56 protein-coding genes (2 of these 56 cut by a window edge) are annotated in these 54,997 nt (G+C 71.2%); 38 read left to right on the top strand and 18 right to left on the bottom strand.

Annotated elements, in window-relative coordinates:
* The 12 genes from KBC94_RS10950 to KBC94_RS10895 all read left to right on the top strand — a co-directional run.
* Positions 1-120: the final stretch of an ABC transporter permease gene (locus KBC94_RS10950; protein WP_294369844.1), read on the top strand. 756 nt of this gene lie to the left of the window's left edge; only the last 120 of its 876 coding nucleotides appear in the window; the start codon falls outside the window, past its left edge; the stop codon is at positions 118-120.
* Between the two features lie 3 nt (positions 121-123).
* Positions 124-909 (top strand): ABC transporter ATP-binding protein, encoded by a 786-nt coding sequence (locus tag KBC94_RS10945; RefSeq protein WP_294369843.1) that lies wholly within the window; start codon positions 124-126, stop codon positions 907-909.
* A complete protein-coding gene (locus tag KBC94_RS10940) occupies positions 902-1,912 on the top strand; it encodes an NAD(P)-dependent oxidoreductase (RefSeq protein ID WP_294369842.1) in 1,011 nt (336 codons plus the stop codon). The genes KBC94_RS10945 and KBC94_RS10940 overlap by 8 nt, the downstream gene beginning before the upstream one ends.
* On the top strand, positions 1,905-2,702 hold the full coding sequence (locus tag KBC94_RS10935; RefSeq protein WP_294369840.1) for an SDR family NAD(P)-dependent oxidoreductase: 798 nt from the start codon (positions 1,905-1,907) through the stop codon (positions 2,700-2,702). Before KBC94_RS10940 ends, KBC94_RS10935 begins: the two co-directional genes overlap by 8 nt.
* Positions 2,703-2,731: 29 nt before the next feature.
* Positions 2,732-4,150, top strand: coding sequence for a dihydropyrimidinase (gene hydA, locus KBC94_RS10930; protein ID WP_294369838.1), 1,419 nt, complete (start codon positions 2,732-2,734; stop codon positions 4,148-4,150).
* Positions 4,151-4,158: 8 nt separating this feature from the next.
* The gene (locus tag KBC94_RS10925; protein WP_294369836.1) at positions 4,159-4,923 is read left to right on the top strand and encodes an aspartate/glutamate racemase family protein; all 765 of its coding nucleotides are present in this window, start codon (positions 4,159-4,161) and stop codon (positions 4,921-4,923) included.
* Positions 4,924-5,014: 91 nt separating this feature from the next.
* On the top strand, positions 5,015-5,227 hold the full coding sequence (locus KBC94_RS10920; protein WP_294369834.1) for a hypothetical protein: 213 nt from the start codon (positions 5,015-5,017) through the stop codon (positions 5,225-5,227).
* Between the two features lie 61 nt (positions 5,228-5,288).
* The gene (locus KBC94_RS10915; RefSeq protein ID WP_294369832.1) at positions 5,289-6,185 is read left to right on the top strand and encodes an alpha/beta hydrolase; all 897 of its coding nucleotides are present in this window, start codon (positions 5,289-5,291) and stop codon (positions 6,183-6,185) included.
* A 216-nt stretch (positions 6,186-6,401) separates the two neighbouring features.
* Entirely contained in the window at positions 6,402-7,256 is an 855-nt protein-coding gene (locus KBC94_RS10910) for a DUF6662 family protein (protein ID WP_294369829.1), read from the top strand.
* A 5-nt stretch (positions 7,257-7,261) separates the two neighbouring features.
* Complete coding sequence (locus KBC94_RS10905) at positions 7,262-7,807, top strand: FMN-binding protein (protein WP_294369826.1); 546 nt, start codon at positions 7,262-7,264, stop codon at positions 7,805-7,807.
* 97 nt (positions 7,808-7,904) lie between these two features.
* On the top strand, positions 7,905-8,669 hold the full coding sequence (locus KBC94_RS10900) for an FAD:protein FMN transferase (protein ID WP_294369823.1): 765 nt from the start codon (positions 7,905-7,907) through the stop codon (positions 8,667-8,669).
* Positions 8,666-9,109, top strand: coding sequence for a hypothetical protein (locus KBC94_RS10895; RefSeq protein WP_294369819.1), 444 nt, complete (start codon positions 8,666-8,668; stop codon positions 9,107-9,109). The genes KBC94_RS10900 and KBC94_RS10895 overlap by 4 nt, the downstream gene beginning before the upstream one ends.
* Before the next feature lie 11 nt (positions 9,110-9,120).
* Here the strand turns inward: KBC94_RS10895 and KBC94_RS10890 are convergent, their stop codons facing one another.
* Genes KBC94_RS10890 through KBC94_RS10880 form a run of 3 tightly spaced genes read right to left on the bottom strand, consistent with a single transcriptional unit; the run spans position 9,121 to position 12,163 of the window.
* The gene (locus KBC94_RS10890) at positions 9,121-10,044 is read right to left on the bottom strand and encodes a DMT family transporter (protein WP_294369817.1); all 924 of its coding nucleotides are present in this window, start codon (positions 10,042-10,044) and stop codon (positions 9,121-9,123) included.
* Positions 10,041-10,634, bottom strand: coding sequence for a methylated-DNA--[protein]-cysteine S-methyltransferase (locus tag KBC94_RS10885; protein ID WP_294369816.1), 594 nt, complete (start codon positions 10,632-10,634; stop codon positions 10,041-10,043). Before KBC94_RS10885 ends, KBC94_RS10890 begins: the two co-directional genes overlap by 4 nt.
* The gene (locus KBC94_RS10880; protein ID WP_294369814.1) at positions 10,631-12,163 is read right to left on the bottom strand and encodes an AlkA N-terminal domain-containing protein; all 1,533 of its coding nucleotides are present in this window, start codon (positions 12,161-12,163) and stop codon (positions 10,631-10,633) included. Before KBC94_RS10880 ends, KBC94_RS10885 begins: the two co-directional genes overlap by 4 nt.
* A gap of 120 nt (positions 12,164-12,283) precedes the next feature.
* On the opposite strand from KBC94_RS10880, the gene KBC94_RS10875 reads away from it, so the two are divergent.
* Together KBC94_RS10875 and KBC94_RS10870 are read left to right on the top strand one after the other, a co-directional pair.
* Positions 12,284-13,666 carry a phosphomannomutase/phosphoglucomutase gene (locus tag KBC94_RS10875; RefSeq protein ID WP_294369813.1) on the top strand — a complete coding sequence of 461 codons (1,383 nt, stop codon included), beginning with the start codon at positions 12,284-12,286 and terminating at the stop codon, positions 13,664-13,666.
* A 2-nt stretch (positions 13,667-13,668) separates the two neighbouring features.
* A complete protein-coding gene (locus KBC94_RS10870; protein ID WP_366934677.1) occupies positions 13,669-15,327 on the top strand; it encodes a glycosyltransferase N-terminal domain-containing protein in 1,659 nt (552 codons plus the stop codon).
* A 118-nt stretch (positions 15,328-15,445) separates the two neighbouring features.
* Here the strand turns inward: KBC94_RS10870 and alr are convergent, their stop codons facing one another.
* The 5 genes from alr to KBC94_RS10845 all read right to left on the bottom strand — a co-directional run bounded on the left by alr (position 15,446) and on the right by KBC94_RS10845 (position 19,918).
* A complete protein-coding gene (gene alr, locus KBC94_RS10865; protein ID WP_294369810.1) occupies positions 15,446-16,588 on the bottom strand; it encodes an alanine racemase in 1,143 nt (380 codons plus the stop codon).
* A gap of 129 nt (positions 16,589-16,717) precedes the next feature.
* Complete coding sequence (locus tag KBC94_RS10860) at positions 16,718-18,079, bottom strand: TolC family outer membrane protein (protein WP_294369805.1); 1,362 nt, start codon at positions 18,077-18,079, stop codon at positions 16,718-16,720.
* 13 nt (positions 18,080-18,092) lie between these two features.
* Entirely contained in the window at positions 18,093-18,434 is a 342-nt protein-coding gene (locus tag KBC94_RS10855) for a rhodanese-like domain-containing protein (protein WP_294369801.1), read from the bottom strand.
* A 111-nt stretch (positions 18,435-18,545) separates the two neighbouring features.
* Positions 18,546-19,217: a protein-L-isoaspartate O-methyltransferase gene (locus KBC94_RS10850; RefSeq protein WP_294369798.1), complete on the bottom strand. Its 672-nt coding sequence runs from the start codon at positions 19,215-19,217 to the stop codon at positions 18,546-18,548.
* A gap of 41 nt (positions 19,218-19,258) precedes the next feature.
* Positions 19,259-19,918 (bottom strand): TetR/AcrR family transcriptional regulator, encoded by a 660-nt coding sequence (locus KBC94_RS10845; protein ID WP_294369796.1) that lies wholly within the window; start codon positions 19,916-19,918, stop codon positions 19,259-19,261.
* Between the two features lie 154 nt (positions 19,919-20,072).
* Here KBC94_RS10845 and msrA point away from each other — a divergent pair, with 154 nt between their 5' ends.
* From msrA to KBC94_RS10800, 9 genes are all read left to right on the top strand, one after another.
* Positions 20,073-20,633, top strand: coding sequence for a peptide-methionine (S)-S-oxide reductase MsrA (gene msrA, locus KBC94_RS10840; RefSeq protein WP_294369795.1), 561 nt, complete (start codon positions 20,073-20,075; stop codon positions 20,631-20,633).
* A gap of 41 nt (positions 20,634-20,674) precedes the next feature.
* The gene (locus KBC94_RS10835) at positions 20,675-21,100 is read left to right on the top strand and encodes a hypothetical protein (protein WP_294369792.1); all 426 of its coding nucleotides are present in this window, start codon (positions 20,675-20,677) and stop codon (positions 21,098-21,100) included.
* A gap of 79 nt (positions 21,101-21,179) precedes the next feature.
* Entirely contained in the window at positions 21,180-23,354 is a 2,175-nt protein-coding gene (locus KBC94_RS10830) for a TonB-dependent receptor (protein WP_294369791.1), read from the top strand.
* A 19-nt stretch (positions 23,355-23,373) separates the two neighbouring features.
* Positions 23,374-23,787, top strand: coding sequence for a hypothetical protein (locus KBC94_RS10825; protein ID WP_294369790.1), 414 nt, complete (start codon positions 23,374-23,376; stop codon positions 23,785-23,787).
* 82 nt (positions 23,788-23,869) lie between these two features.
* Positions 23,870-25,966, top strand: a complete 2,097-nt coding sequence (locus tag KBC94_RS10820) for a TonB-dependent receptor (protein WP_294369789.1) — start codon at positions 23,870-23,872, stop codon at positions 25,964-25,966.
* Positions 25,967-26,209: 243 nt separating this feature from the next.
* On the top strand, positions 26,210-26,521 hold the full coding sequence (locus KBC94_RS10815; protein WP_294369787.1) for a hypothetical protein: 312 nt from the start codon (positions 26,210-26,212) through the stop codon (positions 26,519-26,521).
* On the top strand, positions 26,515-27,753 hold the full coding sequence (locus tag KBC94_RS10810) for an OmpA family protein (protein ID WP_294369785.1): 1,239 nt from the start codon (positions 26,515-26,517) through the stop codon (positions 27,751-27,753). Before KBC94_RS10815 ends, KBC94_RS10810 begins: the two co-directional genes overlap by 7 nt.
* 565 nt (positions 27,754-28,318) lie before the next feature.
* A complete protein-coding gene (locus KBC94_RS10805; protein ID WP_294369782.1) occupies positions 28,319-30,877 on the top strand; it encodes a YadA-like family protein in 2,559 nt (852 codons plus the stop codon).
* A 17-nt stretch (positions 30,878-30,894) separates the two neighbouring features.
* Positions 30,895-31,404: a DUF4019 domain-containing protein gene (locus KBC94_RS10800; RefSeq protein WP_294369779.1), complete on the top strand. Its 510-nt coding sequence runs from the start codon at positions 30,895-30,897 to the stop codon at positions 31,402-31,404.
* A 49-nt stretch (positions 31,405-31,453) separates the two neighbouring features.
* Here the strand turns inward: KBC94_RS10800 and KBC94_RS10795 are convergent, their stop codons facing one another.
* Together KBC94_RS10795 and KBC94_RS10790 are read right to left on the bottom strand one after the other, a co-directional pair.
* The gene (locus KBC94_RS10795; protein WP_294369777.1) at positions 31,454-32,014 is read right to left on the bottom strand and encodes a hypothetical protein; all 561 of its coding nucleotides are present in this window, start codon (positions 32,012-32,014) and stop codon (positions 31,454-31,456) included.
* A 25-nt stretch (positions 32,015-32,039) separates the two neighbouring features.
* Positions 32,040-34,088 carry a prolyl oligopeptidase family serine peptidase gene (locus KBC94_RS10790; RefSeq protein ID WP_294369775.1) on the bottom strand — a complete coding sequence of 683 codons (2,049 nt, stop codon included), beginning with the start codon at positions 34,086-34,088 and terminating at the stop codon, positions 32,040-32,042.
* 91 nt (positions 34,089-34,179) lie between these two features.
* On the opposite strand from KBC94_RS10790, the gene KBC94_RS10785 reads away from it, so the two are divergent.
* Entirely contained in the window at positions 34,180-34,842 is a 663-nt protein-coding gene (locus KBC94_RS10785; protein ID WP_294369774.1) for a response regulator, read from the top strand.
* Entirely contained in the window at positions 34,839-36,191 is a 1,353-nt protein-coding gene (locus KBC94_RS10780; protein WP_294369773.1) for an ATP-binding protein, read from the top strand. Before KBC94_RS10785 ends, KBC94_RS10780 begins: the two co-directional genes overlap by 4 nt.
* A 1-nt stretch (position 36,192) precedes the next feature.
* Here KBC94_RS10780 and gcvA read toward each other — a convergent pair whose 3' ends face one another.
* Positions 36,193-37,113 carry a transcriptional regulator GcvA gene (gene gcvA, locus KBC94_RS10775; protein WP_294369771.1) on the bottom strand — a complete coding sequence of 307 codons (921 nt, stop codon included), beginning with the start codon at positions 37,111-37,113 and terminating at the stop codon, positions 36,193-36,195.
* 176 nt (positions 37,114-37,289) lie between these two features.
* Between gcvA and KBC94_RS10770 the strand changes: the two genes are divergently transcribed.
* Positions 37,290-38,183: an EamA family transporter gene (locus KBC94_RS10770; RefSeq protein ID WP_294369769.1), complete on the top strand. Its 894-nt coding sequence runs from the start codon at positions 37,290-37,292 to the stop codon at positions 38,181-38,183.
* Here KBC94_RS10770 and pdxH read toward each other — a convergent pair.
* Complete coding sequence (pdxH, locus tag KBC94_RS10765; protein WP_294369768.1) at positions 38,161-38,808, bottom strand: pyridoxamine 5'-phosphate oxidase; 648 nt, start codon at positions 38,806-38,808, stop codon at positions 38,161-38,163. The two genes, KBC94_RS10770 and pdxH, sit on opposite strands and share 23 nt — an antisense overlap.
* A gap of 60 nt (positions 38,809-38,868) precedes the next feature.
* Here pdxH and KBC94_RS10760 point away from each other — a divergent pair, with 60 nt between their 5' ends.
* Together KBC94_RS10760 and KBC94_RS10755 are read left to right on the top strand one after the other, a co-directional pair.
* Positions 38,869-39,780: a bestrophin family protein gene (locus KBC94_RS10760; protein WP_294369767.1), complete on the top strand. Its 912-nt coding sequence runs from the start codon at positions 38,869-38,871 to the stop codon at positions 39,778-39,780.
* Complete coding sequence (locus tag KBC94_RS10755; RefSeq protein ID WP_294369764.1) at positions 39,777-40,340, top strand: NTP transferase domain-containing protein; 564 nt, start codon at positions 39,777-39,779, stop codon at positions 40,338-40,340. Before KBC94_RS10760 ends, KBC94_RS10755 begins: the two co-directional genes overlap by 4 nt.
* Here the strand turns inward: KBC94_RS10755 and KBC94_RS10750 are convergent, their stop codons facing one another.
* Both KBC94_RS10750 and KBC94_RS10745 read right to left on the bottom strand, forming a co-directional pair.
* A complete protein-coding gene (locus tag KBC94_RS10750; protein WP_294369762.1) occupies positions 40,341-40,985 on the bottom strand; it encodes a 2-dehydro-3-deoxy-6-phosphogalactonate aldolase in 645 nt (214 codons plus the stop codon).
* A gap of 165 nt (positions 40,986-41,150) precedes the next feature.
* Positions 41,151-42,044 carry a 2-dehydro-3-deoxygalactonokinase gene (locus tag KBC94_RS10745; RefSeq protein ID WP_294369760.1) on the bottom strand — a complete coding sequence of 298 codons (894 nt, stop codon included), beginning with the start codon at positions 42,042-42,044 and terminating at the stop codon, positions 41,151-41,153.
* 194 nt (positions 42,045-42,238) lie between these two features.
* Here KBC94_RS10745 and KBC94_RS10740 point away from each other — a divergent pair, with 194 nt between their 5' ends.
* Positions 42,239-43,531 carry an amino acid deaminase gene (locus KBC94_RS10740; protein WP_294369758.1) on the top strand — a complete coding sequence of 431 codons (1,293 nt, stop codon included), beginning with the start codon at positions 42,239-42,241 and terminating at the stop codon, positions 43,529-43,531.
* 7 nt (positions 43,532-43,538) lie between these two features.
* On the opposite strand, the gene KBC94_RS10735 is transcribed toward KBC94_RS10740, so the two are convergent.
* Both KBC94_RS10735 and KBC94_RS10730 read right to left on the bottom strand, forming a co-directional pair.
* Positions 43,539-44,096: a superoxide dismutase family protein gene (locus tag KBC94_RS10735; RefSeq protein WP_294369756.1), complete on the bottom strand. Its 558-nt coding sequence runs from the start codon at positions 44,094-44,096 to the stop codon at positions 43,539-43,541.
* Positions 44,093-44,764, bottom strand: coding sequence for a gamma-glutamylcyclotransferase (locus KBC94_RS10730; RefSeq protein ID WP_294369754.1), 672 nt, complete (start codon positions 44,762-44,764; stop codon positions 44,093-44,095). The genes KBC94_RS10735 and KBC94_RS10730 overlap by 4 nt, the downstream gene beginning before the upstream one ends.
* Before the next feature lie 139 nt (positions 44,765-44,903).
* Between KBC94_RS10730 and KBC94_RS10725 the strand changes: the two genes are divergently transcribed.
* A complete protein-coding gene (locus KBC94_RS10725; RefSeq protein ID WP_294369752.1) occupies positions 44,904-45,458 on the top strand; it encodes an OmpA family protein in 555 nt (184 codons plus the stop codon).
* A 91-nt stretch (positions 45,459-45,549) separates the two neighbouring features.
* On the opposite strand, the gene KBC94_RS10720 is transcribed toward KBC94_RS10725, so the two are convergent.
* Complete coding sequence (locus tag KBC94_RS10720) at positions 45,550-45,957, bottom strand: hypothetical protein (RefSeq protein ID WP_294369751.1); 408 nt, start codon at positions 45,955-45,957, stop codon at positions 45,550-45,552.
* Between the two features lie 128 nt (positions 45,958-46,085).
* Positions 46,086-47,111: a LacI family DNA-binding transcriptional regulator gene (locus KBC94_RS10715; RefSeq protein ID WP_294369749.1), complete on the bottom strand. Its 1,026-nt coding sequence runs from the start codon at positions 47,109-47,111 to the stop codon at positions 46,086-46,088.
* Between the two features lie 184 nt (positions 47,112-47,295).
* On the opposite strand from KBC94_RS10715, the gene KBC94_RS10710 reads away from it, so the two are divergent.
* The 8 genes from KBC94_RS10710 to KBC94_RS10675 all read left to right on the top strand — a co-directional run.
* A complete protein-coding gene (locus KBC94_RS10710) occupies positions 47,296-47,859 on the top strand; it encodes a gluconokinase (protein WP_294369746.1) in 564 nt (187 codons plus the stop codon).
* Positions 47,856-48,386 (top strand): TRAP transporter small permease subunit, encoded by a 531-nt coding sequence (locus KBC94_RS10705; RefSeq protein ID WP_294369744.1) that lies wholly within the window; start codon positions 47,856-47,858, stop codon positions 48,384-48,386. The genes KBC94_RS10710 and KBC94_RS10705 overlap by 4 nt, the downstream gene beginning before the upstream one ends.
* A 28-nt stretch (positions 48,387-48,414) precedes the next feature.
* A complete protein-coding gene (locus tag KBC94_RS10700; protein ID WP_294369742.1) occupies positions 48,415-49,695 on the top strand; it encodes a TRAP transporter large permease subunit in 1,281 nt (426 codons plus the stop codon).
* A gap of 62 nt (positions 49,696-49,757) precedes the next feature.
* On the top strand, positions 49,758-50,768 hold the full coding sequence (locus KBC94_RS10695; protein WP_017759767.1) for a TRAP transporter substrate-binding protein: 1,011 nt from the start codon (positions 49,758-49,760) through the stop codon (positions 50,766-50,768).
* A 112-nt stretch (positions 50,769-50,880) separates the two neighbouring features.
* A complete protein-coding gene (edd, locus tag KBC94_RS10690) occupies positions 50,881-52,716 on the top strand; it encodes a phosphogluconate dehydratase (RefSeq protein WP_294369738.1) in 1,836 nt (611 codons plus the stop codon).
* 59 nt (positions 52,717-52,775) lie between these two features.
* Positions 52,776-53,411 carry a bifunctional 4-hydroxy-2-oxoglutarate aldolase/2-dehydro-3-deoxy-phosphogluconate aldolase gene (eda, locus tag KBC94_RS10685; RefSeq protein WP_294369737.1) on the top strand — a complete coding sequence of 212 codons (636 nt, stop codon included), beginning with the start codon at positions 52,776-52,778 and terminating at the stop codon, positions 53,409-53,411.
* A 40-nt stretch (positions 53,412-53,451) separates the two neighbouring features.
* Positions 53,452-54,189 carry a haloacid dehalogenase type II gene (locus KBC94_RS10680; protein WP_294369736.1) on the top strand — a complete coding sequence of 246 codons (738 nt, stop codon included), beginning with the start codon at positions 53,452-53,454 and terminating at the stop codon, positions 54,187-54,189.
* 100 nt (positions 54,190-54,289) lie between these two features.
* On the top strand, positions 54,290-54,997 hold the 5' portion of the coding sequence (locus tag KBC94_RS10675; RefSeq protein WP_294369734.1) for an NADH:flavin oxidoreductase/NADH oxidase. 408 nt of this gene lie beyond the right edge of the window; only the first 708 of its 1,116 coding nucleotides appear in the window; the start codon lies at positions 54,290-54,292; the stop codon falls past the right edge of the window.

Raw genomic sequence — 54,997 nt, 5'->3', positions numbered from 1 at the left:
ATCGCCGCCATGGCGAGCATCGGCCTGCTGGGCTACTGCAGCGACTGGCTGATCAAGCTGCTGTCGGCGCGCGTGCTGCGCTGGCAGCGCGGCTCCACCCTGCAAGCGAAAGAGGGCTGAACCATGAGCCTCATCACCATCCAGAACGTCTCTCGCCATTTCGAGGACCCGCGCCGCGGCAGCGCCGTCAAGGCGCTGGACGACGTGAGCCTCAGCGTGGGCCGCAACGAGTTCCTGTGCCTGCTGGGCCCGAGCGGCTGCGGCAAGTCCACGCTGCTGAACATGATCGCCGGCTTCGACCACCCCACGGCCGGCGTGGTGGCCGTGGGCGGCCGGCCGGTGACGGCGCCGGGCGTGGACCGCGGCGTGGTCTTCCAGCAGCCCACGCTGATGCCCTGGCTGCCGGTGTGGGAGAACGTGGCCTTCCACCTCACCATGCGCGGCCTGCCCAAGGCAGAGCGGCGCAAGAAGGCGCAGCACTTCATCGACATGGTGGGGCTGCGCGGCTTCGAGAACCACTTTCCCAGCGAGCTGTCGGGCGGCATGAACCAGCGCGTGGGCATCGCCCGGGCGCTGCTGATGAACCCGGAGGTGATCCTGATGGACGAGCCCTTCGGCGCGCTGGACGAGCAGACCAAGATGGACATGCATGCCGAGCTGGTGCGCATCTGGCGCGACAGCCAGAGCACCATCGTGTTCGTCACGCATGGCATCGAGGAATCGCTGGCGCTGGGCACGCACATCGCCGTGATGTCGGCGCGGCCCGGCCGCATCCGCGAGCTGATCGCGGTGGACCTGCCGCGCCCGCGCGATTCCACCAGCCCGCGCTTCAACGACTACAAGCGGCACATCCTGCAGCTGTTGCGGCCTGAAGGGGTCGTGACGCCCACCGCTGCCGCACATGGCTGAGGCTGCATCGGTCACCTTCATCACCGGGGCCGCGGGCTTCGTTGGCTTGGCGCTGGTGGAGCATCTGCTCGCCCGCGGCGAGACGGTGGTCGGCTGGGATGTGGCGCCGCTGCCCGAGGCGGCGCAGCGCGCGTTGGCAGCATTGCCCGGGCGCTTCATCGCCTTGCGGGGCGACGTGGGCGATGCCGCAGCGCTGGAAGCCGCACTGGCCCTGCATCGGCCGCATCGCCTGGTGCTGCTGGCGGCCGTGACCGCGGCGGCCGAGCGCGAGCGCCGCGCGCCCGAAGGGATCTTCGCCGTCAACCTGGTGGCCGTGACCACGGCGCTGCGCCTGGCGTCGGCGCATGGCGTTCAGCGGGTGCTGCTGGCCAGCTCGGGCTCGGCCTATGGGGCCAGCGGGCGGCTGCCCGGCCTGCTGCACGATACCGACACGCCGTTGCAGCCCGAGGGGCTGTACGGCATCTCCAAGGTGGCAGCCGAGGCCGCGGCGCGGCGATTGGCCGGGCTGCTGGGCGTGGACCTGCGCATCGGCCGCCTGGGCACCTGCTTCGGCCCCTGGGAGCGCGACACCGGCGTGCGTGACACGCCCAGCGCGCCGCTACAAGCCTTGCGGCTGTTGCGCGCCCGTCAACCGGTTCGGCTGCCGCGCCCGCTGCGGCGCGACTGGCTTTACGTCTGCGATGCGGCCGCCGCCATCGCGGCACTGCTCGACACCGAGGCGCCGTCGCAGCCCATCTACAACCTGGCGGCCGGCTTCGAATGGTCGGTGGCCGACTGGTGCGCCTGGCTCGCCACGCAGCCGGGCTTCGAGCGCGCTGACTGGGGCATCGCCGCCGAAGGGGACGCCGCCAACATCGAGCCCTACGCCGACTACGACCGCGCCAGCATGGACATCTCGGCCCTGCGCCGGGACACCGGCTTCGTGCCGCACTACGACCTGCCGCGAGCCGGTGCTGACTTCCTTGCCTGGCTGCAGCACAGCGCGGCGCCTGCCCATGTCTGAGATCACGCCCACGCCCGCCCAGCGTATGTCCGGCAAGGCCTGCATCGTCACTGGCGCCGCCTCCGGCATCGGCCGCGCCATCGCCCGCCGGCTGGCCGCCGAAGGTGCCTTCGTCATCGTGGCCGACATCACCGAGCAGCCCATCGAGGGCGGCCTGCCCACGCTCATGGCCATCGAGGCCGAAGGCGGCCAGGCCCGCTTCGTCCACTGCGACGTGAGCCGCACCGAGCAGGTCGACGCGCTCGTGGCGGAAGCCGTGCGCTGGCAGGGCCGGCTCGACGTGCTGGTCAACAACGCCTGCATCCGCCATGCGCGGCCGTTGGCCGACATGGAGGATGCGGACTGGCAGCGCCTGCTCGACGTCAACCTGGGCGGCGCCTTCCGTGCCAGCCGCGCCGCGGTGCGGCAGATGCGCACCCAGGAAGTGGTGGACGAGGTGCGCGGTCGCATCGTCAACCTCTCGTCGCAGCATGGCCTGATCGCCGCCCCCGGCGACCTGGGCTACGGCGTCACCAAGGCCGCCATCGCCTACATGACGCGGCAAGTGGCGGCCGACTACGCCGCCGAGCAGATCGCCTGCAACGCCGTGGCGCCCGGCAAGATCCAGACGGGGCAGGGCGGCCGCGCGCTCGACCCGGTCGTCATGGAGCGCGCCATCCGCCGCACACCCTGGCCGCGCCTGGGCCGGCCCGAGGACGTGGCCGAGGCGGTGCTCTTTCTTGCCAGTTCCGAAGCCCGTTTCATCACCGGTGCCGAACTCATGGTCGACGGCGGCTGGATGGCCGCCTGACCTTCCTTCTTTTCTTGAACACGAATCCCATGTCCGCCTTCGACCTCGTCATCCGCAACGCGCGCGCCGTCACGGCCAGCGACATCTTCGACTGCGACATTGCCGTGAAGGATGGCCGCATCGTGCAACTGGGCCAGGACCTGCCGGCCGGGGCGCGCGAGATCGACGCGGCCGGCCGCCATGTGACGCCCGGCGGCGTCGACGCGCACTGCCACCTCGACCAGCCCGAGCCGCCGCCGGTGGTGATGGCCGACGACTTCGACACCGGCACGCGTTCGGCAGCCTGTGGCGGCACCACCACCGTCATTCCCTTCGCGCTGCAGCACAAGGGCCAGTCGCTGCGCGAGGCGGTGGCCGACTACCACCAGCGCGCCGAAGGCAAGGCGCATGTGGACTACAGCTTCCACCTGATCGTGAGCGACCCCACGCCCACGGTGCTCGAAGAAGAACTGCCGGCGCTGATCCGCGAGGGCTACACCTCGTTCAAGATCTACATGACCTACGACAGCCTGAAGCTGGACGACGGGCAGATCCTGGACGTGCTGTCCGTGGCGCGCGAGCACGGCGCCATGGCCATGATCCATGCCGAGAACGCCGACTGCATCGAATGGCTCAGCAAGCGGCTGGAGGCCGCCGGCCGCACCGCGCCGCGCTGGCATGCGCATGCGCGGCCCATGCTGGTGGAGCGCGAGGCCACGCACCGCGCCATCGCGCTGTCGGAGCTGGTGGACGTGCCGATCCTCATCGTGCATGTCTCCGGACGCGAGGCGGTCGAGCAGATCCGCTGGGCCCGCGCCCACGGGCTGAACGTCTTCGCCGAGACCTGCCCGCAGTACCTCTTCCTCACCGCCGAGGACCTCGGCATCGACGACAGCTACCACGGCGCCAAGTGCGTCTGCAGCCCGCCGCCGCGCGACAAGCGCAACCAGCAGGTGATCTGGAACGGCCTGGCCGATGGGCTGTTCACGGTGTTCTCGTCCGACCACGCGCCCTACAAGTTCGACGGCACGGAGGGCAAGAAGCCGGGTGGCGAGGAGGTGGGCTTCCGCCACATTCCCAACGGCATTCCTGGCATCGAGACGCGCATGGCGCTGCTGTGGTCCGAAGGCGTGATGGCGGGGCGCATTACGCCGCAGAAGTTCGTGGAGCTGACATCGACCAACCCGGCGAAGGCCTATGGTCTGCATCCGCGCAAGGGCAGCCTGGCGGTGGGTGCCGATGCCGACCTCGTGATCTGGGACGAGCGCGAGTTCGTGCTGACCAATGCCCAGCTGCACCACAACGTGGACTACACGCCGTATGAAGGCATGCACCTGACGGCCTGGCCCGGCATGACGCTGTCGCGCGGCGAGGTGGTCTGGGACGGCCGCGACTTCACCGGCCGCCAGGGCGCCGGACGCTTCCTGCACTGCGGCACGCCCACGCTGGTGCCGCGCCGCCGGGGATGATCGGCACCATGCGCATCCTGGTCATCAACCCCAACATCTCCGACAGCGTCACGGCACTCATCGGCAGCGAGGCGGCGCGCAGCGCCAGCCCCGGCACCGAACTCACGCTGCGCACCGCGTCTTTCGGCGTGGCCTACATCGAGACGCGTTTCGAGGCCATGGTGGGCGCCTATGCGGCCGCCAACGTCGCGGCCGAGCATGCGGCGGGCCACGACGCGGTGATCGTGGCCGCCTTCGGTGATCCGGGCCTCGCGGCGCTGCGCGAGGTGCTGCCCATGCCGGTGCTGGGACTCACCGAATCGGCCCTGGCGAGTGCGTGCCTGCTGGGCCCGCGCTTCTCGATCATCGCCATCTCGCAGCGCATCCAGGCCTGGTACCGCGAGGTGGTGCAGGCCAACGGGCTGGAAGGCCGGCTGGCCAGCATCCGTGCGCTCGACCGGCCGCTGGCGCGCATCGACGGCATCCAGGAGGACCATTCCGAGGCGCTGCTGGACTTGTGCGAACGTGCCGTGGACGAGGATGGGGCCGATGTGCTGATCCTGGCCGGCGCCCCCTTGGCCGGCCTGGCGCGGCAACTGGCGGGACGCCTGCCGGTGCCGGTGGTCGATGGCGTCTCCAGTGCCGTGCGGCAGGCGGAGATGCTCCACGGCCTGCAGCCGGGCCTGGCCAGCCGCGGCAGCATGGCGCCGCCGCCCGCCAAGCCGCAGCAAGGACTGCCGCCCGCGCTGGCGGCGCTCCTCGCGGCGGCACAGGCCCGCAGCGCGTCGGCCTGAAGCGCCCGCAGCCGGGCGATGGCGTCCGACAGACCGTCGCAGGGCGGGGCGGCAGTCTGCCGCCAGCGGCATTGCCGCAAGGAGCCCACCCATGAAGATCAAGACACCGCTGCTACTTGGCCTGTTGGCCGTCACCCTCGCCGGCTGCGTGGTCGCGCCTCCGCCCCCGCCCTCGGGCCCGCCGCCGGGCGCCTACCGAGACCGTGACCGCGATGGCGTGCCCAACCGCTACGACCGCGACCGCGATGGCGACGGCGTGCCGAACCGTTACGACGCGCGCCCCAACGACCCGCGCTATCGCTGAGGCGCAGCGCGCCGGGAAGCGCGCGCCTACCATGCAGGGCTGTCCTTAGGAGACTCCCTGCATGACCTCGCTTTTTCCCGGATTCGAAGAACGCCGCGTCGACGTCGGCGACGGCATCCAGATCGCCGCCACGATCGGCGGCTCCGGCCCACCGCTGCTGCTGCTGCACGGCCATCCGCAGACCCGCGCCATCTGGCACAAGGTGGCGCCCACGCTGGCTCAACACTTCACGCTGGTCGCAGCGGACATCCGCGGCTACGGCGACTCCTCCAAGCCTGCCGGTCTGTCGGACCATGCGAACTACGCCAAGCGCGCCATGGCGCAGGACCAGGTGACGCTGATGCGCACGCTGGGCTTCGAGCGCTTCCTCGTCCTCGCGCATGACCGCGGCGCCCGCGTGGCCCACCGGCTGGCCATGGACCATGCGCAGGCCGTGCGCCGCTTGGTGACGCTCGACATCGCGCCCACGCTCGCCATGTACGAGCAGACCGACGAAGCCTTCGCACGCGCCTACTGGCACTGGTTCTTCCTGATCCAGCCGGCGCCGCTGCCCGAGCGGCTGATCGAGGCCGACCCGGCGCGCTACATCACCGACCTGATGGGCAAGCGCAGCGCCGGCCTGGCCCCCTTCGACCCGCGCGCCCTGGCCGAGTACCAGCGCTGCATCGCACTGCCCGGCGCGGCGCATGCCACCTGCGAGGACTACCGCGCGGCGGCCACCATCGATCTGCAACACGACCGTGCCGACCGCGAGGCCGGCCGCAAGCTCACGATGCCGCTGCTCGCGCTGTGGGGCGAGGAGGGCGTGGTCCACCGCTGCTTCCAGCCCCTGGCCGAATGGCAGCGCGTGGCGGTGGATGTGCAGGGCGGCCCGCTGCCCTGCGGCCACTACATCGCCGAAGAGGCGCCCGAGGCGCTGCTGGCGCGGGTGATGCCGTTCCTGGCTGCGGCCGAATAGACCCGCCTCGAAGCCGGCGTTGGGCGCAGGAAGGCGCCTGGGCTGATGAGGCGGCAGGCTGCCGTCGCCAAGCCCCTTGCCGGCTCAGTTCCCCGTCAGTGATGTTTTCGAGAATCACTCGCATTCTCTTTTCTTATCTCTGACGGGAGGTTGTTCGTGGGAGCGTTCAAGCGAATCAGCAGGGCAGCGGCTGCGTGCGCGGTCGGTGCCGCGGCGATGGCGGGCCTGCCCGCGCAGGCGGGCGAGGGTGCCTTCGGCTGGGTCTACACGCTGGACCTGCAGCCCAAGGGCACGGCGGAATTCGAGCAGAAGGTGGACGTCACGCATGGTCAGGCCACTGGCCGCTACGACTTCGGGCTGTACCGATCCGAGCTGGAGTACGGCATCACCAACGACCTGCAGATCGGTGGCTACCTGAATGCCGCCTCGATCAGCGCGCACAACAACTATCTCAGCCCCGAGACCTGCGACCACATTCCCTGTACCGCGGGCTTCGGCGTGCCGAGCCCGGCCAACACCAGCGATCCCTACAGCTACCGCCGCTTCGATGGCGCCTCCCTCGAGGGCATCTGGCGCATCACCAACCCGGTCACCTCGCCCGTCGGCATCGGCCTGTACGTGGAGCCCACCTGGGGCAAGCTGGAGGACGAGCTCGAGTTCCGCCTGATCGCCCAGTCCAACTTCCTCGACGACCGGCTGGTGCTGGCGGCCAACCTGCTGGTGGAGATCGAGAAGGAGAAGTACGACCCGGCCGGCATCATCAGGAACTCGATGGCCGACCTGCTGTACGGCGCCAGCTATCGCTTCGCGCCCAAGTGGACGGCCGGCGTGGAGGGTCGCTTCCACACCGACCACGACGGCTACCACTTCAACAAGCACACGCAGACGGCCAACTTCATCGGCCCCAACATCCACTACGCCGAGCGCAGCTGGTGGGTGACGGCCGCCTGGCGCCACCAGATCGGCGGCCACTGCTACGCCGACGGAACGGCCGACTGCGCACTGGGCAAGGTGTGGGACAACCATGGCCGCAACCAGGTGGTCGTGAAGCTGGGGATCCCGCTGGAATGACGCGCATGCAATGGAAGCCGGCCGCGCTGATGCCGCTGGCGGCGCTGGGCGCGGCGCTGGCGCCCACGGCGCCCGTCTATGCAGCGGCCCGCATCTACGTGTCGGTCGAGCAGGCCCAGCGCGACCTGTTCGGCAGCCAGGCGCTGACCGCTTTTCCGGTGGCCCTGACGCCGGCCCAGCAGGACGAGGTGCGCGCGGCCTCGTCCGTGGCCCATCCCTTCCAGGGCAACCGCATCTGGAAAGCGGCCGATGGCGGCTGGTTCGTGGTGGACGAGGTGGTGGGCAAGCACGAGATGATCACCTACGCCGTGGCGCTGGACGCCCAGGGCCGCGTGCGCCGCGTGGAGGTGCTGGAGTACCACGAGTCCTACGGCTACGAGGTGGCCGAGCCGCAGTGGCTGCACCAGTTCGAGGGCAAGGATGGCGCTGCCCCGCTCAAGCTCGGCAAGGACGTGGAGAACATCTCCGGGGCCACGCTGTCGGCCAAGCACCTGACCGATGGCGTCAAGCGCGTGCTGGCGGTGTATGGGCGGGTGCTGCGTGGCCGCTAGCCCCCAGGCAGCGCGCGCTCCATCGCGGCGTGCAGGTCGCCATGGCGCGGCTGTGCCGGTGCGGGCCGCGGCCCCCGTCCGCCGCTGCCGTCCGGCGATGGGCACCTATGTCGAAGTCATGGCCGAGCCGGCGGCCGGCATGTCGGCCGCCGAGGTGCTGGGCGCCGTGGAGGCGGCCTATGCCGCCATCGAACGCGTGGAGGCCTGCATGTCGCCGCACCGGCCGGATTCGGACCTCTGCCGCATCGCCGCGGCGCCGGCCGGCGCGGTGCTGGTGATCGACCCCTGGACCTGGGACGTGCTGGCTCTGGCCGGTCAACTCCACCAGGCGTCTGCGGGGCTTTTCGACTGTGCGGCGGATGCGGGCCGGCCGGGGGCCAGTCAGAGGGTCCTGCAACTCCTGCCCGCCGCGCGGGTGCGGGTGGGCGCGCCGGTGCGCGTCGACCTGGGCGGCATCGCCAAGGGCCATGCCGTGGATCGCGCCGTGGCGGCGCTGCGCGCGGCGGGCATTCGCCAGGGCCGGGTCAACGCAGGCGGCGACCTGCGTGTGCTGGGCCGAGTGCCCCAGCCCATCCATGTGCGTGATCCGTCGGTGCCCGGCCGGGTGAGGCACTTGGGGGACCTGGCCGATGGCGCGGTCGCCACCTCGGCGCCCGGTGCCGGCGCGCGCCTTCAGGCCCAGCCGCTGCGGTCCGCCATCGTGGACCCGCGCAGCGGGCAGGCGCTGGCCGGCGGCGCCAGCTACACCGTGGTGGCGCCCACCTGTGCACTGGCCGACGGCCTGACCAAGGTGCTGGCGCTGGGCGGCGCCCAGGCCCACGGCTGCCTGGCGGCCTTCGGTGCGCAAGGATGGGTGCTGTGACGCGGCACGGCCGACCCCACGCCAGCCGCATCGGCCGCCTGCCGCGCTGGCAGCGGCGCAGCCTGTATGGGGTGCTCGGCCTGTGCGCCGCCTCGGGCGTGGGCTGGTTCCTGCTGCTGGATGCATGGCACCGGCTGCCGCCGCAGCTCACGGCATGGTGGATCGTGCATGGCCTCACGGGTGCGCTCAGTTTGGTGGCGCTGGGCAGCGTGCTGCCGCATCACGTGGTGGTGGCCTGGAAGGCGCGGCGCAACCGCGCTGCCGGGGCCTGCGCCCTGGGCCTGTTCGCGGCGGCGGCGCTGACGGCGCTGGCACTGCTCTACGGCGCGGAGGAATGGCGCGACGGCGTGCATGTCGCCCATGTCGCGCTGGGCCTGGCCGTCACCGCGGCGCTGCCCTGGCACCTGTGGCGCGGGCGGCGCCGCGCCCCGCCGGCCTGACGGCGCGTCGATCAGGCCTTCGGGGCTGCGCGCTTCGCCCCAGGCAGGCGCACCAGCCCGCTCGACAGCGCCACACCGCACACGATCACCAGCGCGCAGCCCAGCATCCAGGCCGTCACCCGCTCACCCAGCAGCAGCCAGCCGTAGAAGACGGCGAACACTGGCACCAGGAAGGTCACGGTCAATGCCTTGGCTGGCCCCGCGCGGGCGATCAGCCGGAAGAACAGGATGTAGGCCAGCCCGGTGCAGGCCACGCCCAGGGCCACCAGGGCCAGCCAGGCGCGCACGCCGGGCATCTGGCTGGGCCAACTGAGCGCGGCGGGCACCACCAGCAGCGCCGTCGCGCCGATCTGGCTGCCCGCGGCATTGACCAGCGGCGGCACCGGCTGCAGCCAGCGCCGGGCCGCGCTGGCCGACAGGCCATAGCAAAGGCAGGCGCCCAGGCAGGCCAGCACGGCCCACAGCGTGCGCCAGTCGCCCGCGCCGGTGTGCAGGCCGGTGGAGCCGCTGGCCAGCAGCGCCACGCCCACGAAGCCGACCACCAGCCCCAGCGCCCGCGAGCCGTCCGGCCGGTCGCCGAAGACGGCCCACGCCACCAGCGCGCCGAACATCGGCACCGTGGCGTTGATCACCGCCGCCAGGCCGGTGGGAATGGTCAGCAGTGCGAAGGAGAAGAGCGCGAAGGGCAAGCCCGAATTGAGCATGCCCACGCCGCTGGTCACCCGCCAGTGGCGGCGCAGGTCGGCGCCCTGGCCACGCAGCAGCACCAGAGGCACCAGCACCAGCGCGGCGATGCCGACGCGCATGGCCGCCACCGGCAGCGCGCCGAACTCGGCGGCCCCGACGCGCATGAAGAGGAAGGAGGCGCCCCACAGCGCCGCCAGCAGCACGAGATCGATCAGCCAGGGGCGTGATGCAGAACGCGGCGGACTCACGCCACCTCCCGCGTTCGCTCGCGCGCGGTCGGGGTGTTGCCGACGCGCCTCGCGGCCGGCCCTCGGTCCGCCGGTGGCAGCGCCACGCCTTCCAGCGTGAGCAGCGCACGCTTGCGCTCCAGGCCGCCCGCGTAGCCCGTCAGGCTGCCATCGGCTCCGATGACCCGGTGGCAGGGCACGATCACGCTGAGCGGATTGCGGCCCACGGCGGCGCCGACGGCGCGCATGGCGGCCGGCCGGCCGAGCGCCAGGCCCAGGCCGCCGTAGCTGTGCGTGCCGCCACGCGGAATCGCCAGCAGGGCATGCCACACCGCCTGCTGGAAGGGCGTGCCGCGGGACAGGTCCAGCGGCAGCTCGAAGCCGGTCCGCCGGCCGGCCAGGTAATCCTGCAACTGGCCGGCGGCGTCCTGCAAGAGCGCATGGCTCGGATCGGGCTCCCAGCCGGTGGTGTCGGGGTGGTGGCGCTGTGCGTCGAACCACAGGCCGGCCAGGCCGTCGGCGCTGGCGGCCAGCAGGACGCCGCCGAGAGGCGTGTCGATGTGGCAGGTACGCAGCGCGACGCGGCGGGCGCGGAAAGGGACAGGGATCATGATGGGTCCTTCGTGGAGGGAGGCGCGGCCAGGCCGTGCCAGGCGGCGAGCACCGCGTAGCTGCGCCAGGGCCGCCAAGCCTGCGACGCGGCCTCGGCCGCGCGGGCCTGGGTCACGCCCAGGGCCTTCTGCAGCGCGATGTCGCCGGCGGGAAAGGCATCGGGCCAGCGCAATGCGCGCATGGCGATGTACTGCGCGGTCCAGGCGCCGATGCCGGGCAGGGCCTGGAGGGCGGCGCAGGTGCGTTGGGGTTCGGCGCCGGCATGCAGCGCCAGCCGGCCGTCCAGCACGGCTTCGGCCAATGCGCGCAAGGCGGCCTGTCGCTGGCGCACCAGGCCGAGCCGGCCGAGTGTTTCGCCATCGACGGCCACCAGTGCAGCGGGTGTGGGGAACAGCCGGTCCAGCCCCGCGAAGGGCGTGGCGACGGGCTCGCCCAGCGCCTGCACCAGCCGGCTGCCCAGCGTGCGGGCGGCGGCCACCGTGATCTGCTGGCCCAGCACGGCACGCACCGCCAGCTCGAAGCCATCGAGCGTGCCGGGCACGCGCAGGCCTTCGGCCGCGGGGTAGGAGGGGCCGAGCACGGCATGGATGGCGGACGGATCGGCATCCAGGTCCAGCAGCGCCCGCACGCGGCTGGCCAGGATCGGCAGCACGGGCGCCAGCGATTCGCCGAGTGTCAACCGCACCTGCGAGGCCGGCAGGTCGAAGCCCAGCACCAGCCAGCCGGTGTGCGTGCCGATGCGCACCGTGCGCAGGAAGCGGCCATCGGCATCGAGCCGCTCCACGCCAGCCAGGGCGCGGCGGCCCAGGAATTCGCGCAAGGTCGCTAGGTCGTAGGGCGGGCGGAAGCCCAGCCGCACCGTGAGCGAGGCGCCGTTCGCGTCGCCCTGGTCCTCATCCTCGCGGGCGCGGCGAAGGTCGCGCGGGTTCAGGCCGTAGCGCTCGGCAAAGGCGGCATTGAAGCGCCGCACGCTGCCGAAGCCGCTGGCGCGGGCCACCTCGGCCACGGGCAGGCGCGTATCGGCCAGCAACTGCTTGGCGGCCAGCAGGCGCCGCGTCTGCAGGTACTGCAGGGGCGAGACGCCGAACTCGGCTTCGAACAGACGGCGCAGGTGCCGGTCGCTCACCCCCAGGCGCTCGGCCATGCGGGCCACCATGCGGCCGGGCTGCGCGTCGTCGGCAGCGTCCGCCCACAGCTCGGGTTCGTCCATCAAGCGCGCGGCCTGGCGCGCCAGGATGCGCGAGGCATCCTCGGTGCTCCATGCGGGCGCATCGACGGCCCGCGGCGCCAGCTCGGGCCGGCAACGCAGGCAGGGTCGGAAGCCTGCTGCCTCGGCTTGCGCCGCATGGCGAAAGAAGCGGCAGTTCTCGCGCCGCGGCAGGCGCACGCGGCACACCGGCCGGCAGTAGATGCCGGTGCTCGTCACGGCCGTGAAGAAGGCGCCGTCGAAGCGTGCGTCGCGCGTCTTCAACGCCAGGTAACAGGCGTCGCCTTCGGTATCCGTCAAGGCGTCGGGCCGGGTGTTCATGCGGGGCATGCTACCTGTGCGAAGCCACCCAAATGCGCCATTTCCGGACATGCGAGCCACGAGGGGCGGTGCCTACAATCGTCGCCGTCACTTTTGTTGTCATTTCCTCCCCACCCTGCCATGCAACTCAGCCCCTCGATCTTCAAGGCGTACGACATCCGCGGCATCGTGCCGAGCACCCTGGATGCGGAGGTGGCCGAGGCGCTGGGACGCGCATTCGGCAGCGCCGCGCGCGCCGCTGGCGAGCGCACGGTGGCCGTGGGGCGCGACGGTCGTCTGTCGGGCCCGAGCCTGGCCGAGGCGCTGATCCGCGGCCTCGTGGCCACGGGGGTGGAGGTGATCGACATCGGCGCCGTGACGACGCCCATGCTGTACTTCGCGGCCAACACGCTGTGCACCTCGGGCATCCAGGTCACGGGCAGCCACAACCCCAAGGACTACAACGGCTTCAAGATGGTGCTGGCCGGCCGCGCCATCTACGGCGACGAGATCCAGGGCCTGCGCAAGGTCATGGAAGACGGCAGCGCCCAACTGGCCGAGGGCGGCAGCGTCCGCCAGGTCGACGTGCTGCCCGCCTATGTCGAGCGCATCACTGGCGACATCAAGCTGCAGCGTCCGCTGAAGATCGTGGTGGACTCGGGCAACGGCATCGCCGGCGCCTCGGCCCCGGCCATCTACCGCGCCATCGGCTGCGAGGTGATCGAACTGTTCAGCGAGGTGGACGGCAACTTCCCTAACCACCATCCCGACCCCAGCAAGCCCGACAACCTCAAGGACCTGATCAAGGCCCTGCAGACCACCGATGCCGAACTGGGCCTGGCCTTCGATGGCGACGGCGACCGCCTGGGCATCGTCACCAAGGACGGCAACAACATCTTCCCCGACCGCCAGATGATGCTGTTCGCCAAGGACGTGCTCTCGCGCGTGCCGGGCGGCACCATCGTCTACGACGTCAAGTGCACGCAGCGCCTGGCGCCGGCCATCGAGGCCGCTGGCGGCCAGCCGCTGATCTACAAGACCGGCCATTCGCTCATCAAGGCCAAGATGAAGGAGCTCGACTCGCCCCTCGGCGGCGAGATGAGCGGCCACATCTTCTTCAAGGAGCGCTGGTTCGGCTTCGACGACGGCACCTATGCCGGCTGCCGCCTGCTGGAGATCCTGTCGGCCCATCCGAACGCCAGCGAGGTGCTCAACGCGCTGCCCACCAGCTTCTCGACGCCCGAACTCAACGTGAAGTGCAACGAGGGCGAGCCGCACAAGCTGGTCGAGGAGATGAAGGCCAAGGCGAAGTTCGACGCCGACGCGAAGGTCTCCACCATCGACGGCATCCGCGTCGACTGGGCCGACGGCTTCGGCCTGGTGCGCGCCTCCAACACCACGCCGGTGCTGGTGCTGCGCTTCGAGGGCCAGACGCAGGAAGCCCTGCACCGCATCGAGGCCACCATGACGGCGCTGCTCAAGTCGGTCAAGCCCGACGCGAGCTTCGCGGAGGCGGCGCACTGAGCGTGCCGCGCGTTTCCCGTTCTCCCGCGCTGCGCCTCTACGGGTGGTTCACCCGCCTCGCGCAGCCCCTTCTCAAACGCAAGCTGCGCAAGCGCGCCAAGGCCGAGCCGGGCTATGCCCATGCGGTGGCGGAGCGCTTTGGCGTGTACGACCCCGCGCTGCAGATCCGCGACGCCTGCTGGGTACATGCCGTCTCGCTCGGCGAGACGCGCGCCGCCGGCATCCTGATCGCCGAACTGCGCCGGCAGCTTCCCGGCGTGCCCATCCTGCTGACCCATGGCACCGCCACGGGCCGGGAGGAGGGCGCCAAGCTGTTGCAGGACGGCGATGTGCAGGTCTGGCAGCCCTGGGACACGCCGAAGGCCGTGGCCGCCTTCCTCGACCGCTTCCGCCCGCGCATCGGCGTGCTGATGGAGACGGAGGTCTGGCCCGAGCTCACAGCGGCCTGCGCACAGCGGGGCATTCCGCTCACGCTGGCCAACGCACGCCTGTCCGAGAAGTCGCTGGCCAAGGCCGAGCGCTGGTCCTCGCTGGCGCGGCCGGCGTATGCCTCGCTGGCGGCCGTCTGGGCCCAGAGCGAGGCCGATGCGCACCGCCTCGTGTCGCTGGGCGCCAAGCTGGGCGGCGTGTTCGGCAACCTCAAGTTCGATGCGCAGCCCGATGCGCGGCAACTGGTGCATGCGCAGGCCCTGCGTGCGCGCCTGCCCAAGCCGGTGGTGGTGTTCGCCAGCTCGCGTGATGGCGAGGAGGCGATGCTGCTCGATGCGCTGCGCCACTTCTGGACCACCGCGCCGTCGAGTGACGACTTCGGTCCCGCTGCGGCGGCGGACGGCAACCCCGGCCGCCCGCGTGGCGAGCGCGCCCGCCACCTGCCACGGCTGCGTGCCTGCGATGTGCAGTGGCTGATCGTGCCGCGCCATCCACAGCGCTTCGACGCGGTGGCCGAGCTGATCGCGCAGCGCGGCTTCGCCTGCGTGCGCCGGTCCACCGCGGAGGGCGCGCCCGAGGGCGAGGAGATCTGGCTGGGCGATTCGCTGGGCGAGATGGCGCTGTACTACGGCCTCTCAGAAGCCGCGCTCCTGGGCGGCAGCTTCGCGCCCCTGGGCGGACAGAACCTGATCGAGGCGGCGGCCTGTGCCTGCCCCATCGTGATGGGCCCGTCCACCTTCAACTTTGCCGAGGCGGCCGAACTGGCCATTGGCGCCGGCGGTGCATTGCGCGTGGACGACATGATGAAGGCCGTGGTGCATGCGCTGTCGCTGGTGGCGGACAAGGGCCGCTGCGCCGCGATGTCGCAGGCGGCGCTGGGCTTTGCCGGCAGCCACCGCGGCGCGGCCGAGCGCACGGCGGCGGCCATCCTGGCGCTGGGGCAATCGGTGCCCGATCCGGAGCCGGTTGCTATGGCTGCCGGGTCCGACACGACGGCCGCGTCTGCCGACCCGTCGTTGGCTGCGCGGACGGAGCCGCCACTGCAGGCATCGTCGTCGCTGGCGCCGGAGCCGATGACGGAGCCGATGACGGAACCGATGGCGGAGCCGGGGACCGTGGTCGCATCGGCCTCGAAGACCGTTCCGCCGACGGGCCATGCCCCGGGCGAGCGCGCCGAGCCGGTGTTCGACCCCGAGGCACCGCTCATCGTGCCCGAAGAGCGCAGGGGCTGATCGGAGCGGGCCCTCTCCCGCAAGGGAAGAGGGCGCCATGCGCAGCCTGTGACTCTGCAGCCTCTCAGCGTTGGGTTGGGCGATCGTTCGGCCGGCTCTGGTTCGGTCGGCGCAGCGTTCAGCCTGCCGCGCCGCCCACGTACACCCGCGGCACGCGCCGCACATGGCACAGCAGTTCGTAGCTGATCGTCCCGGCCGCGGCGGCCACGGTATTGATCGGTACGCGTGGTCCCCACAGCTCCACCCGGCTGCCGATGCCTTCGCCCGGCAGATTCGTCAGGTCGACCGTCAGCATGTCCATCGACACGCGGCCCACGATGCGGCTCGCGTGCTCGCCGACGAGGACAGGCGTGCCCGTGGGCACCACGCGCGGGTAGCCGTCCGCATAGCCGATCGCCACCAGCCCCACGCGGCAGGGCGCGTCGGCCACGAAGCGGGCGCCGTAGCCCAGCGCGTCGCCGGGCTGCAGATCACGCACGGCGAACACCTCGCTCTCCAGCGTCATCACCGCGCACAGCGCAGGATCGGGCACGGGCAGCGGATCGGCGCCGTACAGCAGGATGCCGGGCCGCGCCCAGTCGCCGCGCGCCGCCGGCCAGGCGAGCACGCCAGCGGAATTGGCCAGGCTGCGCTCGCCGGGCAGGCCGGCCGTCGCGGCGTCGAAGCAGGCGATCTGCGCGGCGGTGGCCGGGCTGTCGGGTTCGTCGGCGCGGGCGAAGTGCGTCATCAGCGTGATCTTCGCGACCTGTGGGCAGGCCGAGAGCCGACGGTGCACTTCGCGCACCTCGGCCGGCGCGAAGCCGGCGCGGTGCATGCCGCTGTCCACCTTCAGCCAGACGTTCAGGCCGGTGAGTTCCGGATGCGCCTCGACCGCATGCAACTGGGCCTCGTGATGCACCACCACCCAGCAGCCCAGCGCATGCGCGGCCACCAGCTCGGCAGCGGAAAAGCAGCCTTCCAGGATCAGGATCGGCTGGGTCAGGCCCGCGGCGCGCAGCGGATGCGCCTCGGCCAGAAAGGCGACCGCGAAGCCGTCGGCTTCGTCCGCCAGCGCCTTCGCGCAGGGGACGGCGCCGTGGCCATAAGCGTCGGCCTTGACGGTGGCGAAGGCCCGTCCGCCGTGGCGTTGGCGCGCGAGCCGGTAGTTGTGGCGCAGCGCGTCGAGATCGATGACCGCACGCGAAGGACGGTCGGAGACGTTCAGGTCGGCCGCAACGGCTGCGGCAGGGGCAAGACGGGAGAGGGCGACAGGGACGTTCATCGGCGCGATCACCGCGGTTCACGGTGCGGGGCGGCAAAGAACAGGACTATAGGCAGCCCTGCGCCGCAGCCTTCACGGTTTTTGCGGGGATCGGCCGCAGGATTGACGGCCGCGGTGGTGCGTGCGGCGTCAGCGTGCCGGGCTGGCCTCGGCCACCGGGGCCGGTGCCAGCAGCGCGTCGATGGGGCGCAGCGCCTCGGCGTCCAGGGTGCCGGCCGCCTGCCGCAGGCGCAGCTCGCCCAGCAGCACGGCATAGCGGGCGGCGGCCAGGTCGCGCTGCGTCTGGTAGAGCTGGGCCTGGGCGTTGAGCACATCCAGGCTCACGCGCACGCCCACCTGGTAGCCCAGTTGCGTCGCTTCGAGCGCGCTGCGGCTGGAGGCCTCGGCGGCTTCGAGCGCGGCGACGCGGCTGCGCCCCGAAGCCAGGCCCAGCCAGGCCGTTCGCGTGGCCTGCGCCACGTTGCGGCGGGCGCCGTCGAGCTGGGCGCGGGCCTGGTCTTCGAGGGCCAGCGTCTCGCGGATGCGGTTCTGCACGGCGAAGCCGGCGAACAGCGGCAGGTTCAGCTGCACGCCAGCCTGGGTGGCGTGGACGGTGGTCGGCGTCGTCGTCGTCAGCGTGCCTTCCGGATTGCGATTGACCCCGTAGCTCAGCGTGGCATCGATGGTGGGCAGATGGCCGGCGTTGGCCTTCTCGGTCTCCAGGGCCGCCACGTCCACGCCGATGCGTGCCTGGGCGATGGCGGGATGGGCGTCCTCGGCCAGCGCGACCCAGGTGGCCAGATCGGCAGGCTGGGGCGGTACGGGCAACGCGGCGCCGGCTGGTGCCCACGGTGTGGCGCCGCTGCGGCCGACCAACTGGTCCAGGGCCACCTGACGCACCTGGCGGTCGTTTTCGGCCGCGATCTCCTGTGCGACGACCAGGTCGTAGCGGGCCTGCGCCTCGCGCTGGTCGGTGACGGTGGCGTTGCCGACATCGAAATTGCGCTGGGCCGTGGCGCGCTGTTCCGCCACGGCGGCTTTCTGGGCGCGGATGAGCCGCACGCTGTCCTCGGCCGACAGCAGGTCGAAATAAGCCTGGCCCACGCGCACGATCAGGTCCTGCTCGGCCAGCTGCAGTTGGGCCAGGGCCAGCGCGGCCTGGCGCTGGCCCTGCTGGTAGCTCGCCCAGTTGGCGGGTCGGTAGATGGGTTGCGTGGCCTGCACTCCGACCTGGGTCGTGGAGAAGTCACGCGGCCCGGTGCCGGCAGGCGTGCGGATGTCGGAGTCGGTGCGCGAGGCGCTGGCGGCAAAGCCCACCTGCGGCAGGATGCCGGCTCGGGCCTGCTCGCCGCGGGCCGTGGTCGCCTCGGCCTGGGCGCGGGCGGCCTGGTAGCTGGCGTCGTAGCCACGGGCAGCGTCGTAGAGGCTGCCCAGGTTCTGGGCGGCGGCCGGCCCATGCAGGGCCAGCGTGGCGGCCGCCAGGGCCACCGCGCGAAGAACGAGCGGGCGCATGAGCGTGCGCCGCTCAGTAGCGGGGAACGGAAGGGTCGCGCTGCTGCGACCAGGCGTCGATGCCGCCGCTGATGTTGGCGACCTGCTCGTAGCCGTTGTGGGCCAGGAAGGCGGCCACCCGCTGGCTGCGGGCGCCGTGGTGGCATAAGCAGGCGATGCGCTGGGCCGGGTCCAGCTCGGCCATCCGGGCAGGGATCTCGTTCATGGGCACGGCCACCACGGTGAAGCCCGCCTCGGGCTTCACGCTGGCGGTCTGCAGTTCCCAGGGCTCGCGCACGTCGAGCACCACGGCCGGCGCGTCGGGCGCCTGGTCGAACCAGGCTTGCAGGTGGGCGGGGGGGACTTGGTCGATCATGGTGGCGCTGGGCGGGCAGAAGACCGGCCTGGGCGCCCCATCGAATTCCCGGCTCGGCGCTTCGTCAGGCTCAGCGCGAACGGATGACGCTCGAGGCGCGGTCGGTGCCGGTCAGAAGTTGAAGCGCGAGGGCTCCGGAAAGTTGAGCAGGCGCGGGGCGATGGTGTCCCAGGGTTCCTGGGTGTCCCACTTGCCTTCGGCCGTGCGGGTGACGAAATGGGCGCGCATCACCGGCTCGTCGCCGACGATGGCCGCCAGCCGGCCGCCGATGTTCAGCGAGCCCAGCAGGTTCTGCGGGATGCGGGCGACCGAGCCGCTGAGCAGGATGACGTCGAAGGTCGGGCCGCTGGGCAGGGGATTGGCGCCGTCGGCATGGCGCACCTCGACGTTGCCGACGCCGTTGCGCTGCAGGGTATGGGCGGCCGTGGCGGCCAGCGTGGGGTCGATCTCCAGCGTCAGCACGCGGGCGGCGCGGGCGCCGAGCAGGGCAGCCATGTAGCCGGAGCCGGTGCCGATCTCGAGCACGGAGTCGGTCTTCCTGACATGCAGGTCCTGCAGCAGCCGCGCCTCCATCTTGGGCGAGAGCATGACCTGGCCGGGGCCGTCACCGAGCGGGATGTCCATGTCGAAGAAGGCCATGCCGCGGTGGGCGGCGGGCACGTAGTCTTCGCGGCGCACTTCGGTCAGCAGTTCCAGGATCTCGAGGTCGAGCACGTTCCAGGGGCGGATCTGCTGCTCGATCATGTTGAAGCGCAGGGGATCGGTGACGAGGGAGGCGGTCATGGTGGGGGCGGGGCGACGCAGAACGGACAAAGCCCGGGATTCTAGGAGCCTGCCGCGCCGCCGTCCGCGGCCAGCCCCTGCCGGGTGCACATGCCGTGCAGCAGCAGGTCGGCCTGCGCGGCCAGATAGCGCGCCGGGTCCAGCGCGACCGTGCCGCCGCACACCTCGGGCGCGTGCTTCCACAGGATCATGAAGAGCAGCGGCGCCACCACGGCATGGACGGCGTGGTCCAGGTCCAGGGCGCGGAATTCGCCGCGGGCGATCCCGCGCTCCAGGATCCGGCGCACCAGCGCATTGCCCGGCGCCACCACGCTCTGGTGGTAGAAGGCCGACAGCTCGGGGAAGTTGCGGCCCTCGCTCATCATCAGCTTGCTGATGCCCGACACCTGCGTGCTGCCCACGCGTTGCCACCAAGTGTTCAGCGCGTAGCGCAGCATGTCGGGGCTGCTGCCTTCGAAGGTCTCGAACTCCTGGTTCCACTCGGTGAAGCGGCCGGCCAGGTTCTCGGTGACGACCGCCTTGAACAGCTCCTCCTTGGAGCCGAAGTACAGGAACAGCGTGCCCTTGGAGACGCCGGCGCGGGCGGCGACGTCTTCCGACCGGGTGGCGGCAAAGCCCTTCTCGACGAACAGGTCGAGCGCCGCCTGCAGCAGTTCGCCCGGCCGGGCCTCCTTGCGGCGCGCGCGCTTGGCGCCGGTCATGGCGTCACGCAGTCGGCAGTGCAGGGAGGGAGAGGAACCCATGGGCGGGGAGACGAGCGAAATTAATGACCGGTTGGTTATTAATTATTGGCCACCGATTCCGTGGGCGTCAAGGCGAGGCGGCACAATCGCCGGTTTGCCCAGGAGAAGCGCCATGTCCGAGACCCCATCCGCATCGCCGCAGACCATCGTCCTCGGGGGCGGTTGCTTCTGGTGCACCGAGGCCGTCTTCGACCGCGTGGAAGGCGTGCTGGACGTGGAATCGGGCTACGCCAACGGGCATGTGGACCATCCCACCTACGAGCAGGTCTGCAGCGGCACCACCGGCCATGCCGAGGTGATCAAGGTGCAGTTCGACCCGGCCGTCATCGACCTGCGCGAGATCCTCCACATCTTCTTCGTCGTGCACGACCCGACCACGCCCGACCGCCAGGGCAACGATGTCGGGCCGCAGTACCGCAGCGCCATCTACACCACCGACGAGGCGCAACTGGCCACCGTGCGCGAGGTGGTGGCCGAGCTGGCGAGCCACCAGGCCTATGGCGGCGTGCCCATCGTGACCGAGATCGCGCCGCTGCAGCGCTACTGGCCGGCCGAGGACTACCACCAGGACTATTTCGTCAAGCATCCCAACCAGGGCTACTGCGCCTTCGTCGTGGCGCCCAAGGTCGAGAAGTTCCGCAAGACCTTTGCCGAGCGGGTGAAGAAGGGCTGAGGCCCACCATCCCTGCACGTAAGAAAGAACCTCGCGCCCGCATGCCGCCCCGCTTCCTTCGCCCGACCGCCTCGCCTGCGCTGGCCATCGCGCTGGCGTGGGTGCTGGTGTTCGCGTCGGCGCTGGGGCTCATGCACCGCACGCTGCACATGCATGCGGGCGGGGGGCACGCGATTCAGGCAGAGACCCACGGTGGGGGTCATGGTCCTTCGCTGGCTGCCCAAGGCGTACACCCCCTGGTGCATGCCGCGCACCACGGCCTGGCGGCGCTGTTCGACGACCATGACGACGGCAGTGCACTCTGCCTGATCCTGGACCAGCTCCAGCACGATGCGGCCATGCCCACCCTCGTGCTGCCCGTGCTGCCCGCCCTGCCGCCTGCGGCGGTGTTCGCCTTCATGCAGGGCGAGGCGCTTCGGCGCTGGGTGGTGCTCTTCGACGCGCGCGGTCCGCCCGTCACTCGCTGAATCCCCCGAGCCCTGGCTTCTGCCGCCCGCATCTGCGTGGGCGGCAGCGGCCTGTTCATCGATTCGCCAGTGACCTCTCATGACCCAGAAATTCCCTCGCAGTGCCATCGGCATTGCCGTTCTCACGCTCCTGTGCGTGCCTGCCTTTGCGCAGGACGCCCCCGCTGCCGGAAACACGCCGTCTGCCATCGCCGCCCAGCCCCAGACGCTGTCCACCGTCGAGGTCACCTCCGAGCGCCTGAAGAAGGCGCGCATGGAGCTGTCGCCCGAGACCGGCGCCACCGTCTACCGCATCGACCAGAGCGCCATCGGCGCGCTGGGCAAGGGCGACGCCACGCCGCTGGAGGACGTGCTGCTCACCCTGCCCGGCGTGGCCAAGGATTCCAAGGCCTCCGGCTCCCTGCATGTGCGCGACGATCACGGCAACGTTCAGTACCGCATCAACGGCGTGCAACTGCCCGAAGGCATCTCCGGCTTCGGCCAGACGCTGGACACCCGCTACATCGACTCGATCACCTACCTGACCGGCGCGCTGCCGGCCCAGTACGGGCTGCGCACGGCCGGCGTGGTCGACATCCAGACCAAGCAGGGCTTCGGCAAGCCCGGCGGCTCGCTGGGCTTCACCATCGGCAGCCACAACACGCTGGAAGGCAGTGGCTCGGTCTACGGCACCACGGGCAATCTGAGTTACTACCTCTCGGCCAGCGGCATCGGCAACAGCCAGGGCATCGAGAACCCGCAGCCCACGCTCAATGCCCAGAACGACCGCACGCGCCAGGGCAAGACCTTCGGCAGCTTCTCGTACTACCTGGACGACGACACGCGGCTGGGCCTGATGTTCGGCACCTACGACGGCAAGTTCCAGATCCCGACCAATCCGAACCAGACGCCGGCCTTCTCGCTGGCCGGCTTCAGCGACCTGGGCTCGGGCTACAACGGCCTGCCTTCGTCGCAGGTGCGCGAGCGCCAGGACGAGAGCACGCGCTTCGTTGGGCTGTCGTACCAGAAGTCGCTGGGCGCGCTGGACTTCCAGCTTTCGGCCTTCCACCAGTATTCGAGCCTCCACTACCGTCCCGACCCGGTGGGCGACTTGATCTACAACGGCGTCGCCTCGGACACCGAGCGCACCAACTCGTCCAACGGCCTGCAGGCCGATGCCTCGTACAAGCTGGGCGATGCCCACACGCTGCGCTTCGGAGGGCTGTACACCCGGGCCAGCACGCGCAGCCTCAATGCGGTGAACGTGTTCCCGGTCGACGACACGGGCGCGCAGGTGGGCGACATGCCGGTGCTCATCAACGACAACTCGGGCAAGACGGGCGAGCTGGCCAGCCTGTACCTGCAGGATGAGTGGCGCATCGACCCGAAGCTCACCTTCAACTACGGCCTGCGCTACGACAGCGTGAACGCGTACACCAAGGAGCACCAGTGGAGCCCGCGGCTGAACCTGGCCTATGCAGCCACGGACAGCACCGCGCTGCATGCCGGCTTCGCGCGCTACTTCACCCCGCCACCGCAGGAGCTGGCCTCTCAGCAGAGCATCAACCTCTACACCGGAACCACCAACCAGCCCGAGGTGGCCAACTCCGACGCGGTGAAGGCCGAGCGCTCGCGCTACTTCGACATCGGCGTGGACCAGAAGGTGGGCGATCACCTGTCGCTGTCGGCCGATGCGTACTACAAGCACATCGACAACCTGCTCGACGAAGGCCAGTTCGGCCAGGCGCTGATCCTGTCGCCCTTCAACTATGCGCAGGGCTTCGCGCGCGGGCTGGAACTGTCGGCGCGCTACAGCGACGACCACTGGGCCGCCTACGCCAACCTGGCCCACCAGAAGGCGATGGGCAAGAACATCGTGTCCAGCCAGTCGCTCTTCGGCGCGGACGAGCTGAGCTACATCGCCAACCACTACGTGTACCTGGACCATGACCAGACCTACACGGCCTCGGCCGGCGCCAGCTACCGCTTCGGTGCCGACCAGGTCAGCGGCGACGTGATCTATGGCAGCGGCCTGCGGCGCACGCCCGACGGCGGCGCGCCCAACAGCGCCGCGCTGCCGCACTACACCGTGGTCAATGCCGCCTACTCCCACACCTGGAAGTACGGCGACGGCGGCGACGTGGTGGGCCGCATCGCGGTGCTGAACCTGTTCGACGAGAAGTACCTGCTGCGCGACGGCACGGGCGTGGGGGTGGGGGCGCCGCAGTACGGCACCCGCCGCAGCCTTTACCTGAGCATGACCACGCACTTCTGATCTTCCGGAACCTACGCGGATGAATCGCTCCAGGCCGTCGCGCCTCGTCGCGCTCGCACTGCTCGTCGCAGTGTGGGTGACGGCGACGCTCGGCCTGGTGCATGGCACCCTGCATGCGCCGGGCAAGCATCCGCATGTCGCCTGGCGAACGACTGCCACGACATCCGCAGCATCCGTCGCGCTCGCTGTACCGACTGACGGCGCCACCCTCCAGGCGCCGCGCCATCCCTGGCTGCATGCGCTGTTTGCGGACAAGACCGATGCCGAATGCCGGCTGTACGACGTGCTCTCGCACGGCGCCGGCCTGCCGGGCGTGCCGCTGGTGCTGCTGCCGGTGGCGCTGCCCGCGGCCACCTTCGCCTGCCTCCAGGTCCGCGCCATCTACCGATGGACCGTGCACTTCGATGCGCGCGGTCCGCCCGGCGCTCGCTGAATTCCCGTGCTTCCTCGACGCTGCCGCGACCGCCCTGTGCGGGCCGTGGCGGCACGTCTTTTCGAATTCAACGAGCTTCCTCATGACTCCCCAATTCCATCGCCACGCCATCGGCGCGGCCGTTCTCTTTGCCCTGTCCACGCTGGCCCATGCCCAGTCCGCGACCGAAGGTGCCACCCTGAACACCATCACCGTCACGGGCAATCCGCTCGGCGCGGCCGAATCCATCGCGCCGGTCGAGGCACTGTCGGGCAGCGCGCTGCTGTACCGCTCGCAGTCCACACTGGGCGAGACGCTGCAGGGCCTGCCGGGCGTCTCCAGCACCTACTTCGGGCCCAACGCCAGCCGGCCGACGATCCGCGGGCAGGACGGCGACCGCATCCGCATCCTCTCCAACGGCGGCGCCTCGCTCGATGCCTCGGCCCTGAGCTATGACCATGCGGTGCCCACCGACGCCCTCGTCACCGACCGCATCGAAGTGCTGCGCGGCCCCGGCGCGCTGCTCTATGGCGGCAGCGCCGTGGGTGGCGTGGTCAACGTGATCGACAACCGCATCCCCACGGAGCCGATCAACGGTTTCGGCGGCCGCGCCGATGCCAGCTACGCCAGCGGCAGCAAAGAAGGCAGCGGCGCCGTGGTGCTCGAAGGCGGCAACGACCGCTTCGCGCTGCATGTCGACGCTTTCCGCCGCCATGCCGACGACGTGAATGCACCCACCTGGCTGGAGTGCGGCAAGGGCGGCGTCAACGTGCTGCAGAAGCGCATCTGCAATTCGGCCTCCGAGAGCCGTGGCGGTGCCGTCGGCGGCACGCTGTTCTTCGGCGGTGCCGGCTGGATCGGCGCCTCGGTCAGCGACTACCGCAGCAACTACGGCACCGTGGCCGAGGATGACGTCACCATCGGCATGCGCCAGCAACGCCAGGCCATCGAGGGCGAATGGCGCCCCGGCGGTTTCTTCACCAGCATCCATGCCAAGGCCAGCCACACCGACTACAGGCACACCGAGTACGAAGGCGGCTCACCGGGCACCACCTTCAAGAACAAGGGCAACGACCTGCGCATCGAGGCGCGCCACCGTCCCATCGCGGGCTTCGAGGGCCTGATCGGCCTGCAGAGCGAGCGCACGCGCTTCGCCGCCGACGGCGAGGAGGCCTTCGCGCCGCACAGCCGCACGCGCAGCGATGCGCTCTTCCTGTACGAGGAGCTGCCGCTGTCCTGGGGCAAGCTCAGCTTCGGTGCGCGCACCGAGCGGGTGAAGGTGTCGTCGCAGGGCTATCCGGACGACCTCTCCATCACCCGCTTCGCGCTGGGCGAGCGCAGCTTCAACCCACACAGCGCCTCCTTCGGCCTGCTCTACAACGTGGCGCCGCAGTGGCAGATCACGGGCAACCTGGCCTACACCGAGCGCGCGCCCAAGGACTATGAGCTGTTCGCCAACGGCCCCCACGTGGCCACCGCAGCCTGGGAGGTGGGCGATACCAATCTGCAGAAGGAGCGCTCGCTGGGCGCCGACATCGGCGCGCAGTGGAAGTCCGGGCCCCACAACGCGCGCGTCAACGCCTACTGGTCGAAGTTCCGCAACTACATCGGCCTGACGGCCACCGGCAACCTGCGCAACGACGAGGGCGAGTCCTTTGCCGGTGGCTCGGAGGAAGCCCTGGCCGCCGCGCTGGACGAGGAACTGCTGGCCGAATACGTCTACCGCGGCGTGCGGGCCCGCTTCACCGGCATCGAGGCCAGCGGCAGCCTGCGCCTGCTGGGCAACGATGGCCTGCGTCCGCTGGCCGGTGGCAACCTCGACCTGGAATGGCGCGCCGATGCCGTGCGCGCCACCAACACCGACACCGGCGAGCCGCTGCCGCGCATCGCCCCGGTGCGCGTCGGCGCCACGCTGGCCTGGACCAGCGGGCCCTGGAGCGCACGCGTCGGCTTCGACCACTATGCCGCGCAGAAGCGCGTGCCGCCCACCGACCGGGCCACGGACAGCTACACCTTGTGGAACGCTTCCCTCGGCTACCGCATGAAGGTGCAGCGCGCCAGCCTGCTGTGGTACGCGCGGGTGGACAACCTGGGCAACGAACTGGCCTACAGCGCCACCTCGATCCTGACCACCACCGTCTACCCCCGCGCGCCGCTGCCCGGCCGCAGCGTGAAGGTGGGCCTGCGCGTCGATTTCTGATCGGCTGCCGAGGGGCGGGGCAGGGCGGTCCATCACCCGGCCCCGCGCCTATGCCATTCGGCGGACCGGCCATTCGGCAAGCGTTCGCCGTGACATAGTTCCTCTACATTCTTCGGGATGATGTTCCACACGGCTCGCCTGGACGGCCGGACAGCGGGCCCTGCCGCGCCGTCCGGCGTCTGCGTGCGCGTGGGTTGAGCGCGCATGCGCGGGACGGCGCTCGCAGGGGCGTGGATGCTGGGCATGGGCGGATGGCTGGCACCTGCCGTGCCCGTGGTCGCGGCCGATGCGCCGCCGCCGTGCCCGACGCCCTGCCTGGCCCTGCCGCGGACGGCGCCGACGCCTGCCGCTGCCGAGGCCGCGCCGCCCGCGCCCCGTCCGGCCGCGCGCAGCCGGCCCGCGCCGGCCACCGCGCCCGTGTCCACCGAAGCGGCGGCGCCCCCGCCGCCACCACGCCCGCCGGCCTCGCGCCGGTGCATCGACATCAACATGCGCGCCGCGGTGGGAGAACCGCTGTCGGCGCAGGACATGGCCTACCTGAGGAGCGAATGTTGAATCCGTCCGCCGTTGCCGCTGTTGTTCTCCGTGCCTGGATGCGCCTGTGGGCGCTGCTGCTGATCGCGGCTGCGGGCACGCTGCTCGCCGCGTGTGCCAACAAGGCCGCGCCTTCCACCGAGGTCATGCCCTTCGACCGCGCCGTGCAGCAGGCGGTGGACGACCTGATGGTGCAGACGCAGAAGATGCCGGCCTTCCTGGCCCGCGTCGAATCGCGGCTGCAGAAGAGCCGCATCGTCATCGACCCGTTGCTCGACGGCACCACCGGCCAGCAGACCGAAGTGACGCAGGCCGCCCAGCAGCGCATCGTGCAGCGCATGCAGGAGCGCTTCAGCCAGTTCACCGTCAACCAGGTCGACAGCCAAGCCGTGGAGCAGGCGCAGTACGTGCTCAGCGGCACGCTGACCCGCCAGGCCGATGCCTCGGCCGGCCGCTGGCAGCTGGCCCTCGCGCTGACCGAGCTCAAGAGCGGCACCGTGGTCGCGCAGACCGTGGCGCGCATCGCCGACGAGAAGCTGGACACCCGGCCCACCGCCTTCTACCGCGACAGCCCCGTCAGCACCCGCGACCGTGCCGTCGACGGCTACATCCGCACCAGCCAGACGCCCGCCGGCCAGCAGGCGGATGCGCTGTACCTGCAGCGCCTGCCCACCACCGCCGTGCTGCAGGAGGCCATCGACGCCTACGCGGCCGGCCGCTGGCAGGAGGCGCTGACGCGCTACGAGGCCGCCGCCCAGCGGCCCGACGGCCAGCAACTGCGTGTCTACAACGGCCTGTACCTCACGCAGATGCAGCTGGGCCGCACCGCGGACGCCGAGCGCAGCTTCGGCCAGTTGGCCAAGCTGGGCCTGGAGGCCAGCAAGCTGAGCGTGAAGTTCCTCTTCCGGCCCGGCTCCACGGAGTTCCTGAGCGATTCGCGCATCAGCGGCGTCTATCCGATGTGGCTGCGCCAGATCGCCCGCCAGGCGGCGCAGATGAGCAACAACTGCCTGCTCGTGACGGGCCACACCAGCCGTACCGGCTCGGAATCGGTCAACGAGCGGCTGTCGCTGCAGCGCGCGACCGTGGTGCGCATGCGCCTGGCCGCCGAGGCACCCAGCCTTGCCAAGCGCCTCAAGGAGGCCGGCATGGGCTTCCGCGAGAACATCGTCGGCACCGGTGCCGACGATGCCAGCGACGCGCTGGACCGGCGCGTGGAATTCAAGGTCGAGGATTGCGCCGCCTCCGCTTGAGGCTGCGGGATTTTCTCAGGGCGCCCCGGGGGGTTCACGTTCTTTCAGTCACGGCAGAGCCCGTGGCGGCAATGGCTGCAATAGCGCCCGCGGCGCTCGGAATCAATCCTCCATTTGGTTGGGGTTGAATCGGGCGCGTATTGCGATTTAAGCGCGCGGGTCTGTCCGGGTGAATTGATCGGGATCCGTCCAATTCGCCCGCCCCGGGCCCCTGCAACACTTGCAATGATCGCGGACGATGGTCCGCATGTGTAAGTTAGTTAACAAAAACGGGGCATCTGGACGTTCGTCTCCATCCGGGCGCTCGCTAGCATGAGGCGAGTCCTGGCCATTTTGCAAAGGCAGTCTTTTGCGGAGACACATTGAAATGACAACGCAGGAACCGCTTGCAGGCGTCACACACCCCCTGTCCGCGCCCCTTCCATTTCATTTGTGGCGTCGACCGGTTTTTCATCGGATTGCCGGTGCTTCGGCCCTTTATTTTCTTTTCTCGGCCAGCGCTACGGCGGCAACCGCGGCCAATTGCCAGGGCGCCCAGAATTCCGGTTCGAGCACCGGAATTTCAGTGAATCTGACGACGTCGGCGGGTGCCTGCGCCGACGGCCCCGTCGCCACGGCGATCGGCAGCGTCGCCATCGGCGCGCAGGCGCAGGCGGTGCCGCTGAACGCGGTGGCCGTCGGTGCCCAGGCCACCTCGGCGGGCGAGGCCTCGGTGGCGGTGGGGGCCGGCGCCAGCACGGGTCCCAATGGCCGGGGCGACCTGGCCTTCGGCGAGAACGCCCGTGCCAACGGCGGCGGCGCCTCCGCCTCGGCCGTGGCCGTGGGCTCCAACAGCTTTGCTGCTGCCGGCACGGTGGCGGTGGGTGGCTATGCCAATGCCTCCGGTGTGCGCGCGTCGGCCCTGGGTGACCAGTCGGTCGCTGCGGGCGCGCGCAGCCTGGCCGCGGGCGAGAGTTCGCGCGCCACGGCGGATGGGTCCGTGGCCCTGGGCTCCATGGCGCAGGCCAATGCGGCCAGTGGCATCGCCCTGGGGCAGTCGGCCAACGTGGGGGGCGCGGCCGGCCTGGCCATCGGCACCCGGGCCGCCGCGATGGGCAATGCCGGCGCCATCGCGCTGGGCAGCGACAGCAATGCCGGTGCCGACGGCGCCATCGCCGCGGGCAATCGCGCGCAGGCCACCGGGGCCTATGCCGTGGCCATCGGCAGCAATGCCATGGCCACTCAGGCCGGCAGCGTGGTGCTGGGGCGCAACAGCCAGGACCGTGCCGCCGCCCAGGTCGCCGGCGGCACGGTGGGCGGCGTCAACTATGCCTATGCCGGCACCGCGAGCGGGGTGGCGAGCATCGGCGCTGCGGGCGCCGAGCGCCAGCTGATCCACCTGGCGCCGGGCAGCGTCAGTGCCGCCAGCACCGACGCGGTCAACGGCAGCCAGCTCTATGCGGCGCAGCAGGCCATCGACTCGGTCAAGGCCAGCACCGATGCCGGCTGGCGGCTGAGCGTCAATTCGGCCGACGACCGCAAGGTCTCCGCCGGTGACACGGTGGACGTGAGCCAGGGCTCCAACATCTCTGTCGAGCGCACGGCCAACGGCCTGCGCGTCTCCACCGCCCGGGACGTGAACTTCGACAGCGTGACGGTGGGCACCAACGTGCTGAGCGCCACCGGCCTGCAGATGGGCAGCGCGGTCAACCTCGGGCCGCAGGGCCTGGTGATCGTGGGCGGGCCGAGCGTGACCGCCAGCGGCATCGATGCCGGCGGCGCGGCCATCGCCAACGTGGGCAACGGCGTCAAGGCCACCGATGCCGTCAACCTCGGCCAGCTGCAGGCCGCGGTGCAGGGGGTGAACACCGAGCGCTGGGTCAGCGGCTCGGCCACGCAATATGCGGCGCCCACGGCCACCGGCGCCGACGCGCTGGCCGCGGGCAGCGGCGCGCAGGCCTCCGGCGACCAGTCGACGGCCCTCGGTGCCGGCGCCAAGGCGACCGAGGCCAACAGCGTCGCGCTGGGCAATGGCAGCACCACCCGGGCCGCCACCTCCACGGCCGGGACCGTGCTCGATGGCACGCAGTACAGCTTCGCGGGCGGCACCGCGGCCGGCGTCGTCAGCGTGGGCCAGGTCGGCGGCGAGCGGCAGATCCAGAACGTCGCGGCCGGCCGCCTGAGCGCCGACAGCACCGATGCCGTCAACGGCAGCCAGCTCTATGCCACCAACGACGCGATCGGCGCCCTGGTGGCCCGGCTGGCCGCGACCGAGGCCAGCCGCACGCACTACGTGGGCGTGAACGATGGCGGCACGCCTGGCGGCAACTACAACAACGATGGCGCGACGGGCCTGCTTTCCACCGCCATCGGCGTGAATGCCGCGTCGGCTGGCGCGAGCAGCGTGGCCCTGGGCGCCGGCGCCACCTCGGGGGCTGGCCAGTCGGTGGCCATCGGCGGCGCGGCGGTGGCCAGCGCGACCGGCGGCGTGGCCCTGGGCGCGGGCGCAGTGGCCGATCGCGCCGGCATGAATGGCGCGAGCGAGGCCTTCAGTGGCGTGAGCGTCGCTTCCACGGCGGGTGCGGTCTCGGTGGGTAGCGCCGGCGCCGAGCGCCAGATCACCAACGTGGCCGGCGGCACTGCCGACACCGATGCCGTCAACGTGCGCCAACTGCGCTCGGTTCAGCAGTCCAGCGTCGCCTACGCCACCCGCGCCGACGGCAGCACCGACTATTCGTCGGTGGTGCTCGGCAACGGGCAGGCGCCGCAGGGCACCGTCATCTCCAACGTGGCGCCGGGCGTCAAGGGGACGGACGCCGTCAACCTCAACCAGCTGCAGGCCGGCGTGGCCAGCGCCAATGCGTACACCGACGCCGTCGCCGGGTCGCTGAAGCAGAACATCGACCAGGTGGCCCGCAAGGCATCGGCGGGCACCGCCGCGGCCATGTCGATGGAGACCGCGCCGTACCTGGCCGGCAAGGTCACCTATGGCGCCGGCATGGGCTACTACGGCGGGCAGTCGGCCTTCGGCATGTCGCTGCGCAGCACCTCGGGCGACGGCCGCTGGAGCGTCAATGGCGGCGTGTCGGCCGACACGCAGGGCAGCGTGGGCATCCGCGTGGGCCTGTCCGGGGCCTTCGAGTGAGCGGGATGCCGACGCCGATGGTTCTGCGCGACCGACCCCATCCTTCTTTTCCGGCGGCCGCCTGGCAAACCCTGCTGTACGGACTGCTGGCCCTGCTGATGTTGTGCCTGGCGCCCGGGGCCGCGATGGCCCAGGCGCCGCAGCCGAAGGTCGACCGCGCGGCCATCGTCGCGCGCTCCCTGCGCATCGCGCAGCTGGTGGACACCGGCCGCGTCGAGGTCATCTGGGACAACGCCTCACCCGCGATCAAGAAGCAGATCGCCCGGGATCGCTTCGTGCGGGACATCAAGGCCCGCCGTGCGGTCTACCGCAAGATCGGCCCGCGGCAGTTCGTCAACATGGCCGTCATCGACATGAACAAGTCCTCCGGCGCGCCGAGCGGGCGCTACCTGAGCGTGGTGCTCACCTCCAGGGACTCGGCCGGCACGGCCATCGAAGAGCTGGTGTCCTACCGCCTGGAGCCCGATGGGGCGTGGAAGGTGACGGGCTACGTGATCCACGGCGCTCCGGCGGCGGCGCGGCACTGAGGCTCCGGCTTGTCGGCGCACGCGGCCTGGCCGCGGCGCCCTGGCGGGGTCAGGCGGCTTCGCGCAGGACTGCGTCGCGTGCACGACGCAGAAGGCGCTGCCGGATCAGCCCGCTCGCCGGCCGGATCAGCAACCAGTAGGGCAGAAAGCGGCGTCGGGCGGCCTCGTCGCTGCACCAGACACGGGTACAGGTCGTCAGCCGCGTACCCCGTCCCTCGGGCCCGGCGCAGAAGTTCATCACCAGCTTGGCGATGCCGGATGCTTCCAGGGCAAGGAAGGACGGCGCATCGGGCACGTCGATGAGGCCATAGTCGGATTGCCAGAAGCGACCTGCGACGCCGAAAGCCCTCTCGCGGTCGCCGTCCTGGCCCAGGTCGGTGAAGTTGGCCAGGCCGAAGGCCGGCCGGCCCTGGAGCGCGGCGGCGAAGCCGATCCGGCCAGCCAGCCGGTTCGGCCATTCCCGCAGTGCGATCAGGCGGCGTGCCACCGGGTCGTCGACCACGTCGGCGCGACCTACGACGGCCAACACATGGGCCGGTGCCGCGGGAACGTGAAGGCTGTGCGTCTGTGCGAAGTGATGGCGCGGCAGGTAGCGGTTCATCTGATCCATGGAAGCCATTGTGCGAGCCGCGGACTCATCGCGGCATCAGCTCGAACAGGTCGAAGCCTGCGCTGCGCCCGCCCAGGCAGCCGGCCAGCATGTCCTCGGTGGCACGCCACATGGCCAGGCGGTTGCGCCAGTGGCGCACCTGATGGCCCTCGTCGGCGAAGCGCCGGTGCGTCACCGGCCGGCCCAGCGCCCGCAGCGCGGCGACCACCTCGTCGGAATCCTGCCGCAGCACGCGCACGTCGTTGTCGCCGTGCACCACCAGCAGCGGCACGTCGATGCGGTCGATCTGGCTGATGGGCGAGTTGGCCAGCATGCGTGCGCGCTGCGTCGGGTCGTTGACGTCGCCGAAGGTGCGCGCGAAGTAGTGGCGGTTGCGCCAGAAGGGCGGCCAGTTCTCGATCACCCGCGGCCAGTTGGCCACACCGACCATGTCGACGCCGCAGCGCCAGTCCTGCCGCTTCTGGATCAGCTGGGCCAGCACCGAGAAGCCACCGAAGCTGGCGCCCAGCACGGCCAGCCGCTTCGGGTCCGCGATGCCCTGGTCGATGGCCCATTGCGTGCCCTCGGCGATGTCCTGCTGCATCCGGCCGTTGTATTCGCCGTTGCCCGCCTCGATGAACGCCTTGCCGTAGCCGGCCGAGCCGCGGTAGTTGACCTGGACCACCGCATAGCCGCGATTGGCCAGCATCTGGGCGAAGGTGTAGCCGGCCAGCTGCCAGGTGTCGCGGACCCACGGGCCGCCGTGGATCGCGACGACGGTCGGCGCCGGCCCCTGCACGCCACTCGGGCGCGTGACGTAGCCATGGATCCTGAGGCCATCGGAGGCGGTGAAGGCAAACGGCGTCATGGGCGAGAACAGGCCGGGCTCGGGCCGGCGCGGCGGCGTCAGCCGCTCGAGGCGGCCGGTCGCGCGGTCGAGCAGCATCTCCACCGCCTCGGTCTGCGTGGTGGCGCGCAGCACCATGCGCTGGTTGTCCTGGGCCGTGCTGGTGGGCCGGGTGATCACGGGCGGCGCATCGATCCAGTCCCGGGCCAGGGCCTCGTCGGCGGCGCGGGCCACTTCGGCGCCGATGCCAGCGTCCAGGTAGTTCATTTGCGGCAGGCCGGGCAGGAGGGAGACGGCATACGGCCCGCCCGCCGCTGGCGGGAACCACGCACCGTCGAGGTCGACCTCGGCATGCTCGGCAAGCACGGTCTCGCGGTCGGTGGTCAGGTCGACCTCGACCAGCGCCACCTTGTCGCGGCCCATGTTGGTCATGGCCCAGAGCCTGCCGGCGGCGGGGTCGATGCGGTGGATCGAGAAGAAGGAGAAGGCCGGCACCGTGCGCAGCCGGCGCCAGCCGCCGTCGGGCTGGCGCAGCTCGACCGCCACGTCCGCGCCGTCCGCGGGGCCGAGCTGGCGCCAGCGCGCGGCAAGCTGGTGGTCGGTGCCGATCAGCCAGCCGATCACGCGGCCGTCCGCCTCGCGACGGGCCACTTCCCGAATGGTGCGCGTGACGGCATCCGCCTCGTACAGGTCCATGCTGCTGCGCTCTCGCCGGTTGCTCGCAAAGAAGAAGCGCGCAGTGCCGGGTGCCCCGCGTGCCACGAAGGTGGAGCGCACGCCCGGCCAGGGCGTCACGGGCCAGGGCGAGGCCTCGGGGTTGTCGGCGTCCACCACGAAGAACTGCGTGTTCTCGTCGCCGCGGAAGTCCTTCTGGTAGGCGATATGGCGGCTGTCGGGCAGCCAGGCATAGGTGGCACCGGAGGCACCCGGGCGCGCGAGTGTGCCGGTCGCGATGCGCCGCGGCGCGCCAGCGCCGTCTTCGGGCAGAGCCGGACGCACGGCCAGGCCGATGTCGGTGCCCACGACTTGGCGCCATAGCAGCCGCCGTCCGTCCGGCGAGACGATGTGGCCGTCCGCAAAGTCGAGGTCGGCCACGAAGCGCCGCATCGGCACCAGCGGCGGCAGCCGGCCCTCGCGGGCGGCGGCCTGGACGGCCGGGTGGCTGGGTGCGGTGGCGCAGCCCGCCACGGTCAGCAGCAGGCCCAGTGCGGCGAGCGCCACAAGGCGGCGCAGGGTACGAGACGTCATCGAACACTCCTCCTGAGATCCCTCTGGCCGCGGCATTGTGGCGGCCGCACCTTTGGCTTCGCCAAAGAAAGCGCCCGCCACAATCCCTGCCGTGCACCTCCTGTTGATCGAAGACGACCTGGACCTCGGCCGCGCCCTGCAGGCGGCGCTCAAGGTCGAGGGCCTGAGCAGCGAATGGCTGCGCCGCGCCGCCGATGCGCCCGCGGTGCTGGACGCGGCCCAGTTCGCCTGCGTGCTGCTGGACCTGAGCCTGCCCGACGGCGACGGCCAGTCGCTGCTCACGCGGTGGCGGCGCAGCGGGCAGCAACTGCCGGTGATCGTCATCACCGCGCGCTCGGCGGTGGAGGACCGCACCGCCGGCCTCGACGCCGGAGCCGACGACTTCGTGGTCAAGCCCTTCGCCACGGCTGAGCTGATCTCGCGCATCCGCGCCGTGCTGCGCCGCTCGGCCCGGCAGGCCAGCGAGCACTGGACGCTGGGTGGCGGCCTGACGCTGGAGCCGCGCGGCCACGCGGCCCGGCTGGACGGCCAAGCGCTGGAGCTGTCGCCGCGGGAGTTCCGCCTGCTGCTGGAGCTGGCGCGCGAGCCCGGTACCGTGCTGCCCAAGGGCCTGCTGGCCCAGCGCATGGAGCCGCTGGGCGAGGCGCTGGACTTCGCCACCGTCGAGGTCCATGTCTCCAACCTGCGCCGCAAGATCGGCGCCGACCGCATCCGCACCGTGCGCGGCGTGGGCTACCTGCTTGTCACGCCATGACGATCTGGCGACGGTCGCTGTCGCGGCGCCTCTTCCTCGTGGTGCTGCTGTCCTTCGTGCTGGTGCTCGCGGTGCTGCAGGCCTACATGTGGCTGAGCTTCCGGCAATCGATCGCGGTGAGCCAGCCGCTGAGCCGCCTGGGTGGCGGCCTGGGCGAGGCGCTGGCCGCCATCGACGACGAGGCCCAGGCGGTGGCGACGGTGCGGGCCATGCAGACCATCTACGGCCGGCTGCGTCTGGGCGGCAATCCGACCGGCACGCTGGTCTTCCGGCTGGAGGATCGGGAGGGGCGGCTGCTGTTCAGCGCGCCGCTGCTGCGCGACCGGGCGCTCAGCGCGCCGCCTGGACGCGTGCGCACGATGGACATGGATGGCGTGTCCTACTGGATCTACCGTGCCGATGCCGGCCGCTGGCGTGTCTACGCCGCCGAGCCGGAGCGCACGCTGGCACTCGTCGTGCCGAACAACACGCGGGCCGTGCTGCCCTATCTGCTGATCGCCCTTCCGCTGGTGCTGGTGCCGGCCTGGCTGGCCGTGGCGCTGGGCCTGCGGCCGCTGCGCCAACTCACGCAGCAACTGCAGCGCCGCTCGCCGACGGACCTGGCGCCGCTGGGCTTCCAGGCTCGGCATGCCGAGCTGCAGCCGTTGGCCGAAGCGCTGGACGGCCTGCTGGTGAAGCTCAAGGCCCGCATCGACCGCGAGCGGGCCTTCGTCCAGGACGCGGCCCACGAGCTGCGCACGCCCATGGCCGTGATCGCGACGCAGGCCCACGCGCTGGTCGGCGCCGCCGATGCCGGCCAGCGGCGCGAGGCGCAACAGCAACTGGAGTCGGCCATTGCCCGTGCGTCGCACTTGACGCAACAACTGCTGGATCTGGCGCGGCTGGACGATGCGCCCTCGGCCGCGCCACCGGTGATCGACGTGGCGCAATGGCTGCGCCAGGTGATGGCGGACATGGCGCCTGCGGCCATGGCGCGCGACATGGACCTCAGCCTCGTCGCACCCGACCGGCTGACGGTTGCCGTCGAGCCCGGGGCCTTGCTGTCCATCGTGCAGAACCTGCTGGCCAACGCCATCGGCCACACGCCGCCGGGCACGCGCATCGTGGTCACGCTGGCCGGCTCGGCGCATCCGCTGTGGCTGTCGGTGGAGGACGATGGGCCGGGCATTGCGCCCGAGGCGGCTGCGCAGATGTTCGAGCGCTTCCACCGTGGCGCGGATCCGCGCACCCGCGGTGCAGGGCTGGGGCTGGCCATCGTGCGGCAGGCAGCCGCGCGGCTGGGTGGCGAGGTGCGCCTGGGCCCGGGCCTGGAAGGGCGAGGCGCGGGCTTTCATCTGCGCCTGCCCTGATTCACGCCGTCAGCGCCGCCGCCGCCTCGCGGAACTGCGCGGCCTCCTGCCGCAACCAGTCGCAGAAGGCGCGCGCTGCGGGCCGGTCCAGCACATCCTGCGGGTGCACCAGGTGGTAGGCATAGGGGCCGGGCACGGGCTGGCCCGGGAGCACTGCCAGCCGGCCCTGGGCCAGGGCGTCGGCGGCCAGCACGTCCGAGGCCAGCGCGGCGCCTTCGCCGGCCGCGGCGGCCTCCAGCGTGAGGTAGGTGTGCGAGAAGCGCAGCCCCTGGCGCAGACGCCGCCCCGGAACACGCAACTGCTGGGCGACGCACCAGTGCGGCCAGTCCACCTGCTCGGGGATGCGGGGCTCGGGGTCGTCGTGCAGCAGCGTGGCGGCAAGTACATCCCCCGGCGCGGCCAGGGAGGCTGCCAGCGATGGATGGCCGACGGCGATGTAGGTCTCGGGCAGCAGCGGCTCGGCCACCAGCCCGGGATAGGGCCCGCGGCCCAGCCGCAACGCCAGGTCGACCTGGTCGCGGGCGAAGTCCACCGGCGGGATGGACGCCAGCACCCGCAGGTCCACCTGCGGATGCTGCGCCCGGAAGCCGCCCAGCCGCGGCATGAGCCAGCGCGTGACGAAGGAGGGCAGGGCGGTGACGGTCAGCGCGTGGTCGTCCGCCGCGTGGCGCAGGGCGGCGGAGGCGCGCTCCAACTCGTCCAGCACGACGCCGACGCCCTGCAGGTAGCGGCGCCCGGCCTCGTTCAGCTCGACGGCCCGCGGCCGGCGCACGAAGAGCGGGCGTCCGAGCCAGTCCTCCAGCAGGCGCACCTGGTGGCCGACGGCGCCGGGCGAGACGCAGAGCTCGTCGCCGGCACGCACGAAGCTGCCGTGGCGCGCCGCCGCCTCGAAGGCGCGTACGGCGGGAAGGGGAGGAAGCATGCGGGTCATAGCCTCAATCCGGTTGCGGCTCAGCCGCCAATGCTTTGGTTTGCCGTGAACCTCCGGGCCGCCCTACAGTGGCAACGCGGGGGCAAAGGCTCATTCTGGCTGAGTCATCCGCCGTCGGCCGTTCCAAGGTGCGACGGCGCCGCACCCTTCCACACTTCAGGACCGTCATGGGCGCACTGCTCGTTCTTCTTTCCGCCCTGGGCTTCGGTGCCATGGCCCTCTTCGCCAAGGTGCTCTATGCCCAGGGCATGGACACCCACAGCCTGCTGATGCTGCGCTTCGCGCTGGCGGCGGTATTACTGGGAGGGCTGGCGTGGGCGCGTGGCGCGCGCTTTCCGGCCGGGCGCGCCCTGGCCAATGCGATGCTCATGGGGCTGGCCTATGCGTTGATGGCCTGGACCTATTTCAGCGCGCTGCACCATGCGTCCTCGGCCACGGTCGCGCTGCTGCTGTACGTCTATCCGATCCTGGTGGCGCTGGCCGCGGCGGCGCTGGGACTGGACCGCTTCGGTGCGGCCGAGGCGCTGTGCCTGGGCCTGGCTTCCGCAGGCCTGTGCCTGGTGCTGGGCGGCGCCATCGCGGGCACGGCCACCGGCCTGCTGCTGGCGCTGGCCTCGGCGTTGTGCTATTCGGCCTACATCCTGCTCGGCAGCCGGGCCCAGCCGCCGGTGGACAGCCTGGCCGCCTCGACAGTGGTGCTGGGCACGGCGGCCGCCTGCTACCTGGGGCTGGCGATGTGCCAGGGCATCCGCTGGCCGCAAGGAGCCACCGGCTGGGGCGCGATGCTGGCGCTGGCCCTCTTCGGCACGGTGGTGGCCATCGCGGCCTTCGTGGCCGGCCTGCGCCGTGTCGGGCCCACGCAGGCGGCCGTGCTCTCCACGCTGGAGCCGGTCGTGACCGTGGGGCTGGGCGTGGCCTTCCTGGGCGAGCGGCTGTCGGCCGGTGCCGCGGCCGGCGGGGCGCTCATCCTGCTGGCGGCGCTGGCCCTCACCGGCGCGCGCAGCCGGCGTGCCGGAGTCGGGCGTGGTGCTGTCGGCCCTACGGTGCCAGACGCGTCTTGACCCAGCCCTGGCCTTCCTGCTGGTAGCAGAGCCGGTCATGCAGCCGGCTCTTGCGGCCCTGCCAGAACTCCCAGCGCTCCGGCACCAGCCGATAGCCGCCCCAGTGCGGCGGGCGCGGCGGGTTGAGCAGGAACTTGGCGCTGTACCTGGCCGCATTCGCCACCAGCACGCCGCGGCCGTCGATGGGCTGGCTCTGCGGGCTGGCCCAGGCGCCGATGCGCGAGTCCAGCGGGCGGCTGGCGAAGTACGCGTCGCTTTCCGCGTCGCTGACCTTTTCCACCCGGCCTTCGATGCGCACCACGCGCTCCAGCTCGACCCAGTGGAACTGCAGCGCGGCAAAGGGGTTGCCCGCCAGCTCCTGCCCCTTGCGGCTGTTGTAGTTGGTGAACCAGACGATGCCCCGCGCGTCGTAGCCCTTGATCAGCACGATGCGCGTTGAGGGCCGCAGGTCGCTGCCGACGGTGGCCAGCGTCATGGCATTGGGCTCGGGTACCTGGCCGGCGATGGCCTCGCCGAGCCAGCGCTCGAATTGCAGCAGCGGGTCGGCGGCGCTGTGGGTTTCGTCGAGTTCGGCCCGCTCGTAGCTCTTGCGCAGGTCGGCCAGGGAGGTCTTCAGATCGCTCATGGCGGGCATTGTCCGTGCTGTGGAAGGCCGCGCCTTGACGAGGCCTAACATCGGCCGCCCATGATCGTCCGCCCCCGCCCGCACTGGCTGCGCCTGCTCTTCGTCTGGCGCGGCTCCATCCTTTCGCAGATCCTGCCGCAGCTGACCCTGACCCTGGCGCTGGCCGTGGTCGTGACGCTGCTGCACGGCCAGGTGCTGCGCTGGAAGGTGCCGATGAACTTCGTGCCCTTCTCGCTGATCGGGCTGACGCTGGCGATCTTCCTGGGCTTTCGCAACAGCACGAGTTATGGCCGCTGGTGGGAGGCGCGCATGCTGTGGGGCGCGCTGCTCATCGACTGCCGGGCCGCCGTGCGGCAGGCGCTGACCCTGGCCGAGGGCGGCGGCGAGGCGCGGGTGCTGGCGCTGCGCCTCATCGCGCTGGTGCATGCGCTGCGCCACCAGTTGCGCGGCACCGACCCTGCCGCCGATCTGGTGCGCCTGCTGCCGGCCGCCGAGGCCCAGCGCGTGATGGCGGCACGCTACCGGCCGGCGATGCTGCTGATGATGGCGGGCGAATGGCTGCGCGACCTGCGCGCCCAGGGCCGCGCCGAGGCCGCCATCGTGCCGGCGCTGGAAGGCCCGCTGGACCGCATCGGTGCCGCCATCGGCGGCTGCGAGCGCCTGGCCAACACGCCGATCCCCTTCACCTACAGCGTCATCATCCACCGCACCATCTACCTGTACTGCCTGCTGCTGCCCTTCGGGCTGGTGGACGCCATCGGGCCCATGACGCCCGTGATCGTGGTGCTGGTCGCCTACACCTTCTTCGCGCTGGAGGCGCTGGGCTCGGAGATCGAGGAGCCCTTCGGCGAGGCGCCCAACGACCTGGCGCTCGACGCCATCTGCTGGAGCATCGAGACCTCGGTGCGCGAATCCATCGGCGACGCCGACTGGCCACCGCAGCCGCAACCCCGCGATCACGTCTTGACATGACCATGAATCCCGAACGCCTGCCCGTCGTGCTGGTGCTGGCCTCCGGCCGGGGCGAACGCTTCCGCGCTTCGGGCGGCGCGGGGCACAAGCTGCAGGCGCTGCTGGCCGGCCGCCGCGTCATCGACCGCACGCTGGATGCCGTCCGCGCGAGCGGCCTGCCGTGGCATGTGGAGGACGTCGGCCATCCCGGCATGGGCGACTCCATTGCCGCGGCGGTCCGTGCGACGGCCGACGCGCCGGGCTGGCTGGTGCTGCCGGCGGATCTGCCGCTGGTGCTGCCGGCCACGCTGCGTGCGGTGGCCGAGGCGCTGGACGACCGCGGCGCGGCGCAGCCGGTGTTCCAGGGCGAGCGCGGCCATCCGGTCGGTTTCGGCGCGGCCAGCGGGCCGACCCTGATGGCGCTGGCGGGCGAGCAGGGCGCCGCGCCCGTGCTCAAGGCCCTGCGGGCGGGGGGCGCGGTGCGCGAACTGGCGGTGGACGATGCCGGCGTGGTGACCGACATCGACACGCTGGACGACCTGGCGCGCGCCGAGTCGCTCCTGCATTCGCGCGGCGGCTGATCAGGCCTGGGCGGCGGAGGCGCGCCACGCGGCCACGAAGGCGTGGGCCGTCTCGCCCACCGCCGCGGTCGCCTTGCCCGGCTTGTAGAGCGCCGAGCCGATGCCGAAGCCATCCGCCCCCGCGGCATGCCAGGCGGCCATGCTCTCGGGCGTGATGCCGCCCACCGGCAGCAGCGGCGTGCCGCGCGGCAGCACCGCCTTCAACGCCTTCACCGCGGCGGGCGAGGCCATCTCCGCCGGAAAGAGCTTGAGCGCATGGGCGCCCGCTGCCAGTGCACCGAAGGCCTCGGTGGGCGTGAGCACGCCGGGCAGGGCGACCATGCCCAGCGCGACGCTCTCGCGCACCACCGCGGCATCGAAGCAGGGCGACACGATCAACTGGCCGCCCGCCGCGTGCACCTCGCGCACCTGCTGCGGCGTCAGCACCGTGCCTGCGCCCACCAGCGCACCGGGGCACTGTTCGCGCAGCAGACGGATGCTCTGCAGCGGCTCGGGCGAATTGAGCGGCACCTCCAGCAGGCCGAAGCCGGATGCGACCAGGGCCTGGCCGATGGCCGGCGCCTCGGCTGGCGTGAGGCCGCGCAGGATGGCGACGAGCGGCAGTTGCGCGAGCGCGCGCTGGAAGGCGGGGAGCAGGTCGGTCATGGAGATGGAGGTCGGAAGGGAAAGAAAGCCCGCGACGCCAGTCAGCCAGCCCGTTCGCCCTGAGCCTGTCGAAGGGCTTGCGCCCAGGCTTCGACGGGCTCAGTCCGAACGGGCAGAGGTTCACGGGTCCGCATTGGAAGTGGTGCGGTGCGTTCGCGGCGCATGTCAGCCAGCGGCCTGCCGTGCGCGCCACAAGGCATGCGCACCGGCCCAGGTGGCCTGGGCGTCGAGCAGCCGGGCCGGCACGCCCACGCTGTCCAGCGCCAGGGCATAGCGTTCGGTCAGCGTCGGGCTGCCCACCAGCACCACCGGCACGCCGGGTTGCAGCGGCTGGGCCCGCAGTTCGTCGCCGATCAGCAGGCCCGAGAGGTAGCTGGCCGCCGCCGCAGGGCTCAGGCGGTCGAAGAGCGACAGCGCCCGCATGCCGAAGGCCAGGTGCAGCAGGCCTGGCGAGTCAGCCCGGCGCGCGCGGTCCACGCCGTCGAGGAAGGCCTGCCGCACCAGGGGCGCGTCGGCCTGCAGCGTGCGCGCCAGGATCGACTGCTGCGACAGCAGCGCATAGAACTCGCCCGTCATGAAGGTGCGAAAGCCCGTCACCCGGCCATCGGCCACGCGGGCCCACTTGTTGTGCGTGCCGGGCAGCACGAAGAGGCCCTCGCGCAGGCCGGTGAGCCGCATGGCGCCCAGGATCTGCGTCTCCTCGCCGCGCATCACGTCGGGCACGCCGGACTGGTGGTCCACCAGGCCCGGCACCATGTCGATGCGGCCGGGCACCACCGGCACGACCTGTTGCGCGATGTCCCCGGCGCCGCAGGGGCAGGCGCAGTAGGGCGCCTCCACCCAGCCCTGGCGGCTGCCGGCCATGCCGGCGATCAGGCAGCGGCGGCCGGGCACGGCCATCCAGTCGAGGGTGAAGGCCTCGAACACCTCGGCGAAGCTGGCGCCGTCCAGGTGCAGGATGCCGCGCGGGGCGCTGCGCTCTTCCAGCACCCGGCCGTCCTCGGCGAGGAGCGCGCCGCGCAGCGAAGTGGTGCCCCAATCGAGGGCGACGAAGCTCATGAGTTCTTCCTTTGCGCCACGGACGGCCAAGCGTGGCGGGCAGTGCGCCGCCACGGCCGCGCAGTCTCGCATGCCCCTGCGCCCCGGCGGCCGGTCAGGCGGCGCCGTGCGGGGCCGGCAAGAATGGAGGGCTGCCGCACCGGCCCGCGCCGGCATTCCTGCCGCCGCGTCCGGGGCGCGCCTCTTCTTCCATCATGACTGCCGAACTGCTCGATCCTCTTCTCGATGCCTCCTTCAAGGGCTATCCCCGCACCCAGGCGCCGCGCGCCCGCAGCGCCATCGGCACCGCCGGCTGGAACGTGCTGGCGGGCGACCTGCCGCTGCCCCTGGCCCTGATCCGCCGCGAGGCCCTGGCCCACAACCTGGCCTGGATGCAGCGCTATGTGCGCAGCCAGGGCATCGACCTGGCGCCGCATGGCAAGACCACCATGTCGCCGCAGCTGTTCGCGCGGCAGATCGATGCCGGCGCCTGGGGCATCACCTTCGCCAACGTCGCGCAACTGGCCGTCGGCGTGGCGGCCGGCGTGCGCCGCTGCCTCATCGCCAACCAGGTGATGCAGGACGAGGATCTGGCCGGCATCCAGCAGATGCTGGCGGCGGACGAGGGCCTGCGCGTCGTTTTCCTCGTCGACTCGACCGCGCAGCTGGCGCTGATCGAGGCATGGACTGCGGCGCATGCCGATGCCCGGCCCTTCGAGGTGATGCTGGAGATCGGCCTGGACGGCGGCCGCACCGGCTGCCGCACGCAGGAGGAGGCCATCGCCCTGGCCCGCGCGCTGGGCGCCAGCCCGGCGGTACGGCTGGTGGGCATCGAGTGCTACGAAGGCCTGTGGGCCACGGGCGACTCGGCCGCCGACACCGCGCTGGCCACGGCCCTGATGGACCGCGTGCAGGCCGTCGCCCGCCTGTGCGCCGACGAGGACCTGTTCGACACCGACGAGGTGCTGTGCTCGGCCGGCGGCTCGGCCGTCTTCGACCTGGTGGCGGGCCGCCTGCGGCCGGCACTCGGGCGGCCGGTGCGCGGTTTGCTGCGCTCGGGCTGCTACGTGACGCACGACCACGGCTTCTACACCCGCATGGTGGGCCAGGTGAATGCGCGCATCGGCTGCGATTGCGCGGAGGACGGGCTGCGCCCCGCCATGGAGGTCTGGGCCGCGGTTCAATCGTGCCCCGAGCCGCGACTCGCGATCCTCACCGCCGGGCGGCGCGATGTCTCCTTCGACATCACGATGCCCATTCCCTTCGCGCGGGCCGTCCGCGGTGCGCAGGCACCCACGGGCGTACCGGCCAGCTGGAAGATCACCGCCCTCAACGACCAGCACGCCTACCTGCGCTGGGACGAAAGCGACGACGCGCTCGCCCCGGTGGTGGGCGAGCGCGTCGGTCTCGGCATCTCGCATCCCTGCACCACCTTCGACAAGTGGCGCTGGATGCCGGTGGTGGACGAGGCCTACAACGTCGTCGACGCCATCACCACCGCCTTCTGAGGCTGCCTCAGCGGGTGATCACGCCGCAGGCGATGCGCGGGCCGGAATTGCCGGCCGGCTGCGTCGTGTAGTCGTCGCGGTCCTTGTGGACGACGATGGCGCGGCCGACCACGTTGTTGGCGGCACCGTCGGTCAGCGAGATGGCGTGGATGTCCACGCTGAAGCGGGCCACGCCGTTGGAATCGGCCACCAGGCTGGGCAGCTCGCCGGCATGGCTGCCGGGCGCGCCGAACTTGCCGTGCGTGCCGCCGGCCGGGTTGAAGTGGCCACCCGATGCATTGCCGTTGTCGGCGCACGAGCCCTTCTCGTGGATGTGGAAGCCGTGCTCCGAGCCGGGCGCCAGTCCGCGCACCTCGCCGGCCACGCGCACGCCGTGGTCCAGGGCGGTGAGCGTGACCTGCCCCATGGTCGGGTTGGGCGTCACGGCGCCGGTCGGTGCCAGGGTGGCCGTGGCGCGCGAGGCGCCCATGCCCATGCCGGCGCAGGCGGCGAGCAGCAGGCTGGAGCCGGCGAGGGTGCAGGCGGCCAGCACGCGGGCAGAGGGCAGGGCGGAGCGGAGGGTCATGGCATTGTTCCTTTGGAGGGTGAGGAAGGGGAATCGGACGGGCTCAGGTGTAACGATGCGGCGCGTGCCTGGCTGTCGGCGGAGGTCGCCATTTCTGCCGGTGAATGGGTCGCCAGACGCAACAGACGGGCCAGCGCAGAGTCGCGGATGCCATGGCGCTGCAGGGCTTCGAGCGTCTGCCGTGCATAGTCGAGCGAGCTGCCGTAGCGGCCCACGGCGGTGGCGAAGATCTCCCGGTAGCGCTCTTCGCTGAGCGTGCCGGTGAAGTTGGGCGACTTGCGTGACAGCGTGAAGGCCAAGGCCCGCACGGGCCCTTGCGCGGTGCGGCAGTGCAGCCAGCGCGGGTCGTAGACGCCGGTGGGCATCTCGCGCAGCCAGAGGCGGCCCAGCGTCTCCAGGGCGATGGTCTGCGGAATGCGGAACACCATGCCGCGGCAACTGCCGCCGCTGAGCAGGCCGAAGACCAGGCCGGGCTTGTCGATGCTGCCGCGGTTGACGCGGCTCCACATCTTCAGGGCCCGGTGCCAGCCGCGCACCTGGGCAGGCCGGGCTTCGCTGTGGTCGAAACCCGGGTTCCAGATCAGCGAGCCATAGCCGAAGAGCCACAGGTCGTCATGGCCGCCCCACTCGGCGATCGTGCGTTCGAGCAACGGGCCGGGGTCGCGCACGGGCGGAGGATGCGCGCCGACAAGGGGCGGCAGGGATGTGGCACCTAGAATTTCGGCTTCTGAAACGGGCTTCACGCGGCCCATTATTGCCAAGGCATCTTCCATGGCCACCCTTCAACATCCCGAGAGACGCAGCCTCATGTCCACCCCCGACGACGACTCCCAGCAACGCTTTGCCCTTGGCCTGGTGTTCGTGCTCATCGCCCTGATCGTCGCCACGACGATCGGCGCCGCGGTCTACCACTACGGCATGCCCGGCAGCGGCAATGCCGACGCAGCCGGCACTGCCAGCACCGCTCCGGCGGCCCCCGCCACGGGCGTGGCCGTCATCACCGAGACGGTGGTGGCCGTGGTGCCCGAAGGCGCCAGCGTGCGCGTGGAAGGCGGCGTGGTGAAGTTCTACTTCGCCACCGGCAGCGCCGACATCGCCCCGGGCGCCGCCGAGGCGCTGGCCCTGGTGCTGCAGGGCGTGCAGAACGGCCGCAAGGCGGTCATCTCGGGCTACCACGACACCACGGGCGACCCGGCCAAGAACGAAGAGCTGGCCAAGCAGCGCGCCATCACCGTGCGCGACGTGCTGGTAGGGCTGGGCGTGGCCGAGGACAAGGTCACGCTGGAGAAGCCGGCCGTCGCAGCCGCAGGTCAGGGCGACGACGCGGGGGCGCGTCGCGTCGAGGTCAAGCTGGTCGACTGACGCGGCATTCTTCCCATCATGACGAGCCCGGCACCGCCGGGCTTTTTCATGGGCGCGGCACACGGGCACCCCGAATGCCCACGCCCCACGATCAGCGCACCATCAGGTGGATGACCGTGGCACCCAGCCCCGCGGCCAGGCCGGCGACCAGCCATTTCAGGCGCCGCAGCCGCACGCGGTTCATCTCGATGCGGGCGATGAGCTGGGTGTTCTGCTCGGCCAGGGACTTGATGAGTTCGGTCGAGGCCTGCATCTGCGCCTCGATGTCCCGGACGGCGCCTTCCAGGCGCTGGACCTGCTGGCGAAGCTGCTCCGCCTCGGTCAGCGGCCGGGCCGGCGGCGCCTCGGCCTCGGTGGCTGCCGCCTGCTCCGCGCTCTGGCGCCGCCGGGTGACGGAGCCCCACAGCTTCGCCGCGCCCTCCGCGACCTTGGGTGCGTTCTCGACGACCTGGCCCCAGGGGATGTTGGCAAGAACGGTGAAGAGGGTGCCGGCGGCCATGGTGTTGGTGTCGTCGATGTTGAAAGAGAGAGAAGGATGAGGTGCCGGGACGGTCGAATGTTCCCCGGCGGCGCGGACTTGGCTCCAAGGCACGGGCCTTGACGCCCGACGGGCGCGGCGCGCCGTGGTCAGGCGCTTTCCCGCCCCACCACCTCCCAGGCCAGCTCGATGCAGCTCTGTTCGACCGGCGTCCCGCGCATCAACTGCAGGAGCATGCCGGCGGCTGCCTGTCCGATCTCGCGCCGTGGCGTGCGCACGCTCGTCAGGCTGGGCAGCAGCTGGTCGCTGCCGGGCAGGTCGTTGAAGCCGGCCACGGCCACGTCGCGCGGCACCGAAATGCCCAGCCGCGGCGCGGCCATCAGGGCACCCTGGGCCAGGTCGTCGTTGCAGAAGAAGATGGCGTCGGGCTTCGCCTCGGCCACGATGCGGCCGAACATCTGCGCGCCCAGGGCGAAGGAGGAGGGCTCGGGCCGCAGGAATTCGAGCGCCGGGTCGTAGCAGCCGGCGGCCTGCAGGGCGCGGCGGTAGCCCTCGGCGCGCTGCATGACGCGGGCGTCGAGCTGGGCGGCGGCGTACCCGATGCGGCGGGCGCCGCGCGCCAGCAGGTGTTCCGTCAGCGCCTGGCCGGCGTCCTGCTGCGAGAAGCCCACGCAGTGCACGCCCGGGGCGCGGCTGGTCTCCATCACATGCACGCAGGGCACGCGGCTGGCCTGGATCAGGGCGCGGGTCTCCTCGCTTCGCTCGAAGCCGGTGACGATGAGCCCGGCGGGGCGGTGCATCAGCTGCTCGCGCAGCAACTGCTCTTCCTCGCGCGGGTCGTAATGGGTCACGCCGATCAGCGTCTGGAAGCCGTTGGCGCGCAGGGTGCGCTGGACGGCTTCGAGCAGGTCGACAAAGAGGGTGTTGGTGAGCAGCGGAATCAGCACCGCGACATGGCTGCTGCGCTGCGAGGCCAGGGCGCGGGCGGCAGGGTCGGGCACGTAACCCAGGCGCGCGGCAGCCTCCCGCACGCGCTCGACCAGCACCGGGTCCACGCTTCGCTCGCCCCGCAACGCACGCGAGACGGTGATGGGGCTCACGCTGGCAGCGCGCGCCACGTCTTCCAGTGTGAGGCGACCGCTGGAGCGGCGGGGACGGCGGGTGGCGTCGGTCAAGGGTTTGTCCTAGGCAGGCGGGAAATCATTGTTCAATAAGATAGCGCTATCCGGTCGGATCGACCAGCAGGGTTTGTGCGGTGCATCAACCCGATCTGAACGACCGGCTCTTCATGTCGAGGGAGGTTCTCCTCTCTCCCGTCGGCTGCGCAGGCTGAAACCGCGCAGCTTTTTTTGGATTCGAATGGATAGCGCTATCTCATCGTTCCAGCCGGCTGCCATCGTGGTGATGGGCGTGTCCGGCTGCGGCAAATCGAGCGTGGGCCAGGGCTGCGCCGATGCGCTGGGCTGGCCGCTGTGCGAAGGCGACACCTACCACGCGCCCGAGAGCATCGCCAAGATGAGCGCGGGCGTCCCCCTGGACGATGCCGACCGCGCCGGTTGGCTGGATCGGCTGGCCGCGCTGTTGACGCCGCAGGCTGCACCGGGCGGCGTGGTGCTCACCTGCTCGGCCTTGCGGCGCAAGTACCGCGACCGGCTGCGCGCCGCCAATCCGCGCCTGGGCTTCGCCTTCCTGTCGCTCGATTTCGACCAGGCGCTGGAACGGGTGAAGTCCCGGCCCGGCCATTTCTTCTCGCCTGCGCTGGTGGCCAACCAGTTCGCAACGCTGGAGTCGCCCACGGGCGAGGCCGGCGTGCTCACGCTCGACGCCACGCGGCCGTTGGCCGATCTGGTCGCCGAGATCGCCGCCTGGGCCCGGCCCGCCGCGCCGCAGGCCGCCAACCGACACGCTGGAGACATCGCATGACGACCTCGTCCTCTTCTTCTTTGTCCACCCCTTCGGGCCCCGCCCGCGCGCCCCTGCTCAAGCGCCTGGCCGAGCACTTCATGGTGCTGGCCCTGGCCGGCATGGTCGTGGCGGTGTTCGTCAACGTGGTGCTGCGCTATGTCTTCTCGACCAGCATCGTGTCGTACGAGGAGATCTCGCGACTGCTGTTCGTGTGGCTGGTGGCCGTCGGCGCCATCGTGGCGGCCTTCGAGGCCAAGCACCTGGGCTTCGACATGCTGACCTCGCGCCTCTCGGGGGTGCCCGCGCGGCTGCTGTTCTGGGTGAGCCGCCTGCTGATCGGGCTGTGCCTGGTGCTGCTGGTGATCGGCTCCTGGGAGCAGGTCAAGGCGGGCATGGACAGCTACAGCACGGTGCTGGGCTATCCGCTGGCGCTGGGCGCGGCGGCCACGCTGGTGCTCGGCCTGGGGCTGCTGGTGGCCCTGGCCGTCGAACTGCGCCGCGGCAAGCCGCTGGAAGGCGCGGACGACGAAGCCATCCTCGAATGACGCCCCGGCCCCACCTTCCGAGCAGAACATGATCGTCACCTTCATCTTCCTGGCCGTGCTCATCGGCGGCATGGCCATCGGCATGCCCATCGCGCAGGCGCTGGTGCTCACCGGCGTGGCGCTGATGTGGCACCTGGACTTCTTCGACTCGCAGCTGCTGGCGCAGAACCTGCAGGCCGGCTTCGACAACTTCCCGCTGCTGGCCGTGCCCTTCTTCATCCTGGCGGGCGAGCTGATGAACGCGGGCGGCCTCTCGCGCCGCATCATCGACCTGGCCCGCGCCTTCGTCGGCCATATCCGCGGTGGCCTGGGCTTCGTGGCCATCGGCGCGGCGGTGCTGCTGGCTTCGATGAGCGGCTCGGCCATCGCCGACACCGCGGCGCTGGCCACCATCCTGCTGCCGATGATGCGCGAGCAGCAGTACCCCTCCAGCTACAGCGCGGGCCTGCTGGCCTCGGGCGGCATCATCGCGCCCATCATCCCGCCGTCGATGCCCTTCGTGATCTACGGGGTGACGACCAACACCTCGATCAGCAAGCTCTTCCTGTCGGGCGTGGTGCCGGGTCTGCTGATGGGCATCTTCCTGATCGCGGCCTGGGCCTTCATCGCGCGCAAGCACCAGCTGGCGGCACTGCCGCGCGTGCCGTGGGGTGCGCGCGTGAAGGCGCTGGGCCACAGCTTCTGGGCCATGATGATGCCGGTCATCATCCTGGGCGGCCTGAAGGGCGGCATCTTCACACCCACCGAGGCGGCCGTCGTGGCGGCGGTCTATGCGCTGCTGGTGTCGACCTTCATCTACCGCGAGCTGACGCTGGCGCGCCTGTACGACGTGTTCCTCGCCGCGGGCAAGACCACCGCCGTGGTGATGTTCCTGTGCGGCGCGGCCACCGTCACGGCCTACATGATCACGCTGGCGGATCTGCCCAACATGCTGGCCGACAGCTTCGCCGGCGTCATGGGCAACCCGGTGGTCTTCATGGCGCTGATGATGGTCTTCCTGCTGGCCGTGGGCACGGCGATGGACCTGACGCCCACGATCCTGATCTTCGGGCCGGTCTGCGCGCCGCTGGCCGTCAAGGCCGGCATCGACCCGGTGTACTTCGGCTTCATGTTCATCTACGTGGGCTGCATCGGCCTGATCACCCCGCCCGTGGGCACGGTGCAGAACGTGGTGGCCGGCGTGGGCCGGCTGCGGATGGAGACCGTCATCCGCGGCACCACGCCCTTCCTGCTGATGTACGTGCTGCTGCTGGTGCTGATGGTGATCTTTCCGCAGCTCATCACGGCGCCGCTGGCGTGGATGCACTGATCCGCGGCGCCCACCGCTCATCCGCTTTCCGTTCCCCCGTCTCGATCCAAAGGAAGACAACCATGCGCATGCGTTTCGCTCTCGCCGGCCTCGTCGCCGCCCTCGTGGCCACCGGTGCCGCCCACGCCCAGGACTTCAAGCCGCGCATCGTGCGCTTCGGCTACGGCCTGGTCGACAACTCCAACCAGGGTCGCGCCGTGCGCTTCTTTGCCCAGGAGGTCGAGAAGGCGACCGGCGGCAAGATGAAGATCCGCGGCATCGGCAATGCCTCGCTCGGCTCCGACACCCAGATGCAGCAGGCCCTGATCGGCGGTGCGCAGGAGATGATGGTCGGCTCCACCGCCACCCTGGTCGGCCTGGTGCCCGAAATGGCCGTGTGGGACACGCCCTTCCTGTTCTCCACCGCCAAGGAGGCCGACACGGTGCTCGACGGTCCCACCGGCGAGGCCGTCAAGGCCAAGCTGGAGCCCAAGGGCATGGTCGGCCTGGTGTACTGGGAGAACGGCTTCCGCAACCTCACCAACAGCAAGCGGCCGGTCACCAAGCTGGAGGACCTGAACGACGTCAAGCTGCGCGTGATGCAGAACAACGTGTTCCTCGACAGCTTCAAGACGCTGGGCGCCAATGCGGTGCCGCTGCCCTTCTCGGAGCTGTTCACCGCGCTGGAGACGCGCGCCGTCGACGGCCAGGAGAACCCGTACAACACGGTGCTCTCGAGCAAGTTCTATGAAGTGCAGAAGTACCTGACGGTCACCAACCACGTCTACAGCCCCTGGATCGTCACCGTGAGCAAGAAGTGGTGGGACACCCTCAGCCCCGCCGAGAAGAAGGTGCTGCAGGACGCCGCCGTCAAGAGCCGCGACTTCGAGCGCAAGGACACGCGCGAAGAGGCTGCCCAGGCCCTGGCCGAGCTCAAGACCAAGGGCATGCAGGTCAACGAGCTGCCCGCCGCCGAGGCCAACCGCATGCGCGAGAAGCTCACGTCGGTGCACGCCGGCATCGCCAAGTCGGTGGGCCAGGAAACCTGGGATTCGGTCAACGCGGCGGTCGCCAAGGCCCGCGGCGGCAAGTAAGGCGCGCCGCGACGGCCCGGCGCGCGGGGCGGGCGTTGCAATCCGACGCGCGTGCCGGGTCGGTTGCGACGTACGATTGACTCCGTAGTTTCCCCAGCCCCACGCGCCCGCCATGCCCCGCACCTCCCTGCACCCCACGCTCCACGCCGTCACCGAACGCATCCGCGAAAAAAGCCGCGCGCTGCGTACGGCCTACCTGCAGCAGATCGCCGAAATCGGCGGCCGCCAGCGCGGCTCCGACCGCATGGGCTGCGCCAACGTGGCCCACGCCGTGGCCGGCGTGCCCGCCAACGACAAGCTGCGCATCGTGGCGGAGCGCGCGCCCAACATCGGCATCGTGACGGCCTACAACGACATGCTGTCGGCCCACGCGCCTTTCCGTACGTACCCCGAAGTCCTCAAGGACGAGGCCCGCAAGCTGGGCGCCACCGCCCAGGTGGCCGGCGGCGTGCCGGCCATGTGCGACGGCGTGACGCAGGGCACGCCGGGCATGGAGCTGTCGCTGTTCAGCCGCGACACCATCGCCATGGGCACCGCCGTGGCCCTCACGCACGACATGTTCGATGCCGCGCTGATGCTGGGCATCTGCGACAAGATCGTGCCGGGCCTCCTGATCGGCGCGCTGCACTTCGGCCACCTGCCCACCGTGTTCGTGCCGGCCGGCCCCATGCCCTCGGGCATGTCGAACAGCGCCAAGGCCAAGGTGCGCGAGCAAGCAGCGCAAGGCCTGGTCGGCCGCGAAGGCCTGATGGAGGCCGAGATGGCCGCCTACCACGACCAGGGCACCTGCACCTTCTACGGCACGGCCAACAGCAACCAGATGCTGATGGAGGCCATGGGCCTGCATGTGCCGGGCACCGCCTTCATCCAGCCGCACGACGGCCTGCGCGAGCACCTCACGCGCGAGGCCGTGCGCACCGTGCTCGGCAAGACGGCTGCCGACGGCTACGCGGTGCCGCCCATCGGCGAGCTGGTGGACGAGCGCTGCATCGTCAATGCCATGGTGGCGCTGCTGGCCACCGGTGGCTCGACCAACCACCTGATCCACTGGGTGGCGGTGGCGCGCGCGGCCGGCATCCTGATCGACTGGAACGACTTCTCGCAGCTGTCCGACGTGGTGCCGCTGCTGACCCGCGTGTACCCCAACGGCACGGCCGACGTGAACGGCTTCCAGCAGGCGGGCGGCCCCGGCTTCGTGATCCACGAGCTGATGGAGGCCGGCCTGATGCATGCCGACGTGCGTACCGTGCGCCCCGGCGGCCTGGCCGAGTACGCGCAGATTCCGCAGGGCGCCGACGACGGCGGCCTGCGCTGGGTGCCCGCCTGGCCGTCGAAGGACGTGGACGTGGCCCGCCCGGCCAACAACCCTTTCAGCGCGACCGGCGGACTCAAGCTGCTCACCGGCAACCTGGGCCGCAGCGTGATCAAGGTGTCCTCGGTGCCCGACGACCGCCATGTGATCGAGGCGCCGGCGCAGGTCTTCGACTCGCAGGCTGCGCTGCAGAAAGCCTTCGCGGCCGGTGAGTTGGAGCGCGACGTGGTCTGCGTGGTGCGCTGGCAGGGCCCGCAGGCCAACGGCATGCCCGAGCTGCACAAGCTCACGCCGCCGCTGTCGGTGCTGCAGGGCAAGGGTTTCAAGGTGGCGCTGGTCACCGACGGCCGCATGAGCGGCGCGTCGGGCAAGGTGCCGGCTGCCATCCATGTTTCGCCGGAGGCCGCTGCCGGTGGCCCGCTGGCCAAGGTGCGCGATGGCGACCTGATCCGCCTGGACGCCGTGGCCGGCACGCTGGCCGTGCTGGTGCCCGACGACGAATGGGCCCAGCGCGAGCCCGCCGTGATGTCGGCCGAGCAGCGCGCCGCCGACGGCCGCGGTCTGGGGCGCGAACTCTTCGCCGGCATGCGCCGCAACGCCACTGCCGCGGAAGAGGGCGCCTGCACCTGGCTGTAAGCCCGGCACCGGCTCTCTGTTTTGCGACCCTTCTTTACGCCTTGCCAAGGCCCACTGCCATGAACCAGACCCTCACCGCCCTCGACGTGATGCAAGACGCACCCGTCATTCCCGTCATCGTGTTGCAGGACCCGCAGGATGCCGTGCCCCTGGCCCGCGCGCTGGCGGCCGGCGGCATCCGCATGCTCGAAGTCACCCTTCGCACGCCGGTGGCGCTGGAATGCATCGAGCGCATCGCCAAGGAAGTGCCCGAGGCCGTGGCCGGCGCCGGCACCATCCGCAGCGCCGCCGACGCGCAGGCGGCTGCGCTGGCCGGTGCCCGCTTCGGCGTCAGCCCGGGCTACACCCGCGCCGTGGGCAAGGCCTGCCACGATCTCGGCCTGCCGCTGCTGCCGGGCGTGGCCACCGGCAGCGAGATCATGATGGCGCAGGAAGACGGCTACCAGCAGCTCAAGTTCTTCCCGGCGCTGCAGGCGGGCGGTGCGCCCATGCTCAAGGCCTGGCAGGGCCCTTTCGGCGAGGTGAAGTTCTGCCCCACCGGCGGCATCCATGCGGGCAATGCAGCGGAGTTCCTGGCGCTCGCCAATGTGGCCTGCGTGGGCGGCTCGTGGATCGTGCCGGCCGATGCCATCGCGCAGAAGGACTGGGCCCGCATCGAGACCCTGGCCCGCGAGGCCAAGGCCCTGTCCCGCTGATGCAGGACGCTGGCGCCACGGGGCGCTAGAGTCGCTGGTCATGACTGCATCCAACGTTTTCGATCCCGCCTCCATCGAGGTCATCGCCTTCGACGTCTTCGGCACCGTCGTGGACTGGCACAGCGGCATCGCCGCCGAGGTCGAGCGGCTGCTGCCCGGTACCGACGGCAGCGCCTTCGCCCTGGCCTGGCGCGCCGGCTACCAGCCCGCCATGAAGGCCGTGATGGAACGGCTGGCCGAAGGCGAGGGCGGCTTCACCCTGCTCGACGAGCTGCACCTGAGCATCCTGGAGACCGTGCTGGCCGACTTCTCCATCGGCCCCGAGCGGCTGGACCGCGCTGCCAAGCGCGAACTCAACCGGGCCTGGCACCGGCTGCCGGCCTGGCCCGATGCGGTGGCGGGGCTCACGCGGCTCAAGCGCCGCTACACCATCTGCCCGCTGTCCAACGGCAACATCGGCCTGCTCACCAACATGGCCAAGCGCGCGGGCCTGCCCTGGGACTGCGTGCTCTCGGCCGAGGTGTTCAAGGCCTACAAGCCCGATCCGCGCACCTACCTGGGCGTGGCCGGCGTGTTCGACCTGCCGCCCAACCGCGTGATGCTGGCCGCTGCCCACCACAACGACCTGGCGGCCGCGCGTCACTGCGGCCTGGCGACCGCGTACATCGAGCGCCCCGCGGAGTTCGGCCCGTCGCGTCCCAAGGACGTTTCGCCCCAGCCGGACAACGACCTGCACACGCGGGACATCGGGCATCTGGCGGACCTGCTGGGCTGCTGAGCGCCCGCGCGAACGCCGCGCGCCATTGGCCCCACGGCGGCGGTTGGCGCGGTGCTCCGCTAGGCTCCGATGCTTTGTTGCGCACCGAGGAGCCTTCCGGATGAGTCCCCTGTTCGAACCCCTGCGCCTGGGCGCACTGACGCTGCCCAACCGCATCGTCATTGCGCCCATGTGCCAGTACTCCGCCGAGGAGGGCCGGGCGGCCGACTGGCACTGCATCCACTACGGGCACCTGGCCCTGTCCGGCGCCGGAATGCTGATCCTGGAGGCGACCGCCGTCTCGCCCGAGGGCCGCATCAGCCCGGCCGATCTGGGCCTCTACGACGAGGCGTCCGAAGCGGCGATGGCCGACATGCTCCGCGCGATACGCGGGCACTCCGACATGCCGATCGCCGTGCAACTGGCCCACGCCGGACGCAAGGCCTCCAGCCGCGCGCCCTGGGACGGCGGCAGCCAGCTGCGTCCCGATGAACCCGGCGGCTGGCTGGCCGTGGCGCCCAGCGCATTGCCGCATGGCGATGGGGAAGTGCCGCCTGCGGCGCTCGACGATGCGGGTCTGGCCAAGGTCCGTGACGATTTCGTCGCTGCCGCGAAGCGCGCCGTGCGCGTCGGCCTGCAGGGCATCGAGCTGCATGCGGCCCATGGCTATCTGCTGCACCAGTTCCTGTCGCCGCTGGCCAATGCGCGCAGCGACGGCTACGGCGGCACCCTGGAGAAGCGCATGCGCTTCCCGCTGGAGGTGTTCGAGGCCGTGCGCGCCGCCGTGCCGGCCGAGGTGCCGGTGTGGGTGCGTGTCTCCGCCACCGAC

The sequence above is a fragment of the Pseudacidovorax sp. genome (assembly GCF_017991995.1).
Lineage (GTDB): Bacteria > Pseudomonadota > Gammaproteobacteria > Burkholderiales > Burkholderiaceae_C > Xenophilus.
The sequence above is the reverse complement of the archived record's forward strand: the minus strand, read 5'-3'. Positions and strand labels throughout refer to the sequence as shown.

Excerpts from the sequence above, each read along its gene's own strand:
- KBC94_RS10945 (WP_294369843.1), top strand. The coding sequence starts at position 124 with ATGAGCCTCATCACCATCCAGAACGTCTCTCGCCATTTCGAGGACCCG.
- KBC94_RS10940 (WP_294369842.1), top strand. The coding sequence starts at position 902 with ATGGCTGAGGCTGCATCGGTCACCTTCATCACCGGGGCCGCGGGCTTC.
- KBC94_RS10935 (WP_294369840.1), top strand. The coding sequence starts at position 1,905 with ATGTCTGAGATCACGCCCACGCCCGCCCAGCGTATGTCCGGCAAGGCC.
- hydA (WP_294369838.1), top strand. The coding sequence starts at position 2,732 with ATGTCCGCCTTCGACCTCGTCATCCGCAACGCGCGCGCCGTCACGGCC.
- KBC94_RS10925 (WP_294369836.1), top strand. The coding sequence starts at position 4,159 with ATGCGCATCCTGGTCATCAACCCCAACATCTCCGACAGCGTCACGGCA.
- KBC94_RS10920 (WP_294369834.1), top strand. The coding sequence starts at position 5,015 with ATGAAGATCAAGACACCGCTGCTACTTGGCCTGTTGGCCGTCACCCTC.
- KBC94_RS10915 (WP_294369832.1), top strand. The coding sequence starts at position 5,289 with ATGACCTCGCTTTTTCCCGGATTCGAAGAACGCCGCGTCGACGTCGGC.
- KBC94_RS10910 (WP_294369829.1), top strand. The coding sequence starts at position 6,402 with ATGGCGGGCCTGCCCGCGCAGGCGGGCGAGGGTGCCTTCGGCTGGGTC.
- KBC94_RS10905 (WP_294369826.1), top strand. The coding sequence starts at position 7,262 with ATGCAATGGAAGCCGGCCGCGCTGATGCCGCTGGCGGCGCTGGGCGCG.
- KBC94_RS10900 (WP_294369823.1), top strand. The coding sequence starts at position 7,905 with ATGGGCACCTATGTCGAAGTCATGGCCGAGCCGGCGGCCGGCATGTCG.
- KBC94_RS10885 (WP_294369816.1), bottom strand. The coding sequence starts at position 10,634 with ATGATCCCTGTCCCTTTCCGCGCCCGCCGCGTCGCGCTGCGTACCTGC.
- KBC94_RS10880 (WP_294369814.1), bottom strand. The coding sequence starts at position 12,163 with ATGAACACCCGGCCCGACGCCTTGACGGATACCGAAGGCGACGCCTGT.
- KBC94_RS10875 (WP_294369813.1), top strand. The coding sequence starts at position 12,284 with ATGCAACTCAGCCCCTCGATCTTCAAGGCGTACGACATCCGCGGCATC.
- alr (WP_294369810.1), bottom strand. The coding sequence starts at position 16,588 with ATGAACGTCCCTGTCGCCCTCTCCCGTCTTGCCCCTGCCGCAGCCGTT.
- KBC94_RS10860 (WP_294369805.1), bottom strand. The coding sequence starts at position 18,079 with ATGCGCCCGCTCGTTCTTCGCGCGGTGGCCCTGGCGGCCGCCACGCTG.
- KBC94_RS10855 (WP_294369801.1), bottom strand. The coding sequence starts at position 18,434 with ATGATCGACCAAGTCCCCCCCGCCCACCTGCAAGCCTGGTTCGACCAG.
- KBC94_RS10850 (WP_294369798.1), bottom strand. The coding sequence starts at position 19,217 with ATGACCGCCTCCCTCGTCACCGATCCCCTGCGCTTCAACATGATCGAG.
- KBC94_RS10845 (WP_294369796.1), bottom strand. The coding sequence starts at position 19,918 with ATGACCGGCGCCAAGCGCGCGCGCCGCAAGGAGGCCCGGCCGGGCGAA.
- msrA (WP_294369795.1), top strand. The coding sequence starts at position 20,073 with ATGTCCGAGACCCCATCCGCATCGCCGCAGACCATCGTCCTCGGGGGC.
- KBC94_RS10835 (WP_294369792.1), top strand. The coding sequence starts at position 20,675 with ATGCCGCCCCGCTTCCTTCGCCCGACCGCCTCGCCTGCGCTGGCCATC.
- KBC94_RS10830 (WP_294369791.1), top strand. The coding sequence starts at position 21,180 with ATGACCCAGAAATTCCCTCGCAGTGCCATCGGCATTGCCGTTCTCACG.
- KBC94_RS10825 (WP_294369790.1), top strand. The coding sequence starts at position 23,374 with ATGAATCGCTCCAGGCCGTCGCGCCTCGTCGCGCTCGCACTGCTCGTC.
- KBC94_RS10820 (WP_294369789.1), top strand. The coding sequence starts at position 23,870 with ATGACTCCCCAATTCCATCGCCACGCCATCGGCGCGGCCGTTCTCTTT.
- KBC94_RS10815 (WP_294369787.1), top strand. The coding sequence starts at position 26,210 with ATGGGCGGATGGCTGGCACCTGCCGTGCCCGTGGTCGCGGCCGATGCG.
- KBC94_RS10810 (WP_294369785.1), top strand. The coding sequence starts at position 26,515 with ATGTTGAATCCGTCCGCCGTTGCCGCTGTTGTTCTCCGTGCCTGGATG.
- KBC94_RS10800 (WP_294369779.1), top strand. The coding sequence starts at position 30,895 with ATGGTTCTGCGCGACCGACCCCATCCTTCTTTTCCGGCGGCCGCCTGG.
- KBC94_RS10795 (WP_294369777.1), bottom strand. The coding sequence starts at position 32,014 with ATGGATCAGATGAACCGCTACCTGCCGCGCCATCACTTCGCACAGACG.
- KBC94_RS10790 (WP_294369775.1), bottom strand. The coding sequence starts at position 34,088 with ATGACGTCTCGTACCCTGCGCCGCCTTGTGGCGCTCGCCGCACTGGGC.
- KBC94_RS10780 (WP_294369773.1), top strand. The coding sequence starts at position 34,839 with ATGACGATCTGGCGACGGTCGCTGTCGCGGCGCCTCTTCCTCGTGGTG.
- gcvA (WP_294369771.1), bottom strand. The coding sequence starts at position 37,113 with ATGCTTCCTCCCCTTCCCGCCGTACGCGCCTTCGAGGCGGCGGCGCGC.
- KBC94_RS10770 (WP_294369769.1), top strand. The coding sequence starts at position 37,290 with ATGGGCGCACTGCTCGTTCTTCTTTCCGCCCTGGGCTTCGGTGCCATG.
- pdxH (WP_294369768.1), bottom strand. The coding sequence starts at position 38,808 with ATGAGCGATCTGAAGACCTCCCTGGCCGACCTGCGCAAGAGCTACGAG.
- KBC94_RS10760 (WP_294369767.1), top strand. The coding sequence starts at position 38,869 with ATGATCGTCCGCCCCCGCCCGCACTGGCTGCGCCTGCTCTTCGTCTGG.
- KBC94_RS10755 (WP_294369764.1), top strand. The coding sequence starts at position 39,777 with ATGACCATGAATCCCGAACGCCTGCCCGTCGTGCTGGTGCTGGCCTCC.
- KBC94_RS10750 (WP_294369762.1), bottom strand. The coding sequence starts at position 40,985 with ATGACCGACCTGCTCCCCGCCTTCCAGCGCGCGCTCGCGCAACTGCCG.
- KBC94_RS10745 (WP_294369760.1), bottom strand. The coding sequence starts at position 42,044 with ATGAGCTTCGTCGCCCTCGATTGGGGCACCACTTCGCTGCGCGGCGCG.
- KBC94_RS10740 (WP_294369758.1), top strand. The coding sequence starts at position 42,239 with ATGACTGCCGAACTGCTCGATCCTCTTCTCGATGCCTCCTTCAAGGGC.
- KBC94_RS10735 (WP_294369756.1), bottom strand. The coding sequence starts at position 44,096 with ATGACCCTCCGCTCCGCCCTGCCCTCTGCCCGCGTGCTGGCCGCCTGC.
- KBC94_RS10725 (WP_294369752.1), top strand. The coding sequence starts at position 44,904 with ATGTCCACCCCCGACGACGACTCCCAGCAACGCTTTGCCCTTGGCCTG.
- KBC94_RS10720 (WP_294369751.1), bottom strand. The coding sequence starts at position 45,957 with ATGGCCGCCGGCACCCTCTTCACCGTTCTTGCCAACATCCCCTGGGGC.
- KBC94_RS10710 (WP_294369746.1), top strand. The coding sequence starts at position 47,296 with ATGGATAGCGCTATCTCATCGTTCCAGCCGGCTGCCATCGTGGTGATG.
- KBC94_RS10705 (WP_294369744.1), top strand. The coding sequence starts at position 47,856 with ATGACGACCTCGTCCTCTTCTTCTTTGTCCACCCCTTCGGGCCCCGCC.
- KBC94_RS10700 (WP_294369742.1), top strand. The coding sequence starts at position 48,415 with ATGATCGTCACCTTCATCTTCCTGGCCGTGCTCATCGGCGGCATGGCC.
- KBC94_RS10695 (WP_017759767.1), top strand. The coding sequence starts at position 49,758 with ATGCGCATGCGTTTCGCTCTCGCCGGCCTCGTCGCCGCCCTCGTGGCC.
- edd (WP_294369738.1), top strand. The coding sequence starts at position 50,881 with ATGCCCCGCACCTCCCTGCACCCCACGCTCCACGCCGTCACCGAACGC.
- eda (WP_294369737.1), top strand. The coding sequence starts at position 52,776 with ATGAACCAGACCCTCACCGCCCTCGACGTGATGCAAGACGCACCCGTC.
- KBC94_RS10680 (WP_294369736.1), top strand. The coding sequence starts at position 53,452 with ATGACTGCATCCAACGTTTTCGATCCCGCCTCCATCGAGGTCATCGCC.